The sequence below is a fragment of the Helicobacter sp. MIT 05-5293 genome (genome assembly GCF_000765665.2).
GTDB lineage: Bacteria > Campylobacterota > Campylobacteria > Campylobacterales > Helicobacteraceae > Helicobacter_C.
The window spans coordinates 57,672-114,676 of the sequence record NZ_JROZ02000004.1 but is presented as its reverse complement, the minus strand read 5'-3'; the positions used below and the strand labels follow the sequence as shown (position 1 = coordinate 114,676).

At 37.6% G+C, this 57,005-nt stretch carries 66 protein-coding genes and 2 tRNA genes (2 of these 68 cut by a window edge); 38 read left to right on the top strand and 30 right to left on the bottom strand.

Annotation, left to right across the window (positions count from 1 at the left end; genetic code table 11):
- The 8 genes in view from LS68_RS08115 to LS68_RS08080 are tightly spaced (at most 49 nt apart) and all read right to left on the bottom strand, a layout consistent with a single transcriptional unit that may run on beyond the window.
- Positions 1-306, bottom strand: the 5' end (the start) of a protein-coding gene (locus tag LS68_RS08115) for a baseplate J/gp47 family protein (protein ID WP_034371660.1). The gene continues 726 nt to the left of window position 1, outside the view; only the first 306 of its 1,032 coding nucleotides appear in the window; its start codon is at positions 304-306; the stop codon falls past the left edge of the window.
- Positions 307-316: 10 nt separating this feature from the next.
- Positions 317-592, bottom strand: coding sequence for a GPW/gp25 family protein (locus LS68_RS08110; protein WP_052100371.1), 276 nt, complete (start codon positions 590-592; stop codon positions 317-319).
- A gap of 4 nt (positions 593-596) precedes the next feature.
- Complete coding sequence (locus LS68_RS08105; protein WP_034371657.1) at positions 597-983, bottom strand: hypothetical protein; 387 nt, start codon at positions 981-983, stop codon at positions 597-599.
- Positions 967-1,278, bottom strand: coding sequence for a hypothetical protein (locus LS68_RS08100; RefSeq protein ID WP_034371654.1), 312 nt, complete (start codon positions 1,276-1,278; stop codon positions 967-969). The genes LS68_RS08105 and LS68_RS08100 overlap by 17 nt, the downstream gene beginning before the upstream one ends.
- Before the next feature lie 3 nt (positions 1,279-1,281).
- Positions 1,282-1,584, bottom strand: a complete 303-nt coding sequence (locus LS68_RS08095) for a hypothetical protein (RefSeq protein ID WP_034371651.1) — start codon at positions 1,582-1,584, stop codon at positions 1,282-1,284.
- Positions 1,585-1,596: 12 nt separating this feature from the next.
- Positions 1,597-3,345, bottom strand: coding sequence for a phage major capsid protein (locus tag LS68_RS08090; protein WP_034371648.1), 1,749 nt, complete (start codon positions 3,343-3,345; stop codon positions 1,597-1,599).
- Between the two features lie 49 nt (positions 3,346-3,394).
- On the bottom strand, positions 3,395-4,750 hold the full coding sequence (locus LS68_RS08085; protein ID WP_034371645.1) for a phage portal protein: 1,356 nt from the start codon (positions 4,748-4,750) through the stop codon (positions 3,395-3,397).
- 1 nt (position 4,751) lies between these two features.
- Positions 4,752-4,967, bottom strand: a complete 216-nt coding sequence (locus tag LS68_RS08080) for a hypothetical protein (protein WP_034371643.1) — start codon at positions 4,965-4,967, stop codon at positions 4,752-4,754.
- 64 nt (positions 4,968-5,031) lie between these two features.
- On the opposite strand from LS68_RS08080, the gene LS68_RS08075 reads away from it, so the two are divergent.
- A complete protein-coding gene (locus LS68_RS08075) occupies positions 5,032-5,721 on the top strand; it encodes a hypothetical protein (protein ID WP_138091376.1) in 690 nt (229 codons plus the stop codon).
- A gap of 38 nt (positions 5,722-5,759) precedes the next feature.
- Here LS68_RS08075 and LS68_RS08070 read toward each other — a convergent pair whose 3' ends face one another.
- Genes LS68_RS08070 through LS68_RS08055 form a run of 4 tightly spaced genes read right to left on the bottom strand, consistent with a single transcriptional unit; the run spans position 5,760 to position 8,673 of the window.
- On the bottom strand, positions 5,760-7,475 hold the full coding sequence (locus LS68_RS08070; protein WP_052100367.1) for a terminase gpA endonuclease subunit: 1,716 nt from the start codon (positions 7,473-7,475) through the stop codon (positions 5,760-5,762).
- Positions 7,472-7,981, bottom strand: a complete 510-nt coding sequence (locus LS68_RS08065; RefSeq protein WP_052100365.1) for a DUF1441 family protein — start codon at positions 7,979-7,981, stop codon at positions 7,472-7,474. The genes LS68_RS08070 and LS68_RS08065 overlap by 4 nt, the downstream gene beginning before the upstream one ends.
- Positions 7,978-8,454, bottom strand: a complete 477-nt coding sequence (locus tag LS68_RS08060) for a hypothetical protein (protein ID WP_034371640.1) — start codon at positions 8,452-8,454, stop codon at positions 7,978-7,980. The genes LS68_RS08065 and LS68_RS08060 overlap by 4 nt, the downstream gene beginning before the upstream one ends.
- Positions 8,455-8,487: 33 nt before the next feature.
- Entirely contained in the window at positions 8,488-8,673 is a 186-nt protein-coding gene (locus LS68_RS08055) for a hypothetical protein (RefSeq protein WP_034371637.1), read from the bottom strand.
- A 670-nt stretch (positions 8,674-9,343) separates the two neighbouring features.
- Between LS68_RS08055 and LS68_RS09605 the strand changes: the two genes are divergently transcribed.
- The 4 genes from LS68_RS09605 to LS68_RS08040 all read left to right on the top strand — a co-directional run bounded on the left by LS68_RS09605 (position 9,344) and on the right by LS68_RS08040 (position 11,353).
- Positions 9,344-9,520: a hypothetical protein gene (locus tag LS68_RS09605; RefSeq protein WP_158621835.1), complete on the top strand. Its 177-nt coding sequence runs from the start codon at positions 9,344-9,346 to the stop codon at positions 9,518-9,520.
- Between the two features lie 258 nt (positions 9,521-9,778).
- A complete protein-coding gene (locus LS68_RS08050; RefSeq protein ID WP_138091374.1) occupies positions 9,779-10,609 on the top strand; it encodes a hypothetical protein in 831 nt (276 codons plus the stop codon).
- Complete coding sequence (locus LS68_RS08045) at positions 10,606-10,929, top strand: DUF4325 domain-containing protein (protein ID WP_034371631.1); 324 nt, start codon at positions 10,606-10,608, stop codon at positions 10,927-10,929. The genes LS68_RS08050 and LS68_RS08045 overlap by 4 nt, the downstream gene beginning before the upstream one ends.
- A gap of 19 nt (positions 10,930-10,948) precedes the next feature.
- Positions 10,949-11,353, top strand: coding sequence for a hypothetical protein (locus LS68_RS08040; protein WP_034371629.1), 405 nt, complete (start codon positions 10,949-10,951; stop codon positions 11,351-11,353).
- On the opposite strand, the gene LS68_RS08035 is transcribed toward LS68_RS08040, so the two are convergent.
- Together LS68_RS08035 and LS68_RS08030 are read right to left on the bottom strand one after the other, a co-directional pair.
- Positions 11,354-11,956: a hypothetical protein gene (locus LS68_RS08035; RefSeq protein ID WP_052100360.1), complete on the bottom strand. Its 603-nt coding sequence runs from the start codon at positions 11,954-11,956 to the stop codon at positions 11,354-11,356.
- 14 nt (positions 11,957-11,970) lie between these two features.
- Positions 11,971-12,588, bottom strand: a complete 618-nt coding sequence (locus tag LS68_RS08030) for a S24 family peptidase (RefSeq protein ID WP_034371625.1) — start codon at positions 12,586-12,588, stop codon at positions 11,971-11,973.
- Positions 12,589-12,762: 174 nt separating this feature from the next.
- Between LS68_RS08030 and LS68_RS08025 the strand changes: the two genes are divergently transcribed.
- The 15 genes from LS68_RS08025 to LS68_RS07960 all read left to right on the top strand — a co-directional run bounded on the left by LS68_RS08025 (position 12,763) and on the right by LS68_RS07960 (position 22,014).
- A complete protein-coding gene (locus LS68_RS08025; RefSeq protein ID WP_034371622.1) occupies positions 12,763-13,026 on the top strand; it encodes a hypothetical protein in 264 nt (87 codons plus the stop codon).
- Positions 13,023-13,223 carry a hypothetical protein gene (locus LS68_RS08020; protein WP_034371619.1) on the top strand — a complete coding sequence of 67 codons (201 nt, stop codon included), beginning with the start codon at positions 13,023-13,025 and terminating at the stop codon, positions 13,221-13,223. The genes LS68_RS08025 and LS68_RS08020 overlap by 4 nt, the downstream gene beginning before the upstream one ends.
- Positions 13,223-13,468, top strand: a complete 246-nt coding sequence (locus tag LS68_RS08015) for a hypothetical protein (RefSeq protein ID WP_034371615.1) — start codon at positions 13,223-13,225, stop codon at positions 13,466-13,468. Before LS68_RS08020 ends, LS68_RS08015 begins: the two co-directional genes overlap by 1 nt.
- A 3-nt stretch (positions 13,469-13,471) precedes the next feature.
- Complete coding sequence (locus LS68_RS08010) at positions 13,472-14,353, top strand: antA/AntB antirepressor family protein (RefSeq protein ID WP_034371610.1); 882 nt, start codon at positions 13,472-13,474, stop codon at positions 14,351-14,353.
- Positions 14,354-14,364: 11 nt separating this feature from the next.
- The gene (locus tag LS68_RS08005) at positions 14,365-14,730 is read left to right on the top strand and encodes a hypothetical protein (protein ID WP_034371609.1); all 366 of its coding nucleotides are present in this window, start codon (positions 14,365-14,367) and stop codon (positions 14,728-14,730) included.
- The gene (locus tag LS68_RS08000) at positions 14,720-14,962 is read left to right on the top strand and encodes a hypothetical protein (RefSeq protein WP_034371607.1); all 243 of its coding nucleotides are present in this window, start codon (positions 14,720-14,722) and stop codon (positions 14,960-14,962) included. The genes LS68_RS08005 and LS68_RS08000 overlap by 11 nt, the downstream gene beginning before the upstream one ends.
- A 10-nt stretch (positions 14,963-14,972) precedes the next feature.
- Positions 14,973-16,667 (top strand): helicase-related protein, encoded by a 1,695-nt coding sequence (locus tag LS68_RS07995; protein ID WP_138091372.1) that lies wholly within the window; start codon positions 14,973-14,975, stop codon positions 16,665-16,667.
- Complete coding sequence (locus LS68_RS09600; protein ID WP_158621834.1) at positions 16,654-16,803, top strand: hypothetical protein; 150 nt, start codon at positions 16,654-16,656, stop codon at positions 16,801-16,803. The genes LS68_RS07995 and LS68_RS09600 overlap by 14 nt, the downstream gene beginning before the upstream one ends.
- Before the next feature lie 12 nt (positions 16,804-16,815).
- On the top strand, positions 16,816-17,787 hold the full coding sequence (locus LS68_RS07990; RefSeq protein WP_138091370.1) for a DNA methyltransferase: 972 nt from the start codon (positions 16,816-16,818) through the stop codon (positions 17,785-17,787).
- A 65-nt stretch (positions 17,788-17,852) separates the two neighbouring features.
- Positions 17,853-18,740, top strand: a complete 888-nt coding sequence (locus LS68_RS07985; RefSeq protein ID WP_138091368.1) for a hypothetical protein — start codon at positions 17,853-17,855, stop codon at positions 18,738-18,740.
- Between the two features lie 17 nt (positions 18,741-18,757).
- Positions 18,758-19,201: a YopX family protein gene (locus tag LS68_RS07980; protein WP_052100449.1), complete on the top strand. Its 444-nt coding sequence runs from the start codon at positions 18,758-18,760 to the stop codon at positions 19,199-19,201.
- Complete coding sequence (locus tag LS68_RS07975) at positions 19,202-19,546, top strand: hypothetical protein (protein WP_052100447.1); 345 nt, start codon at positions 19,202-19,204, stop codon at positions 19,544-19,546.
- Between the two features lie 131 nt (positions 19,547-19,677).
- On the top strand, positions 19,678-20,541 hold the full coding sequence (locus LS68_RS07970; protein WP_052100445.1) for a DNA adenine methylase: 864 nt from the start codon (positions 19,678-19,680) through the stop codon (positions 20,539-20,541).
- A gap of 61 nt (positions 20,542-20,602) precedes the next feature.
- Positions 20,603-21,085: a hypothetical protein gene (locus tag LS68_RS07965; RefSeq protein ID WP_034372086.1), complete on the top strand. Its 483-nt coding sequence runs from the start codon at positions 20,603-20,605 to the stop codon at positions 21,083-21,085.
- A 281-nt stretch (positions 21,086-21,366) separates the two neighbouring features.
- On the top strand, positions 21,367-22,014 hold the full coding sequence (locus LS68_RS07960; RefSeq protein ID WP_052100443.1) for a S24 family peptidase: 648 nt from the start codon (positions 21,367-21,369) through the stop codon (positions 22,012-22,014).
- Here the strand turns inward: LS68_RS07960 and LS68_RS07955 are convergent, their stop codons facing one another.
- From LS68_RS07955 to tatB, 9 genes are all read right to left on the bottom strand, one after another.
- The gene (locus LS68_RS07955; RefSeq protein ID WP_034372083.1) at positions 22,015-22,269 is read right to left on the bottom strand and encodes an ankyrin repeat domain-containing protein; all 255 of its coding nucleotides are present in this window, start codon (positions 22,267-22,269) and stop codon (positions 22,015-22,017) included.
- A gap of 92 nt (positions 22,270-22,361) precedes the next feature.
- Positions 22,362-23,441: a site-specific integrase gene (locus LS68_RS07950; protein WP_158621833.1), complete on the bottom strand. Its 1,080-nt coding sequence runs from the start codon at positions 23,439-23,441 to the stop codon at positions 22,362-22,364.
- A 223-nt stretch (positions 23,442-23,664) separates the two neighbouring features.
- Positions 23,665-23,752, bottom strand: a tRNA-Ser gene (locus tag LS68_RS07945).
- 22 nt (positions 23,753-23,774) lie between these two features.
- Positions 23,775-24,185 carry a hypothetical protein gene (locus LS68_RS07940; protein ID WP_034372077.1) on the bottom strand — a complete coding sequence of 137 codons (411 nt, stop codon included), beginning with the start codon at positions 24,183-24,185 and terminating at the stop codon, positions 23,775-23,777.
- Positions 24,185-24,412, bottom strand: a complete 228-nt coding sequence (locus tag LS68_RS07935) for a PP0621 family protein (protein WP_034372074.1) — start codon at positions 24,410-24,412, stop codon at positions 24,185-24,187. The genes LS68_RS07940 and LS68_RS07935 overlap by 1 nt, the downstream gene beginning before the upstream one ends.
- 16 nt (positions 24,413-24,428) lie before the next feature.
- Positions 24,429-25,025, bottom strand: a complete 597-nt coding sequence (gene rsmG / locus LS68_RS07930) for a 16S rRNA (guanine(527)-N(7))-methyltransferase RsmG (protein ID WP_052100441.1) — start codon at positions 25,023-25,025, stop codon at positions 24,429-24,431.
- On the bottom strand, positions 25,022-26,116 hold the full coding sequence (gene queA, locus LS68_RS07925; protein WP_034372072.1) for a tRNA preQ1(34) S-adenosylmethionine ribosyltransferase-isomerase QueA: 1,095 nt from the start codon (positions 26,114-26,116) through the stop codon (positions 25,022-25,024). Before queA ends, rsmG begins: the two co-directional genes overlap by 4 nt.
- 11 nt (positions 26,117-26,127) lie before the next feature.
- Positions 26,128-26,904 carry a twin-arginine translocase subunit TatC gene (gene tatC, locus LS68_RS07920; RefSeq protein WP_034372069.1) on the bottom strand — a complete coding sequence of 259 codons (777 nt, stop codon included), beginning with the start codon at positions 26,902-26,904 and terminating at the stop codon, positions 26,128-26,130.
- 5 nt (positions 26,905-26,909) lie between these two features.
- The gene (gene tatB / locus LS68_RS07915) at positions 26,910-27,374 is read right to left on the bottom strand and encodes a Sec-independent protein translocase protein TatB (RefSeq protein ID WP_052100439.1); all 465 of its coding nucleotides are present in this window, start codon (positions 27,372-27,374) and stop codon (positions 26,910-26,912) included.
- Between the two features lie 151 nt (positions 27,375-27,525).
- On the opposite strand from tatB, the gene serS reads away from it, so the two are divergent.
- Both serS and LS68_RS07905 read left to right on the top strand, forming a co-directional pair.
- Positions 27,526-28,797, top strand: a complete 1,272-nt coding sequence (serS, locus tag LS68_RS07910) for a serine--tRNA ligase (protein WP_034372066.1) — start codon at positions 27,526-27,528, stop codon at positions 28,795-28,797.
- Between the two features lie 10 nt (positions 28,798-28,807).
- Entirely contained in the window at positions 28,808-31,294 is a 2,487-nt protein-coding gene (locus tag LS68_RS07905; RefSeq protein ID WP_034372063.1) for a hypothetical protein, read from the top strand.
- A gap of 12 nt (positions 31,295-31,306) precedes the next feature.
- Here the strand turns inward: LS68_RS07905 and LS68_RS07900 are convergent, their stop codons facing one another.
- The 4 genes from LS68_RS07900 to LS68_RS07885 all read right to left on the bottom strand — a co-directional run bounded on the left by LS68_RS07900 (position 31,307) and on the right by LS68_RS07885 (position 37,148).
- Positions 31,307-31,666, bottom strand: coding sequence for a hypothetical protein (locus LS68_RS07900; RefSeq protein WP_034372061.1), 360 nt, complete (start codon positions 31,664-31,666; stop codon positions 31,307-31,309).
- A gap of 282 nt (positions 31,667-31,948) precedes the next feature.
- Positions 31,949-34,267, bottom strand: coding sequence for a TonB-dependent receptor (locus LS68_RS07895; RefSeq protein ID WP_138091364.1), 2,319 nt, complete (start codon positions 34,265-34,267; stop codon positions 31,949-31,951).
- A 447-nt stretch (positions 34,268-34,714) separates the two neighbouring features.
- Positions 34,715-35,731 (bottom strand): dihydroorotase, encoded by a 1,017-nt coding sequence (gene pyrC / locus LS68_RS07890; RefSeq protein ID WP_034369614.1) that lies wholly within the window; start codon positions 35,729-35,731, stop codon positions 34,715-34,717.
- A 1-nt stretch (position 35,732) separates the two neighbouring features.
- On the bottom strand, positions 35,733-37,148 hold the full coding sequence (locus tag LS68_RS07885; RefSeq protein ID WP_034370918.1) for a phosphomannomutase/phosphoglucomutase: 1,416 nt from the start codon (positions 37,146-37,148) through the stop codon (positions 35,733-35,735).
- Between the two features lie 226 nt (positions 37,149-37,374).
- Here LS68_RS07885 and hisC point away from each other — a divergent pair, with 226 nt between their 5' ends.
- The 5 genes from hisC to dxs are packed head-to-tail and all read left to right on the top strand — an operon-like array spanning position 37,375 to position 43,988.
- A complete protein-coding gene (gene hisC / locus LS68_RS07880) occupies positions 37,375-38,487 on the top strand; it encodes a histidinol-phosphate transaminase (protein WP_034369612.1) in 1,113 nt (370 codons plus the stop codon).
- An 8-nt stretch (positions 38,488-38,495) separates the two neighbouring features.
- Positions 38,496-40,208, top strand: a complete 1,713-nt coding sequence (gene fliF, locus LS68_RS07875; RefSeq protein WP_034369610.1) for a flagellar basal-body MS-ring/collar protein FliF — start codon at positions 38,496-38,498, stop codon at positions 40,206-40,208.
- Between the two features lie 15 nt (positions 40,209-40,223).
- Positions 40,224-41,255, top strand: coding sequence for a flagellar motor switch protein FliG (gene fliG / locus LS68_RS07870; protein ID WP_034369608.1), 1,032 nt, complete (start codon positions 40,224-40,226; stop codon positions 41,253-41,255).
- Positions 41,242-42,075, top strand: coding sequence for a flagellar assembly protein FliH (gene fliH, locus LS68_RS07865; protein ID WP_034369607.1), 834 nt, complete (start codon positions 41,242-41,244; stop codon positions 42,073-42,075). Before fliG ends, fliH begins: the two co-directional genes overlap by 14 nt.
- A gap of 44 nt (positions 42,076-42,119) precedes the next feature.
- Positions 42,120-43,988: a 1-deoxy-D-xylulose-5-phosphate synthase gene (gene dxs / locus LS68_RS07860; RefSeq protein WP_052100148.1), complete on the top strand. Its 1,869-nt coding sequence runs from the start codon at positions 42,120-42,122 to the stop codon at positions 43,986-43,988.
- 56 nt (positions 43,989-44,044) lie between these two features.
- Here the strand turns inward: dxs and LS68_RS07855 are convergent.
- Positions 44,045-44,128, bottom strand: a tRNA-Leu gene (locus LS68_RS07855).
- A 234-nt stretch (positions 44,129-44,362) separates the two neighbouring features.
- Between LS68_RS07855 and LS68_RS07850 the strand changes: the two genes are divergently transcribed.
- Genes LS68_RS07850 through truA form a run of 6 tightly spaced genes read left to right on the top strand, consistent with a single transcriptional unit; the run spans position 44,363 to position 49,214 of the window.
- Positions 44,363-45,394, top strand: coding sequence for a ribonucleotide-diphosphate reductase subunit beta (locus LS68_RS07850; RefSeq protein WP_034369605.1), 1,032 nt, complete (start codon positions 44,363-44,365; stop codon positions 45,392-45,394).
- Positions 45,384-46,121: a carbon-nitrogen hydrolase family protein gene (locus LS68_RS07845; RefSeq protein ID WP_034369603.1), complete on the top strand. Its 738-nt coding sequence runs from the start codon at positions 45,384-45,386 to the stop codon at positions 46,119-46,121. Before LS68_RS07850 ends, LS68_RS07845 begins: the two co-directional genes overlap by 11 nt.
- On the top strand, positions 46,121-46,753 hold the full coding sequence (locus LS68_RS07840) for a protein-L-isoaspartate(D-aspartate) O-methyltransferase (protein ID WP_034369602.1): 633 nt from the start codon (positions 46,121-46,123) through the stop codon (positions 46,751-46,753). The genes LS68_RS07845 and LS68_RS07840 overlap by 1 nt, the downstream gene beginning before the upstream one ends.
- A gap of 15 nt (positions 46,754-46,768) precedes the next feature.
- Complete coding sequence (locus LS68_RS07835; RefSeq protein WP_052100146.1) at positions 46,769-47,422, top strand: prepilin peptidase; 654 nt, start codon at positions 46,769-46,771, stop codon at positions 47,420-47,422.
- Positions 47,422-48,441: an LptF/LptG family permease gene (locus LS68_RS07830; protein ID WP_034369599.1), complete on the top strand. Its 1,020-nt coding sequence runs from the start codon at positions 47,422-47,424 to the stop codon at positions 48,439-48,441. Before LS68_RS07835 ends, LS68_RS07830 begins: the two co-directional genes overlap by 1 nt.
- Positions 48,441-49,214, top strand: coding sequence for a tRNA pseudouridine(38-40) synthase TruA (truA, locus tag LS68_RS07825; RefSeq protein ID WP_034369597.1), 774 nt, complete (start codon positions 48,441-48,443; stop codon positions 49,212-49,214). The genes LS68_RS07830 and truA overlap by 1 nt, the downstream gene beginning before the upstream one ends.
- Here the strand turns inward: truA and LS68_RS07820 are convergent.
- A complete protein-coding gene (locus tag LS68_RS07820) occupies positions 49,185-51,353 on the bottom strand; it encodes a phosphoethanolamine transferase (RefSeq protein WP_241993717.1) in 2,169 nt (722 codons plus the stop codon). The genes truA and LS68_RS07820 overlap by 30 nt on opposite strands.
- A gap of 122 nt (positions 51,354-51,475) precedes the next feature.
- A complete protein-coding gene (locus LS68_RS09950) occupies positions 51,476-51,604 on the bottom strand; it encodes a hypothetical protein (RefSeq protein WP_277872318.1) in 129 nt (42 codons plus the stop codon).
- 338 nt (positions 51,605-51,942) lie between these two features.
- On the opposite strand from LS68_RS09950, the gene purD reads away from it, so the two are divergent.
- The 5 genes in view from purD to LS68_RS07795 are tightly spaced (at most 15 nt apart) and all read left to right on the top strand, a layout consistent with a single transcriptional unit that may run on beyond the window.
- The gene (gene purD, locus LS68_RS07815) at positions 51,943-53,217 is read left to right on the top strand and encodes a phosphoribosylamine--glycine ligase (RefSeq protein WP_034370466.1); all 1,275 of its coding nucleotides are present in this window, start codon (positions 51,943-51,945) and stop codon (positions 53,215-53,217) included.
- Between the two features lie 3 nt (positions 53,218-53,220).
- Positions 53,221-53,691 carry an RDD family protein gene (locus LS68_RS07810; protein WP_034370463.1) on the top strand — a complete coding sequence of 157 codons (471 nt, stop codon included), beginning with the start codon at positions 53,221-53,223 and terminating at the stop codon, positions 53,689-53,691.
- Positions 53,691-55,901 carry an LPS assembly protein LptD gene (gene lptD, locus LS68_RS07805; protein ID WP_138091360.1) on the top strand — a complete coding sequence of 737 codons (2,211 nt, stop codon included), beginning with the start codon at positions 53,691-53,693 and terminating at the stop codon, positions 55,899-55,901. Before LS68_RS07810 ends, lptD begins: the two co-directional genes overlap by 1 nt.
- A 15-nt stretch (positions 55,902-55,916) precedes the next feature.
- Positions 55,917-56,597: a phosphoribosyltransferase family protein gene (locus tag LS68_RS07800; protein WP_034371778.1), complete on the top strand. Its 681-nt coding sequence runs from the start codon at positions 55,917-55,919 to the stop codon at positions 56,595-56,597.
- Positions 56,584-57,005, top strand: the beginning of a protein-coding gene (locus LS68_RS07795; RefSeq protein WP_034371775.1) for a polyribonucleotide nucleotidyltransferase. Its footprint extends 1,714 nt past the window's final position; the window shows 422 of its 2,136 coding nt (coding positions 1-422); its start codon is at positions 56,584-56,586; the stop codon falls past the right edge of the window. The genes LS68_RS07800 and LS68_RS07795 overlap by 14 nt, the downstream gene beginning before the upstream one ends.

Below are 57,005 nucleotides of genomic sequence, written 5' to 3'. Positions count from 1 at the left end.
AGTAATCTTTGCCTTTGCTATGGGCGCACTGCCCTTAAATCGTTCTAATCCTAAGAGTTTGACAAGCTCATCTAAAAACTCACCGCTGGCATATTCAAGGTAATTATTAGCAATAATAAAGTTTAGCTCATCAATCTTAAGTCCCAAACGATAGAGAATACACGAAATAAGGATATTGTAATCATCTGCTATTAAAGGCTCATAATCAATGTTTTTTGCCTCTTTGAGTTTAGCGGTGAAGTCTTGCAGTATCGCTTCTCTCTCTTTTTCAAAATCTAGGGGTTGGAGAAATGCGGGCATTTTCATTATAAAACCTTTAGCTTAACTCAATGGTGAGATTTTCTTCTTGTGTGCGGATATGAAGTGTGAGGACAGAATCCTTAAAAGCTAGAGTGATGTCGCTTACCTTTATTCTTGGCTCATAGAGTGCGATTTGCTCTAATATTTCATCTTTAAGCTCTAGCATTAAATCTTGTGTGAGGGGTTTATCAATATAGCTATCACTCAAGCCAAAATTAGGGCAAAGCGGGAGTGTAAATTTGTGGGTGGTTAAGATTCTTTGGAGATTTTGTTCAACACTGATTTGATACATTGCTTTAGGCTCTATAACTTGGCGTAAAATAGATTATCTCAAGCTCTATGCTCACACTGAAAGCTTCACTTGTGGCAATCTCTATTTTTTCTACATTAATAGCAGTGATATTCTTAATCCCGCTAAAAGTTTGCAAAGTTTGCAAAGTAGATTCTAAAAGCGCATCACTTTGTGCCTTGCTTTGGGTAATAATTGCAATCTCTAAGCCTAGAATATGCTTCCAATTTTCACTGCTTGGGCTCGAAATCTCTGTATTTTGCTGCTTAATCACAATAAAAGGCGCATTATTTATATCATAAATGGCAATGTCATCAAGGAGGATTCGCGCCTCTTGTATGTCCTTTTCTAAGCACATTTTGAGATTCTCACAAATCTCATTTCTGATAAGCATAGACATTCTCCTCTTTTAAGAATAATCGTTTCATCACACGAGATTCTATGTCGATTTGATAGATTTTGTAGGTTTTATTTTGATACTCTATGATAGTGCCTACTTGCAAGTCTGTGTTCTCGCTACTAAGAGTAAGCAGTGTTAGCTCTGTGGAAGAGGCAATATCATAGACTATCTTTGTGCTTGCATTGCTTAAAGTCTTTCTCTTTCTGCCCAAAGCATAAAACTCTTCAGGCAAGATGTGGGCTATATCTTTGGCAAACTTTTCAAATGCACTATCTTTAGCTAGATTCAAAGTTTATTCCTTTGTATCTTTTGATTCTAAAGATTGCTCTGCTTTGGCAATTTTTGCTATTAATGCCTCATTTTTGATATTGTTCTTAAATGATATGCCTAGCTCACTCGCTCTTTGCTCTAGCTCTAGTCTCTCTTGTGATTTTACATCTTGTGGCTCTTGCTCTTCTTGCAGGGGCGTGATGACTTTATTGACTACTAAGCGTTTGATATAACCTTCATCTGTGCCTTGCTCAAACTCTATACAAGAACCTTTAGTGTGGTGTGTTTTATTAATCAATGTATCATACAAGACTTTATATTTCATAGCCTCTCCTTTTTAAGATTTTGCTATCACAAAGGCATTTGCTCTTTTGAGCTCCATTCCCACATCATAAAATCCTGTGAAAATTAAATCCCCCTCATCATCTTTTAACGCTTGCACTTGCAAACCACCCCAAGTGCCGATAAGCACATTGCTATAATCCCCAAAGATAGCGTGATTATCTTTGATGAGATTATTCATAAAGTAGCGATACCCTGCTAGATAAGTCGCTCTTTCATTGAGGAGATATTTTTCACTATCCTCATCATAGTGTGTGCTTTGAAGGTGAATCATTCCCTTAGAATTAGTCGCAAAGTGCGTGTTGGCAATGGATAGATTAATGTCTGTGAGTTTGCCGCCAAATTCGAGGGTTTTTTTGTAGTTAGTGTTTGTAAAATAATTTGCTATGCTTTGCACGCCTGTGGTGTTAAGAATCCCATTAATTGGGCAATCATCATTCTTTTCTCCATAAAGTAAATCTTCTTCTAAGCGCAAACGAATGGCTCTTTTGATTTCTTTGATGATATAAGATTCTAAAGCAAAAGGCGTCATTCCTAACATTTGCCTTGTGATAAGCACTTTTGCCTTAAGGGTGTTAGGGGAGAGCGTGATAAAATCAGCTCCGAGCTTTGAAGTGGTCGTTTTCTCCCCCTCCTTTACCCAATAGGCTTTAATGTTGCTATTATCTCGTGGGATTCTTTGTGTGCCAACTAATCCTGTGAGCTTATCGCAAAGGCTAAGGATATGAGATTCCGCAAAGACTTGTTCGATAAACTTATCACTTCTGTAATACTCTGGGATAAATCCCGCTGAAGTGCTATCAATGCTTTTGGTTTGTTCATCACTAAAGCGTGAATAGTAATCATTGGGAATCTCTAGTCCATTTGCCCCTTGCTTAAACTCAATCTCTCCCACACGCTCACCTTTTGCCACGCTTAAAGCGTAATTTGCCAAAGAGAAGCACACACTATCTTTGGGAGCTTTTGAGATTCTGTTTTGTGTGATTGTATTATCTGTAATAAGGCTTTGGCTAAATTCCTTATAGCTCATTTGGCTTTCAATAGCTTTGAGTGCCGCCTCACTTGCATTTGCGATTTTGCCAAGCTCGATGATTTGATTCACTTCTTCATTACGAGCGTTGAGCTGTTGCACTTTTTCCTGATATGTTTTGAGGGATTCTTGATTCATCATTTCTCCTTGTGTTTGATTTGCTTCAAAAGTTGTATTTGCACTTGCTTGTGGCATACTCGCCTCCTTTGTTTGATGTTGTAATGTTTGGCAAAATGCAGAAATAACCGCATTAGGGTCAGCTCCTTGCCATACTGCACTAAGCTCTACTATCTCTCCGCTTTTGATATGATAATGCGGAAGATTATCTATCTTTTCTCTTTCTTCTATTTCACATTCTCCAAAGCCCACACTTACGCTTTGGCTTAAGCCTTTTTGATACTTTAAAAATGCGTTATGAGATTCTTCTATATCTGCATAAAATTGCACTTTGACTTTGAGGTTACCGCTCTCATCTCTTTTAAACTCTTTAATGCTCCCTATGGCATTTTTGAAGCTTACATTATGGTCAAGATAGAATGTCTTAGCATTAAAATCTATGTTATCAGTATCAATGCTGATATAAAAATCACCAAAGAATCCACTGCGTTTAATGCGTGCATTATGGCTTAAAGCGGTGAAGCTAATCGTGTAATCACTCTCTTTAATGCTACAATCTTGAAATTGTAAGCTTAAAGCTTTTGTGTCTTTAAACATTGCCTTCCTTTTTGTTTTTTAGCATTGTAGATTTTTTAAGACGCAAAGGCTATTTGCCTTTTTTGCGTTTGGATAAGATGTCATAGACTTCATTTTCTTTGATGAGTTCTTGGATATGAGAATCTAACTCTTTGCCCTTTTCTCTTAGAATCTCACTTAAGGTTTTTTGCCCACTCTCTAGGGCTATTTTATTTGCATTAGTTTCCTTATAGGGGTCGATATATTCCCAACCTTGAGGCTTAAAGGTATAGCCCTCTAATATGGTGTGATAGTCTTTGATGGCGATATTGCCTCTTTTGATTTCATTTTTCACCCACGCTTCAAAGACTTTATTATGGAGATTGCGAATGATGAAGTTTTGCAATCCTCTAAATTGCCTCCTTTGCTCACTGCTTCCATGCCTGATAGAGCTATAATTGACTTCATTTAAGTCTCCTGTGAGTGTAGAGTAGCTAATCCCTAAAGCCTTAGCAATTTCTTTATCAGTTTGTTTGATGAAAAATTCTATATTAGTCGCATTATGTGATTCTGTAAAATAGGGCTTTATATCATCATTAATATAAGTCATTTTGCCTACTTCTGCTACTGACATAATTTCTTTTTGTGCTTCTCCCTGTTCCTCGCCATTATCAAAGCTTGGAATCACCTCTCTTTCATTAGGGATAAAAAACCCTGTGATTTCACTTTGTAATCTCGCCCTTTTAAGTTCTGCACTCTTAAATTTATCCTTTTGGAAGTTTGGATAAATCACTGAAGATAGTGAGCTTAAGCCTCTAGCTTGAGAGATAGAAACGCGCTTAAAAAAATGCAAGATATGAGAGCTTGGGATTTTTTGACTTTGCCCATTACTATCAGTGATAAAATATGCTATGGGCATATCTTGCTCATCAAAAGCAATGCCTTTGTGGATATTTTGCGCAGGATTATCAATACTTTCATCGACATTATCGGGGTCTATGACTTTAAGGCTTAAGCCCTCTTTTGTTTCATTGATATAGATAAAGCACTCTCCATCTCTTTTGAGATAGAGTAAGCTTAAAGATTCTATATCCCAAAAATCAAGTGCGCAATAGGGGATATGCTCCCTCCACGCCCACCATTTATTTTCTATGTCGGTATTGAGTTTAGAATCTTGTGTGTGCAAATCTAAAATAATGCCATTATCCCCAAAAATCTCTTTGTCTAAGGTGTCAAAATATCCATTTATGAGCGCAGAGCTTGTAGCGATATTACGCGCTTGGTAACGAATAGCTCTAATGTGAGAATCTATGGGGGCGTTATGAATGAGTGAGAGAATCTCATTTTTTTCTAGCTCACTGGGATAAAGGCTCGGAGTGGCATAAAATCTCTTTTTGCTCTCGTTTTTAACCTTTTTGTTTTTTGTAAAAAAATCAAATATGCCCATTTTATCCCCTAAAAACATATTGGACGCTACTTGGTGTAGATTTTTTCAGTAGAGCTGACTTGATTTTACTTAGTTCATTAATAAGCTCTAAGGGGGATTTCTTTTTGATTTTGATGCCATCTATCTCGTATTCACTGATTTCAAAGCCATTTTTGAGATTGCTTAGAATCTCATTGATTGCTTCATCAATGATGTGCGTCTTCTCTTCTTTGGTCATTTTAATCCCTTTTAGAATGATTAAAAGCGATTATAGGTTTTTTAAGACGCAAGCAAAGGAGGGTTTGTTACAATACCTTATGGAAAAGGCAAAGCTAGAATTATTATTTTCACCTATTAGATTAAAGAGTTATCAAAGTTTGCAAGAGCATTTTGCTAATTTAAGGCTTATTGGCAATATTGCTCCTAAGCTTTGTGTGCTAGAGATTTGTATTCGTAATATTGTTAATGATATTTTAATAGAAAAGTTAGGGGTTGATTGGTGTGAGAGTGAAAATGAAGCGGAATATAGAGGCAAAAATCTTTGCAATCATCAATTAGTTTCACGACAAAATCTTGGATTTTGGTGTAAGATGATTAACAAGCACAAGCTGCATAATCATATTTTTGTTTTTGATAAGGGCTTTGACTTGAAAAAATATGATTCTCACAATACAAATAAGTTTTATTATAATGGCAAAAAGCGATTATTGCGAGAGAGCCATAAGTCAGAGATTATTCTTAATTGGTTTCACACCATTAGAAATCGTGCTTTTCACGCTGAAAATCTCTTAAAAACTAAAGTCATTATGCGTGATGACAAAGCGAGTTTTGCCCCTCGTATCACTACTTTTATTAGCATTGATGACAAGTATAAACTCTATTTTGGTGTAATGCCTGATAAAATAGAAATATTCTTAGAGGATTGTTTGGATTTGATAGATAGGGATTTAAAAAGTTTTATTGAAAGTGTGGCACAAGGAGCCACTGACTAATGAGCCAAAATTGTAATGTTTTTTCACTTAAATTTTTATTAATTATTCCTCACAAAATCCAAGCTATCAAGCTTCATTATTTTCGCTCCTGCAAGGCATAGCACAAATAAATCTAACCCCTCATTTCGCTCTCTTATCTTTTCCCAACGATATGTGCTATACCCACTGGGCGTTTTGGTTTTGATAAGCTTTTCAGCGGTGAGCTGCTCGAAATATTGCAAAGAGTAGCTTTGGGCAAAATGGCAATATCCTGCTCCCACCTCATCAACCCTTAAAAGTTTAAAGACTTCTGATTTGCCCACATAAGTGCCGATGCTAAAAAGCCTAACCCCACTTGCTACCTTCTTGCTCGGCGTGATAAAGTCTTTTTTGCGCTCACTCTCACTCGCCCCCTTAGAGGCAAAAAATCGTGCATCAAGTTTTACAAAGCTATACACTCTCTCTTTATTAAATCCACTATCAATCAAACTAATAGAGCTGCGTAATTTCCTGCCACTTTTGGTGTAAAACACTTCTTTTAATTCCTTATACAGCCTCCCCCAAACTTCGCTTTGTTTGGTATCTCCATAAAGAATGCTATGCTTTATCCCCCAATTTTCATAGCCTAACCCAAAGCCTTTAAACTCAATCTCTATTCTATCGCCTTGTATATCCACACCACTGGTTATAAAGATAATATCATCACTTAGCGTAGTAGGCGTGTAATCCTCTCTTCTGTTATACAGCTCATTTTCTTGAAATTTCACACTTGGAGGCTCAAAGGACTCTGCTTTTATCGTATTGACAAAGACTTGAAACTTCGCAATATTATCTTTAGAATCTAAAAAATCTTTGACTATGTCTTTGAGTGTAAAGAAGGGAGAATACAGCGCATTAAGATAGAATCCTACTTTGAGATTCTCTCCTTTTATCTTTTTGGTAGCCCTCCATTCTCCTAAGCTTACCGCTTTATTTTTCTCTACCTCACTCCATAAACTCCCGCATTCTATGCAAGAGTAAGCTACAGATTCTAAGTTATGCTCCCCTTTGTCATTTTGCTCCCATTTAATTCTTTCAAAGCTTAGTGTTTGAAAATATCCACACTTTGGGCAAGGCACGAAGTATTTACGCTTATCGCTTAGCTCATATTCGGATTCTATCACGCTATGCCCTTTAATGGTCGGTGTAGAGACTTTAATAATCTTTCTATCATAATAAGTATTTGTGCGTTTTTGCGCTAAGTCAATGCTATGCCCCTCTTTGGTATTTTCACATCTATCCACCTCATCAACAATCAGCACTTTAATAGGCTTACTTGAAAGCTTAGAGGGAGAGTTACTCCCCACGAGTGCGAGATTCCCACCTTTGAAATTTTTAATCAAAATCGTATTATTTGCCTCTCTATCAAAAATAAGCTCGGCTAATTCTTTTGTATCCCTAAACATAGGAGCTAAACGCCTCTTGCTGTAATCTTCTGCCATATCTTCTGTGGGGAGTAAGAATAATATCGTGCTAGGGTCTTGATGGATATAATACCCTATGGTGTTATTGAGAATCTCGCTCTTTCCCAGCTGCGCTCCCCACATTAAAACCACCTCTCTTATATTGGGATTACTGATGCAGCGCATCGGCTCGATTTGATAGCTTAGGGCATTAAATTTACCAAAGAGTGCGCTAGATTCTTGGCTTAATACCCTGTATTTCTCACTCCATTCATAGAGGTTGAGTTTGGGCTTTAAAAAGATTGATTGTGCAAAGATTTCTTTTAATGTCATTTGTTTAACTCTTGCAAGTTTTGTAGCTCCTTATCCTGCGCTATTTGAGATTCTACTTCAAGGGCTTTTTGTGTGTAGATTTCAGGGTCTTTGAGTTCTAAGAGTATCAGCTGTATTTGAGATTGCAGCTCATCAATGACTTTTTGGCTAAGCTTGTGTTTGCGCTTGAGGATATGAGGCAGGGCATAGAGTTTATTACTTACCACAATGGCAATGTCTTCTAGCTCTTTTGCGATGGTTGCTAAAGGGATAAGCTGTCCCATTTTTTCTTTATAGTTTAGCTCTTTAAGCTTTGCCTCTGCTAATTCCCTTCTTATTCTCACCTTGCCTATATCGCTATTTTGTGCCTCTAGGTCAATCTTATAAATCGTATAGCTTTGGATATTTTTACTCGCGTCCCATTGATTTTTATCCTCTTTGCTCAAAATCCCAGCTTTTTCAAGATTATAAATATGTCTCTCGCTTAAGCCTAAAAGCTCTCCTAACTGCAAAGTTGATACAATCATTTAGCCACTTTTACCTTTTGGCTAAAGTCTGCGTGAGGAGAGCCTGTAAAGGGGCATACACATTCCCCTGTAACCACCCCACTTAATGCACTCACATTTTCCCCAAGAGTGATAGAATCAGCCTCTATTTTAGCATTTTTACATTTTATGATAAGCTCTTTGAGGCTATCTATTTCTAAAATGCCATCTTTGTAAGTGATGATTGTGCCATCTGCATAGGTAATGCTTTCTTGATTTTCTTGTGTATGTGTGATGTGTGGGGGCAATATTGAGCCTATCACAAACCCACTGCGTTCAAACTTAAAAAATATCACCACTTCATTAATTTGTGGAGGCGTAAAATGTGTTTTAAAGGTATTGCTTGTTTGCAAATAAGGCACAAAATCACTCTTTGTATGTGTATATTCCACTTTGACTTTGCTTCCTTGCACTTCAATCACTTTAGCAAGGTAGATTTTTGCTTCTCCATACATTTATCAGTCCTTTTTATGCTTTAAGCTTTAGATTCATTTGATACTTCCTATTTGAGCTGCTGCATTGCCCTTAGTTTCTACCACTGCATTTTGTCTCAAATGCTCTATGAAAGCCTCACTCAAGCTAATGATAAAATCTTCATTCTCTTTACTTTTTTTGAAACCTTTTTGCTGCATTTTACTCATCACTTCATTTGCTAATTTTGCAGAATCTAACATCATAAATCCTTTAGGCACAATAGCGGATTATTCTTTTTCCTTGCTATTTTTAGAGAATCTAACATACCAAAACCCCTTATATGAAATGTTTTAGGCTTCGAGTTCATATAGAATCTTAGCTTTTTTAAGCTTTGAATGTTTTTTTGGTATTTTGCATACTTCTTTGACTTAAAAACCCTTGTAAAATACCTATATGCAGTTTTTGAAAACTATCATTTGAGATTAAAATTATAGATTCTATATGAATATGAAATCGCTATTTTTTCCTCAAAAATCCCCAAATCCCGCGCTTGGCAACCGCAGGGGAGGGTTTGCTAAGTAAGGACCCACTTAAATAAAAAGACAATATTAGAATCTTTAAAAAGTTTTCCAAGATGGAGTAGAGATGAAGGGTTAAAATCTTTTAAAGGTTTGAAAATGATGTATGCTTTGGGAGATTTTATAAAATGAGTGAGATGCAATGAGATGAGAGTTGATATATGCTTAGAGGATTTGTGATGAGATTCTGTAAAATAAGTAAATTGTAACGAATTTGTCAAACTAAATATTGCCTTAAGTCTTATGAGATTCTATAAGGAGAGTGAGGGGATAGAATCTGCAATTAAGAGAGGGGGAGTGCAAAACCTTACATCTTAAGATGTCCTTTTGATTTTGGGTAAGTGTATGGTGAGTGAAGCCCTTGTTTGCGTTTGTGTGGCTTTTGGCATTAGGGCTGATTTGTCGGAAAGAGAGGCAAATACAAAGGGGCATTTTTGTCGGAAAAGTGGATTTTGTATCGTTGTGTTTAATCGGAAATTTATGTGTGGATTTGGGTGTGAAAATAGGGGGAGGGTATCGTGCGTTTTAATCGGAAATTAAGAGTATTTGTAGATAATTAATCATATGAGAGTAAGAGTTAAAAAATCATCTTGGACTTCAAAAGCTTATAATATTAGGCAACGAGATAGAGTAAGAAATAATTTCAAAAGAAAACATAAAAAGCCTAATAAAAAAGATACACAAAATTAATGAGTCAGGAAATCCTTATGCCAAAAAACAACCTTATAAGATAAAACTTCCAAATACCATAATCTTCCCTGATGATATAAAAGATTGTGATAAGTTTATGACAGAATGCCAGAGTTGTTTGGAACAGGGAAACAAAATATCAATAGATTTAAGAGAATTAGAAAGGATAGATAATACTAGCATTTTATTATTGACTGCCAATATTAATAATATATTTAATTCTAATAAATTATACAGAAATAAGAAACTAGCACCTTTTAAGGATATTGACGAACGACTTGCTGTCATTGGATTTTGGGACGCACTATGTGTTAATCCTCCACGATATGAAAAAGATATTGACTTTCTTAGAATCAAGGCATTAAGTGGTGCTCAAATACCAGATAATGGATTTCACCAAGAAATAATAAATTTTTTTACGCAAGCGCATGGCATTGATTCTCAACATAAAGATAGATTGTTTGATGCTGTTTTTGAGGCATGTGCAAATTCTTTTGAACATGCTTATAGCGAAGATAATACAAATAAACAAATATGGTTTTTAGGCTCATACGATAAGCAAAAAGATGAGCTAGAATTTATATTTTATGATATTGGTATGGGGATTTTTAAATCATTAGAAAGTAAAAACACCCATCTTGGCAAACTTATTAGACGATATATCATCAAATTTGGAAAGGATAGGACACTTGAAAAACTATGCACAACAGATTTGTCAAAATATAAGAGAGATAAAAGCAAAATCAAGAGAGGGAGTGGGATGATCTCTTTTAAACAATTTATTAAGGAAATATCAACTACAAGAAAAGCAAATTTGCAAGTTATTACGGAAAATTTATTTTATTCTAGCTATAATGGCAAAACTGCTCGAATTTCTAAGCCTATTAAAGGAACTTTGATAAGATGGACTATTGGAGGTAATAAATGAAACAAGAAAAAGAGCCACTAGTATATGATTTTGCTAAAGAATTTAGTGAGACACCGGGTCCTAGATACAAAAGTTTAGGCAAGTTTTCGGGTGAGGCTTTTAGAGAAGATGTCTTGCGAGGTTTATTAGAAAAATACGATTTTATAGAGATTGATGGAAGCAATATAAAAACTTCATTTACGCCATCTTTTTTATCCGAAGCGTTTGCTCCATTGAGCAAGGAAATGGGAGGGTTTGAAAACTTAAGCAAAAGAGTAAGACTCTTTAGCAAAACAAATCCAAACTTAGAGCGGAAGTTTAAAGATTTTGCAAGTTTGTAATGAAATGTCAGAGTCTACAATGACTTTTATTATTTCATTGATAGCACTCATTCTAGGTATTGTAAATTTATGCTATCTTATATTTAAAGACAAAAGAGCAATGGTTGATGCTGATAAAAAAGAATGTATAAAAGTCTTGAAATATGTTTTTAAAAAGAGTGTGAAAAATAGACAAGATAAAACTTCCAATATGATTATTCCTGATGCTTATGTTAATGCCTTAAAGCATTTGAGACTTATAAAGATAAAAAAGAAAGAGGAGGTTTTGTCAAATTTTGCACTTAAAGTTAATCATTATAATGAGGGTAGTTTAAATGATGAAGATTTGATAGGCTCTTTTACAGAGACTATCGATTCTGTATATAACTTAGAGCTTAGTCTGAAAGAATATTTTAGCAACCTCATTACTATTCTCACATCTTGATTAATATCCCTCTGCTTCTAAAATCTCACCTTTACTGCCGAGTTTAAGATGAGCGGTTTGTTTGACAACACCACCAAAAGCATTTTTTCCACTGAAATTGGTGATAATTGATATATTTTGCGGATTCTCGATTCCACGAATAGCATAGGTTGTTTTGATGTGCTTATAACTTTGCTCGTCATTCATATTACTTTTGATAAATCTTTCGACAATAGCATTGCTTCCGTCCCAGCTACTAAAATTGCCCATTACAAAGCTTGGATTAAAATAAGTAGTGTTTTGCAAAATATTATTGTTATAATCACCGACGCAAGATTTAATCGGAATATCAAGTGTAACTTCATCTGATTTATTCCAAAGTGTGTAATGAATGCAGTTTGTGAAATTTTGCTTTAAATCTTGGGGTATGTTATGTTCTTTCATTATGACTTCTACAATTTCATTAATTTTTTTATCAAAATCATTGTTTGAATCATATCTTGGCATTCCATAAAATGCCTGAAATGCGTGAGATTTTAAAGTCTTTAATGTTGTTTCTTGGGTGTATTGACTATCACAACCCCAAAATAACAATCCTATCAGCAACAATGTAACTTTTTTCATAATCACCCTCCCTATTAATACGCTCTAATTGCACCTTTAAGAATCCCTACTATCATAAGGGATTCTAAATCTTCCTCTTTGACTTCAAAGCTTGGGTAGTCTTTGTTTGATGAGATAAGTGATATACTCTTATTTTGCGGGTTTTTTTGAATCTGTTTGACATAGAGGTCGCCTTGATAGTTGGCGATGACTATATCACCATTTTTTGCCTCTTTGTTTCGTTCTATGAGTGCAAAATCGCCATTATGAAGGTAGGGGTGCATAGAATCTCCTTGAATCTGTATCATATCAAGCTTTTTAGGGAGATTGATAACATCTAGGATATTGCTATCAATCTCTATGTATTCCTCGTTTTCATTCATCGCTCCATACCCTGCGGAGGCTTTGATATTTGGATAATAAGTGATAGCTGGATTTTTAGCTTTTGATTTTTGAAAGCTTGGCTCTTCTCCTGCTTGGGCTTTAAGGAGGTTGTATTGCAATAAAACATCACTAGGTATCATTTTTCTACCTCTCCAGGTTGTGCCTGTTGCTCTTGATTTGCCTAGCTTTTCTGCTACCTTTTCAATACTGCTCACATCAAAAAACGCCTTCATCTCTTCAGTGAGTGCCTTAAAGTCTTTTGTCTCCATATGCTTATACCTTCTTTTTGTGATTATACCATAATAAAAGCATAGTTTATACATAACATATTCTAAATATACCTCATTACATAGTAACACTTTTGTAATTTATATAATTTCATATTGACAATATTTCAATTTAACTATATAATGTTTGTAATAAATTTATATAAGGAGTAGGAAATGAAACACAATAAGCAATATCAAAGATACTACAAAGAGCGTGAAATGGAGTATCGAGCAATACTGCCAAAGTTGTTTTCACAAAGACATCAAGTCGCAAAAAGGGATAAAGAGGGTCATTTAGACTATTGCTTTGCTGTCGTGGCAAATATCAGGGCTTATGGAGCGATTGCACGCGAGGTGATGAGCTATGCGGAAGCGTTTGAAACCTATCGTGTGGATAAACGCCAAAGGCTTTTAGCAAAATGGAGAGGTGAGCAATGAGTGCTAAATATCCTCATATTAAAGTTAGATTAGTTGGCGAGGACGGCAATGCCTTTGCCATTATGGGCAGAGTGGTTCATGCAATGAAAAAGGCAAAGGTAGAGGCAAAAGAGATAGAGCAGTTTAAGAGTGAAGCAATGAGTGGTGATTATGACCATCTCTTGCAGGTTGTAATGTGTTATGTGGAGGTAGAGTAATGAAAGGCTTAGTATTTAGGGCAAATATGAAAAAAATCTCTCAAGATTTTGGGAATGTGAGCGCAATGGCAAAGGCTTTTAATATCAAACACCCGACATTAGAGCATATCATTTATAAAAAGACGACCTTTGGTTTTCGCTCTGATTCTGTAAGGGAGGCAGTTAATAGGCTTATTGCTGGAGGGTATTTGACCTACACAGATGAGGTGCAAAGTCAATCATCTCATAATGAAGTAAAGGAGTGAGAAATGAATGAGCTTTTTCATATTGAGGCTGTAAGGCTTAAAGGGGTGCAAGTCAATGCAGTGAGTGCAAGGGAGCTACACGATAAGCTATGCTCAAAGCAGGACTTTAGCACTTGGATAAAGAAGCGTTTAGAGGTGTGCGGGGCAAAAGAGGGGGTGGATTATCTCCTGCTGCCTACATTTATCGCACATAATGTCGTGAAGGCAGTGCATCAGGAAAAGGGCGTAAGTGTGCAAAGAATCGCTCCACAAAAAAATGGAGCGCGGCGTAAAACACAAAGCACACAAAGCCATTCAAGTGGAGAACTAAGGCTTTTTGAGAGTTTGGCGCATCTCTATGAGTTTAAGCAAGAGGGACAGAGTGAGGCGCATAAAGTCTATGAGGAGGGGCAAAATCCCCCACATAATAAAAAAGAATACATCATCAGCCTAGAGATAGCCAAACACATTGCGATGCTAGAGAAAAACGACATCGGGCGGAGGGTCAGGCAGTATTTCATCGACTATGAGCAAAGAGCTCAAGCAATGCTCCCCAATAATGATATGCGCTCACTGCTTGAGATAGCCAAAGGGCAGATTGAAGCCTTAGAGGCGACACAAAGGAATGTTGAAGTTATCGCAAAGAAGGTGCAAGTCTTAGAATCTACCAAGCGACTGGAGGCGTGGCAAGAGCGTGCAATAAGTGATGAGGTAAAGCTCAAGGTCAAAGAGCTCACAGCTGGGCGAAATATTACCCAAAGGGTCATCTCTGCGTATTATCGGGCAATTTATAAGAGGCTTAAAAGCAAGTTTTATGTCCCTCGATACAGCGAGATACCTAGCCTCAAGTTTGAGGAAGCTTTAGGTTTTGTGCGGGATTTGAGTAATGATGATTTGATTAACTAAGGAGGCATGGAATGACTTATAAAAACTTAGTAGGCTTGTATAGCTTGGATAAGAAGATTTGTCAGATGATTTGCAGCATTGAGGGCATATCTAAGAATTTTAGCGATGAGTGGCGATTCCTTGATACCTTAGAACTCTATGCTAAAAATGAAGAGGAAGTGTTAAGTGCAAAAGAGGATATGCAGCGATTTAATGAGCTTATGGATAGTGGGCGGAGGCTTGTGAATGAACTGCTGATTTTTAAAAGGGCTTTGAATGACTATCAGTGCTATAAAAACCACACTAGCGCAATGCAAGATTTCTTTGGGGTGAAAGATAAGGACATTGATAAGGAATTAGAGGCACAAAAGAGCGGGGAGGGGCAAAATGAGTCTTAACTTTCATCAAAGCCTTGTGATAGCCCTCACGCAAAGTATTGTTACACGCTATGGAGCGGTGCTTAGTGAAAAGGACATCGGTGAGATATTTGGGCTAAGTGAAACCACGATACGCAATAAATTCACTCAAGGGGCAAAAGATTTGCCAAGCTACACACAACTAAAGGGTAAAAGAGTGGTGATGGCGCAGGATTTGGCGGACTTTATGGTGCATAATCAACTCAAGTTTTAAAGGTGAGCCAATGAAAGAGGCAAAGAAAATACTCGCTGCACTTAAAAAGCATTATCCGCAAGAAATCGTCTTTTTTGAGGATATGAATCCGCGAGATAGGAAAGGGTATGCGGGGTATGTGCTACGCAAGGGAGAGGGGTTTTTATCGCCTAGCGATTGGTTAGAGAGAAAAGATAGCGTGGGCTTGAGTTTTAATGAAATCGCCCTAAGGCTTGGAATCTCGCGTCCTGAAGTGATGAGTATTTATAAAAGTGCAATGGTAAAGATAAAGGAGATTATGATGAATGAAGATTATTTTGATTTTGTCAAAAATAAAAGGCAATTAAGCTTGAGAGTGGGATTTGAGGCTAAGGAAGAGTGGCTAAATAGGCATCTTTTTGACTATCAAAGAGAGATTGTCAAAAGGGCGTGTGAAAAAGGGCGATACGCACTTTTTATGGATACGGGGCTAGGTAAGAGCATCACGCAAATGAATTTTGCGCATTGTGTGCATTTGCACACAAATAAGCCCGTGCTACTCCTTGCACCTTTGGCAGTGGTGTTTCAAATGCTTAAAGAAGCGGAGAGATTTGGCTTTAAACTCCATAGGGTAGAGGATGACAAGATTATCAATGGGCTTAATATCACCAACTATGAGCAGTTAGAGAATCTGCAAGGTTGCGAGGATATAGGCGGCATTGTGCTTGATGAGAGCAGTATTTTAAAAAGCTTTACGGGGGCTACAAAGAGAGCTTTGTGTGAGAAGTTTAAAAATACCCCTTATAAACTTGCTTGTTCGGCTACGCCTAGTCCAAATGATTACTTAGAGCTTGGTAATCATAGTGAGTTTTTAGGGGTGATGCCAAGCTTTGAGATGATAATGCGATTTTTCATTAATGATAGCATGAATGCGGGAGGCTATCGACTCAAAAAACACGCAGAGGAGAGCTTTTGGCAGTGGGTGGCAAGCTGGGCGGAGTGTATATCCTCCCCTTCAGATTTAGGCTATGACGCAAGTGCGTTTGTGCTACCGCCTTTGAGAGAAATAATCCATCATGTGGATTTTGATAATGCCTTATATAATGTAGAGGGGGCATTATTTGCCTTGCCTAGTTCAAATGCCACGACTTTGGCTAAAAACAAAAAAGCCTCTTTGGCTGCTAGGATAGAAAAACTTAACGAGATTTTAAGGCAGGAGGGTAGCACACCTCATCTTATATGGGTGGATACCAACCTTGAGGCTGATATGCTCAAAAAGGCGTTAAGTGGTGAGTTTAATGGTATCGTAGAGATAAGGGGGAGTGATAGTGCAGAATATAAGGCAAAAAACCTTATCGCTTTTAGCAATGGTGAGATTCCTATTCTTATCACAAAAGCAAGTATAGCAGGGTTTGGACTGAATTTTCAAAATGCGCATCATATGACATTTTTGGGATTAAACTACTCCTATGAGAGCTACTATCAAGCCATAAGGCGTATGTATCGTTTTGGGCAAAAGAGCGAAGTGATAGTTAATGTGATTTTATCGACAAGCGAAGTGGAGATACTCCATAACTTGCAAAATAAAAAGCACCAACACGATGTAATGAAGCAAAAAATGACGCAAAGCATTTGCCAAAGTAGAAGCGTGAGTGAGCTAAAACACAGCTGGAATAAGGGCTTTACCCTGCCATTCTTTTTACAAGCTAGTGAGAGGGCAAAAGGGGCTAAAAATGAGGCGTTATAGAATGGTGCAAGGGCGTAATGCAAGGTATAGCTTAAAGTATTACTTTGTGTGGGAGGGGCTTATCTATCTCCGATACAAAGATATAGGAGACGCTTTTAGGCTTAAATGTGTCGATAGCGTTGCTTGTGAATTTTAAAAAGGAGTAAAAATGGAATACATCAATGAAAAAGAGCGCATTGCAATCTATCATACAGACTGCGTGGAGTTAGCAAAGTCTTTGCCTGATGAAGCAATAGATTTTAGTGTGTATTCTCCCCCTTTTGCTAATCTTTACACTTATAGTGATAATTTAGCGGATATGGGGAATTGCGCAAATGATGAGGAGTTTTTTAATCAATACAAATACCTCATCAAAGAGAAGTTTAGAATCACCCGTAATGGTAGGCTTACTGCTATTCATTGCAAGGACTTGCCTAAGTATAAAAACCGCAATGGAGCTTCTGGGTTGGTAGATTTTGCGGGGGCGATTATCAAAGCGCATGAAGAGTGTGGCTGGACCTATCACTCACGCATCACCATTTGGAAAGACCCTGTGATAGAAATGCAGCGCACAAAGAATCAAGGGCTTTTGTATAAGCAGGTTTGTAAGGATTCTGCATATTCTAGGCAGGGAATGGCAGACTATATTATCGTAATGCGCAAATGCGTGTATGAGGATAATGTGCCTGTGTGCAATGAAAATGGAGCGGAGAGATTTTATGACTATATCGGTAGCTCATATCTTGCACCAAAGATTGATAAAAGTGCGCTTATGCGGAGTGTGAATGAAGCACAAAGGCTCTATAGCATTGAAGTGTGGCAGAGATATGCTTCTCCTGTGTGGTTTGACATCGCTCAAACGAATGTGTTAAACACCGCTCTTGCTAAAGATGGTAAAGATGAAAAGCATATTTGCCCTTTGCAGCTTGATGTGATAGAGCGGTGCATCGAGCTATGGAGTAATAAGAGTGAGATAGTCTTTTCTCCCTTTATGGGTATAGGGAGTGAGGGCTATCAAGCGGTTTTACAAAATCGCGGGTTTGTGGGAAGTGAGCTTAAAGAGAGCTACTTTGCCATTGCAGAGGCAAATATCAAAAAAGCAATCAGTGAAAAGCAAAGCTTGTTTGATATGCCTTTTTAGAGTGGCGGGCTAAGGCTTTAATGAAAAGTAGTGAGTGAGTAAAGAAAGCACAAAAAGAGTAAGAAGTGGGCAAAAAAGAGCAAAAATACAGCGCGGGGATAGATTCTTATCGCTTTGTAATCCCAAAGGCTATGGCTTTGAAGTTTCTCAAAAAGCTAGAGTTGTATGCAAAACTAAGGGCTACCACGCGCAATCAACAAGTGCAAACCTACTGCAAGGATAAGTTTAAGAGCCTTAAAAGTGAGAGTGAGAAATACCCTTTTAAGGTGCGCTATATCAGCCTTAAAAGAGGTGTAAAAAGCCTAAGCAATACGATTTTATTCCTCGAAAATACCAAAGAGCTTCACTCCATAGCGCGTAAAAACAAAAAGAAGCTTGATTTTTACGTGATGATAGTCTTTGCGGGACTGCATCAGCCCAGTAAAGACATACAAAGTGAAGTTTTTAAGATACTCAAAGCTTTTGTGAGGCGGTTTAAGACTTATAGCTTTGACTTGGCGTATGATTTTGATGAGCCTAAAAGTGTGGATTATAAACTCAAAGATTGGTTTGGTATTCAAAGTCATAAGTGGAGTGGTGGGAATATCATAAGCGTGGGTAAAAGCCTCTATGGTAATCATATCATTGAGCGTTCAAGGTATTTTAATCTAAGTAGAATCTTACTCTATGATAAGTATCACAAGCAAAAGCATTACCACAAAGAGAGAATCCCCGATAGATTTGCACAATGGAAGCGATTGGAGCTGACCTTTGAGCTAAAGGGGAAGTTTCTCCAAAGCATCGAAAATGAGAGTATCAATGAGGCTATATCTGTGCTTGATGATATGGCTAAGAGTATCGGAGCAGTAGGGCTAATCGGGATAAATATAGAATTGCTTGCCAAACAATGCCAAATGCTAATGGACCTAAGGCATAGATATACCTTTGAAGCGTGGATTAAAGAGGCGAGTTGAAATAAAAGGAGACAATAATGAAACTAAGTAATTTTGATTTTCGGGTTTGGGATTATGACAATAAAGAGTATATGGAGTGCGTAGGTTTTGCTCGTTTCTCTGAATGGTTAAAAGATGATAAAGACGCACACTTTATTGAATTTGGAGATGCTTTCTTTGATGAGCAAAGGTATGTAGGAATCAATCAATATCCATTATTAGAAGATTCTAAAAACGATTACGAAATTGAGCTTTACACAGGGCTAAAAGATTCTAAGGGCAAGAAAATCTATGAGGGAGATATTATAGAGCTTACTCATTCTGTTTTATTACCAAAAAAAGGATATGTCAAATTCTATAAAGGCTCATTCTTTTTTGTTGAAAACGATGATGGTATTGATTTATTAATGAATTTTGAAGTAATGCGAATTAAAGAATATAGCATTGAAGTGATTGGAAATATCCACAATAAAAGGGTGTAAATGGCGTTTATTCAAAAAAAGCTTACTATGGCACTTAAAAAGCAATGGTTTGAGGCGGTTAAAAATGGCTCTAAGAAATATGAAATAAGACCTTGCACTCCCTATTGGGAAAAGAGGTTAAGCAAAAGTTATGATGTCATCGTATTTACTTTGGGGTATCCTAAGAGAAATGACCTTAAAAGAATGGTTAGCAAAGAGTTTGTGGGTATTAAAAATGTATCCAAACAAGAGCTTTTTGAGTTGGTATCAGTCGAAGAAACAGCGTTTATTCAAAAAACATTCCCTCATATACATCATTTCTTTTTGATAGTTTTTGATGAGTGGGATAAAGATTTTATTTTGTAATTTTTACTCCTATCGTTTGAAATTGTCCCTACAATCCCCTTTAAGATTTTAGCCATTCTCTTAAAAGGTTTGAAATATTACCAAAGTGCTTTGCAAAGGTAAAAAATATTACAAACTCTAAAGGAGAAACGATGATTCAACCTATTGACAAATGTTACAAATTCCTTACACCCACAAAACTAAAAGCCCCTTTTGGTTGGGTAGGTGGCAAATCAAAACTCGCTCAAAATATAGTAGAGCTTATGCCACCACATAAACGCTATGTTGAGGTGTTTGGAGGAGGCTTATCTGTGCTGTATGCTAAGCCTAGCAGAAAAGATATTATGAGCAAAGATTATAATCTAGGAGATTTTATTGACTTTAAAGGGCGTAAAGACAAATATGTAGAGGTGATTAATGATACTAACAATGATTTAATTAATCTTCACACAATCATCAAGACAAGCCCTCAAACCTTTTCTCTTTACCTCAACAATATGCTTTGTAGCAGAGAGATTTTTGAGAGGATTAAAAGAGGCAGATTTAAACCTAAAAATAAGATAGAAAAAGCAGTGTTGTATTATTGCCTGCTAACTTTTAGCTTTGCCTCAAAAGGTGATAATTTTGCAATGTGTAAAGCTCGTTCTCCAAAGAATATCTATAAAGATTATTCTATTTGGAGTGAAAGATTAAAAGGCGTTTGTATAGAGAATATGGATTTTAGAAAATTGATTAAGGAATACGATAACGAGGATTCTTTATTCTACCTTGACCCGCCTTATGTGGGGACAGAGAATTACTATAAGATGCAAAGAGACTTTGGAATACAGGAACATAGAGACCTAGCGGATATTTTGCATCATATCAAAGGTAAGTTTATTCTAAGTTATAATGATTGTAAATTAGTCCGAGAGCAGTATAAGGACTTTAGAATCAATCAGACGAAAGAAGTAAGATATTCTATGAATGTGCAAGTAAGAAAAGTAGCTAAAGAAGTGTTGATTATGAATTATTAGGTAATGGATTTTAAGGATTTGTGTTATAGAATCTTTTTAAGAAAGATTTGAAAGGGTTTCTGTGGATTCCAATGTTTTGATTGCTGGTATTGGTGTTGTAGGGACATTATTTGGAGCTTTTTTGGGTGCTTGGCTTAATCCTAAAATGCAACAATGGCAAGAAAACAGGAAAATTAAAAATTTCTTAGAAAATATAGACATATTGGAGAAGTTTATTATCTATTTTGCGTATAGAACAATCTATATTCCCTTATATAAAATGGGCATCAATGATGAGGGGTTAAAATCTCTCAACGATGGGAGCAAGCGAAAAGAAACCATACAAATAGCAAATACCCTCCATCATAGCATTAATTTACTTGATACAATTATTAGGAGACTGGCACAAGAGCAACAAATCTTTGTGAGAGAAGATTTGTATAGGGGATATTTTGTATCACTAAATACAAACCTTAGAAATTTTATTAGCACAAATCAAAAACTCGAGGAATCTTTAAAAGAATCGACTAAAATGTATATAGCACAAGTAATCTATCCAATGTAAAAGGATAATCAGCTCTAATGAGATTTTTAATGTTATCAATACTAAAGATATGGATTCCACTATCTTTGGAATTTGTCTTTTTATGAATAATATTCAAGTCTTTGAAATTTATAATAGAGATTTGTCTTATCTTAGGTCTGACACACAAGAATCGTTTTTAAATTTTCCAAAAGGAATATTTCACCCTGATTATCATAAATCTTAATACTTATAAAGTATAAGATTTTAATGGTTAATCTCAAGAAATCCTATAATTTCTTATCAAAAATAAGGAATTATCAATGTTCAAAGAAATTACTTGCAGAGAAAGCATTGAGCGTATTAAAGATATACTTGCTACCGACTGCAATAACCTTAAGCCTAAAGATGTTGATGTGGCGAAAGCTTTGAGGATTCACCCCAATAACCTTGCTCAAGCTAAATTTCAAAACAGAATCCCCTACAAAGCTATAATGGATTTTTTACATAGTAAAAATATTTCTATTAACACATTTTTTTATGGAACTGAACCAAAAGAAACTGCCAAATCAAGCGAAAGATATAAAATATTGCGACTTTATATGGCAAATGCCTCTGCTGGAGGAGGTTGTATGAATGATGAAATGTCTTATAGAGAGGTAATGATTGATAAACAAATCCTAGATTTTTTACATATAGAATCGTGCGAAATGATTTTTGTCATTGGAGATAGTATGGAAGAAGCAATTGCAGATAATAGTCTTTGTCTTATATCTCGTCAAGAGAGTGAGATTAAGAATGGTAAAGTTTATGCGGTTAATACTCTTGATGGATTGTTTGTAAAACAATGCTTTGTAAAAGATGAAATGGTAGAGCTAAGAAGTTTTAATCAAAATTACAAACCTATAATCTATCCCTTAAACGAAGTTATTGTATTGGGTAGAATAAAAGGTGCAATTAATAAAATATAGCTATATGACCAATTTTAAAGCCTCACTTATTTCGTTTTGCCCAGTCTTATCAGCAAATATAATGAGTTCTTTGGAATCGTATCTTGCTCCGCATTCTATAAGCAACAATGCGATTCCAAGATTGCCTTTTAAGATAGCATACTGCAAAGGCGTAAAGGTGTGCTCATTGATAATATTCAAATCCTGCCCACTTTTTATAAAATCTATAAGCAATGCCATATTATTCTCTTTGATAGCCTTATAAATATCCCTCATCGGTTATCCTTAATATTAATTTTTAGTATTTTAACTTCTCCTAGCTGTGCTTTGGCTGTGTGCTAGCTGTCTCTTTGTTTAATTGCGCGCATTTAATCCCATAGCCTCTCTACCCATTCACGCCCACTATGAGGGAGGAGATGAGCATACCGCATCGTCATTTTTATATCTCTGTGATTAAGGAGCTTTTGAATGATTTGTATGGGTGTGCCAGCTATGGCAAGGTGTGAGGCAAAAGTATGACGCGTGGTATGAATGACCACCCTGTGCTTTCTATCATTAGATTCTAAATGCGCGTTAAAGAGAGTGTTTAGTATATTTTGCATCGCTCGGACAATCGTGCGCTCGGGAGTTTTGAATATGATATTTTCTTTGTAGTCTTGCAGGGTTTGTTTTGCTAGAGGGGTGAGGAAAGCGGTGTATTTGGAATTATTTTTAAAATCTTGGATTTTTATCGTGCCTTGTGTAAAGTCAATGTCTTCTAGCTTGATATTTCGCACACTATTGAGCCTTGCTCCCGTGCTAAAAGCAAGGACAAAGAAATAATACACTTCAGCATTAGGGTGCGCTTTGGTTACCTTTAAAAGCTCCTCCACCTCATCTTTAGTAAGAAACCGCTCTCTTGCGTTATCGATTTTTAATTTCTTTATAGCTTTAGCGGGATTGCGTAAGGATAAGTTGTATTCTTTAATGCACCACTCTATAATGTGGCTAAGCCTATCTATGAGCTTATTGATTGTTTTATTGCTTTTATCATTAAGAGAGAGCATAAAATCAGTGATGAGAGGGGGCGTGATAGATTCTAGTGGGTAGCTGCCAAAGAAAGGATTGATATGCACCAAACATTCACCTTTGCAATTTTTATACGAACTTGCACCTAAATGCAGTTTTTGAATCTCAAGATAACGCTCCATGATGCTAGATATAGTGATTTGCTGATTTTTAGTTTGATTTTCTAAAGAAGCCTTGCTTTGTAACTCAATTCTTTTGAGCGAGGCTTTTTTCTCATTCCAACCTCCATTTTTCGTGCCGACTTTGCGCTCAAGTCTTACGCCATTTTTATCACTCCAGCGGACATAGTAAGCAATATCGCCATTATTAAGCTCTTTGCTTCTCACACCCTCGTATTTTTGACTTGTTTTGTTGGAGTGTTTTGTGCTATATGCTTTCATTTTACCTCTTTTTTGATTTCTGATTTGTGTGGCATATCTTGTCCCCAATCTGTCCCCACTGAAAAAATATTTCATCATATTTTGTAGTATTTTTAAATGATTATGAGTGAATATTTTTCATTTTCTATAAATGCGAATAATACCATAAAATAGAGGATTTGGAGGCTATAAGGTAGGCTAAAATATAATGAGTGATGATTTAAGTTTGATGCTTTAGAATCTATGGCAGAGAGGAAGGGATTCGAACCCTCGAAAGCTTGCACTTTACACGCGTTCCAGGCGTGCTCCTTCAACCACTCGGACACCTCTCTAAATGTCTCAAAATTTTAGAATCTAAATATTACCTAAAACTTGCTTAAAAATTACGCCATCAATGCCACATTTTGCTACTTTTTGAATCTGTGCGTCATTTTTAATCGGATACAATAGTTTGCAGTCCAAAAGATAATGTTCAATGATTTTTTGGTATTGCATTGCATCTTGTAAAGAATCTTCAAAATGAACGATGAGGTATTTAGCCTGCAAATTGGCATAAATGAGTAAATCAGTAATATTATTGACCCTCACTGCATAAGGCACTTGATACTTGCAACAATGATTAGCGAGTGTGTAGCCTGTATCCTTGTCGCATTGCATGGGGTCAAACCACAGAATCTGCGCTGCTTGTGTATGGGCAATCTCTTGGAGTGATGATACTTTGATAAAGGGAGGATATGCAATCGCAGGGTGTCCGATGATAGTCATTATTTCCTCTTTTTGAGACATTCTTGCGAACAAAAGTAATATCCATCGCTCATTAGTGCTTCTTTTTGTGAGATATACACGCCACAACAAGCACATTCGCACATTTCTTCAATCTCATCTTGGTGTTTTTTATTGTTTTTGGTTTTGGGATAGGGTTTAAAAGAAGAGCGCAAGAGTAACCACGCTAACATTCCTATAGCAAGCAGAATCACAAGTAGTTTAATCATCATATCTCCTTAATCGTTAAATATCTTTACCTTTTTTGTAATAGTAGATTCTCCTGTCGCGTTCAAAACATTCTTCCACACTCATATGAGGCATTTCCTTGCGAAAATTTAAGCCCTTATAAAGTAAAAAATATCCTTCATTTTTAAGGAATTTGCGTGTGAGATAGATTAGTTCTTTAGCGTCCATTACAGCTCTTGAAGTGATTAAGTCCAAATTATTAACCTCCGTGATAGGCACTTCTTGAATACGATGTGTCAAAACAGAGACATTATTAAGTCCAAGCTCAAGAGTGATGTTTTTCAAAAATGATGAGCGTTTAATACGCGGCTCTATGAGGAAAAATCGTGCTGTGGGCTTGGCAATCGCTAAAGCCATCGCGGGGAATCCACCTCCTGACCCTACATCCATACAATTTTGAAAATCATCGATAAATTTAAGCGGATAAAGTGAATCTAAAATATTATCTTCCACAGATTCTATACTGCTTACCCCGCTTAGATTATGGATTTTATTCCATTTGAGCAGCTCTTCCCCAAAGATTCTGTATTTTTGATAACACTCGCTGGGCAGGGAGATTTTGTGTTGTTGGAGTTGTTGTTCTAAATGTGTCATAGTATAAGCATTCCATCGCCGTAAGAATAGAATCGATAGCCGTTTTCAAGGGCTTGATGATAAATTTCGAGGCATTTTTTTCTCCCAATCATTGCGCTAATAAGCATTATTAAGGTGCTTTTTGGGAGATGAAAGTTGCTCAAAAGATAATCCACCCGCAAAAATGGCTCTCCGGGATATAAAAACAAGTCGCACTCGCCTTGCAAAAGATGATGTCGTGCGTAATATTCTACACTCCGTGCGCAAGTCGTGCCGATACATAGGACTTTTGAAGCTTTATCAAGCTGATGCGCCACTTGTGGTGAAATATCAAAAAATTCGCTGTGTATTTGGTGCTGTCGAATATCTGGGGTTTGCACACTTACAAATGTCCCCGCACCGACATGGAGCGTAATAAAACAAGTTTGAAAACGCTCTTGAATCTTTGCAAGATGCTGTGTGCTAAAATGTAAAGAGGCTGTTGGGGAAGCGACTGCACCGAGATTCTTTGCAAATACACTTTGATAGTCGCATTCATCTTGTGCAGTGTCTTGACGCTTGATATAAGGTGGCAAAGGGATATGTCCTTTATTTTCGAGAATCTTAAGCACTTTGGATTGATTGAGAATCTCTTCACCGCGTATAAATCGGGCGATTCTGAAACCATTATCGAGACTATCGAGAATCTGCACATAAGTTTCATCTGAATCGCCCTTTTGTGTGGATTCTGATAAGTTAGATTCTAATATGATACGATCCCCTTTTTTGATACGCCCTTTGGTTTGAATCAAAAACTCTGTAAGGGCGTGGTTATAAGGCTTGTGGTAGAAAATTTCTATGATTTTTTTGTGTCCTTGCGCATTGATTTTATAGCCATAAAGTCGAGCCTTGATGACTTTGGTATCATTAAAGACAAGCAATGTGTCATCTGGCACAAAGTCGCTAAAATGGGCAAAATCACTATGTATGATACGATCATTGTCTCGTTCATATACGAGCAGTTTGCCATTTTCAGGAGGCTTGGTCGGATAAAGGGCGATTGCTTGTGGGGGCAAATCATAGTCATAGCTTGAAAGCAGAAAATCCTGCGATTGGGCATCAATTTTTGTCATTATTCTGCCCTTTAACTTTGCGGTGTTTGAGATGAAGTTGGATTGTCCTCTTCATCATCGTCTTCATCGGGCGGTGGTGCGGGATTGACAAACTTTAAAATAAGAATAGAGATTCCGTATAATGCACTTAGAGGGATTGCTAAGAGAATCTGTGAAATCACATCTGGCGGAGCGATAATGGCTGCAACGATGAAAATAATTACAATAGCATATTTGAAAAAACCTTTAAGGCTTGCATCAGTAATCAGACCAATTTTTCCAAGAAAAAAGCACAATACGGGCAATTCAAAGGCGATTCCAAAACCTAAAATCAAACGAATAAAAAATGTGAAATAATTTTCAGCTGTGATATAGGCTTCAAAATGCTCATTGCCAAAAAGTAAGACATTTTTAACGATAAAGGGTAATACCCCATAATACGAAAAAACAACACCAATTGCAAACATAATCGTGCCAAAAAATACAAAAGGCAAGACAATCTTTTTTTCGTGTTTGTATAAGCCCGGAGCGACAAAAATCCATATTTGCCAAAAGATAACAGGTGTCGAGATAACAGATGCAGCAAAAAATGCGGATTTCATCGCGACAAACACACCTTCGACCATACCCGAGATGACGAATTTACCCGCGACTTCGTGTTCAAGCACATCACTTAGAGGTTTTTTGATAATGTCAAAAATCCCTTGCCAAAATAAAAGACAAATCATAAAGGTTACAAGTAAAACGCTAATAATCACGATTAATCGTGTGCGTAAGTCTTGGATATGAGGTTTTAAATCTTCAAGCATGGGATTTAAGAATCCTTATGTGTCTTGTGTGTGGGAGATTCTATAGGAGTATTTGTATCAGCGGCTATGTGATTCTCCTTTTGATTCTCTTTTTCACTTTGAGCGGGTAATTCATCTTGTTTGGGTAAAGATGGGCTATCGTAAGTAATTTCATTATTGAGACCTTCAAGCGTTGTGTTAAGAGACTTCACTGCATCTGCGCTGATTTCTCTAAGCTCGTCAAGTTTCATATCCTGTGTGATTTGTTTCATACCATCTTCAATGGTGTTTTTGTATTTGAGGGCTTCTTGTTTGAGTTCGGCAAGCTGAATCTCTTTGTCAAAAGTTTCTTTGGCTTCGTGGATTGTTTTTTTAAACGCGCGGAAAAATTTTACTACATCGACAATGGTTTGAGGGAGTTTATTGGGACCTAGAGCGATAACAGCGACAATTAATATAATGAGAATCTCAAATATACCCGCTCCAAACATTGCTTTGCCTTTATGAATTAATATTAAAATAGCATTTTATATTAAAAATGTTTAAAAATTGCAAATCTTGAAGGAATAAAAAATGCTTTTTTGATGAAATATCAGCTAAAATTTTATGGATTATTGATAAAGAGATTTCAAGGGAGTGAAGATGATTGATATTAAGGCTTTGGTGAATGATTTTGATACGATGAGCGATAAACTGCGTATTAAAAAAGTCGATGTAGCGACTTTAGAGCAACTCAAACAAATGGCTATCGCATACAAAACGCATAAGCAAGAGCTTGAAAACCTCCAAGCTTATCAGAATAAAACCTCCAAGCTTTTTGGGCAGTATATGCGCGAAAAAAAAGATGTGAGTGAGCTTAAAAATACCCTTGAATCTAATAAACAACAAATGAGTGTTGCAGAATCTCGTGTCAGAGAGATTGAGGCAAAACTTGATGATTTTGCATTACGCATACCTAATATTCCTGATGAATCCACGCCAGAGGGAGAGGACGAAAATGATAATGTCGAGATAAAAAAAGTCCTTAGCATTCCTCATTTTGATTTTACGCCTAAAGAACATTGGGAGCTTGCCTCTCAAAATGGTTGGATTGATTTTGAAGCAGGTGTCAAGCTCGCCAAAAGCCGTTTTTCAGTTTTGCGTGGAATGGGGGCGAAAATCAATCGGGCATTAATCAATTTTATGCTTGATTTCAATCAGAATGCAGGATTTGAAGCAGTAGTAACCCCAGTGATTGTTAATAGCAGAGCACTTTTAGGGACAGGGCAATTGCCAAAATTTGAAGAGGATATGTTTAAGATAGATTCTCGTCTTGATGACAGCAGTGAGAGCGAAAATGATTTGTATTTGATTTCAACTTCAGAGATTACTCTCACAAATCTTTATCAAGATACGATTATTCCCAAAGAAGATTTGCCGATTTTACTCACCGCGCAAACGCCTTGTTTCCGCAAAGAAGCTGGAAGTGCTGGGCGAGATACGCGGGGTATGATTCGCCAACATCAGTTTGATAAAGTCGAGCTTGTGGCGATCACTCACCCAAGCCAAAGTGAGGACATACAGCAAAAGATGATTGATACAGCAAGTGGAATCTTAGAAGCCCTCAAACTCCCGCATCGTTTGGTGCAATTATGCGGAGGGGATTTGGGTTTTAGTGCGAGTAATACCGTGGATATTGAGGTATGGCTGCCCGGACAAAATTGTTATCGAGAGATTAGCTCTGTGTCCAACACACGCGATTTTCAAGCACGAAGAGCAAAGATTCGGTATAAAGATGATAAGAAAAATTATCTTGTCCATACGCTCAATGGTTCATCACTTGCTGTGGGGCGCACATTGATTGCAATTATGGAAAATTATCAGCAAGCCGATGGAAGCATACTTATTCCAGAAGTGTTGCAAAAATATCTCTAAGGGTATCTAAATGGCAGAAGAAAATGTAATTCAGCTTGATGATGGGCTTGAGCCAACCCCTGCAGATTCTCAACAAGAAGAAACATCAGAGAATCCAGAGCAAGCTCAAGCACAAGAAGATGCTACAAAGTCTAACAAAATCAAAGAGTTATTAGGCAAATTTTTACCTTTTTTGCAGCCGCATATTGACACATTAAAAGACAACAAACCCTTGATGATTGGCATTATTGCTATCGCAGTGCTTATTTTTGTGTTTATCATTGTATTGTTTATCGTGCTTTTGCGAGATGATGAGCCTGAAGTGAAGACAAGTCCATCGCCCTTATCGCGTAAAATCATTGAACCTGCTCCAATTCTTGGTGCGACTAAACGCCCAGAAGTCGATAATACAGAATTTGGCAAGATGATACGAAAGGCAAATTTGCTTTATTTAAAAGGCGATAAGATGGAGGCTTTGGATTTGTTTCAAAATATCGCCGCATATTCAGAATCTATCGCAGAATATAATCTAGGCGTGATAAAATTACGAGAAAACGACTATAAGGGCGCAATACATTCATTTGAGAATGCTATTAATACAGGTAAAGATATTAGTGTGAGTGCGTTTGATGCTGCTTATAGTGCGTATATGCTTAATGATATGAATCTTTACGAATATTATTTAGGTATTGCTTCAAGTTATCTTTTTCATACGACAAATCAGCCTTTGTATTCTTATCTTTACGGACTTTTACAATATTATAAGGGATATTACTTTGAATCCCTTTCGCCCTTTTTGAATCCTAGCTCTTCAAGCTATGAGAGAGAGAGTAAAAAATTAGCTTCTGAAATGTTTTTGGTCTTTGGTGATGAGTATAATGCTTTAGCCCAACTCAAACAAGTGGCTGATAAAGAAGATAATTTTGCCATTGCTCTTTTGCACGCAAGGCTTGGCGAATATAATCAAGCACGGCAATATCTTTATGAATATTTAGGGCATTATCAAGGGAATCTTGATGCGCTAATGGCATTGCAACTTATTGAGCTAAAAAGAGGGAATTTTAAAGAAAGTGCCTTGCTTTTGGAGAGACTGAATGCTAAAGAAGAAGACGCAAAGATTTTTGCGCAGTATCCGATTAAAGTCAAGCTCAAAGATGATTTGTTTGATATTAATCTTGCGCAAGAAGCATTTTGGGATCGTCAATTTGAACACAATAAAATGCTTGGCTATAAGATTCTGTTTTATTATGCGCCTTTTAGGGTTTTTAACGCCAAAGATGCCCTTGAAATTATACAAAGTGGGAATCTCAATGCGCTCTCTAGCAACCTTGAGAGTGCGAAGACTATTTTACAAGATGGGCAAACGGTCTCGCATATCAATCAAGCAATTGCACAAGATTTGCGTGTGCTTACACTTCATCAAGATTTGAGAGAGATTATCAAATCAATGGAAAAATCAATCAAAAATTATCCCAATCATTCGATTTTGCACTACAATCTCGGATTGCTTTATGCCCAAATGAATGATTTTGATAGTGCGTATGCGCATTTTATTCGTGCTTATCACTTAAATGGTAACGATGTAATGGCGGGTATTTTTGCCTTGATATGTGCCGAGCTTACCTATCGTGATACAAGGCGGTTAAATCATAATATTTCTAATGATTTTGCCGAAATTCACTTTGATTCACCGCTTGAACGCGAATTTTTACTTTCACTTTTCCGTTACACTGGAGAATCTCCAGCAGACCCGCTTTTGTGGCTTAAAGACACGCAGGCTTATAAGCTTCAGGATCGAAAGCCTATTCATTATGCTTTAAATGCAGTGTATGGGATTTATAATGCCGATGCGACACGCATTACAGAATCTTTTAATGAGATTAAAAATATTTATCCTAGAGATGTCGTGGCAAATACAATGTATGAGCTTGGCAAACGTTTCAGAATGAATCTCAAAGATTTTTCTTTACAAATGAATGTGATTTATAAAGAAAAGAATCTTGACTTGCGTCCTATTTATTATGGTCCTTCTTTGGCTCGGGAATTGTATGTTTATGTCGGGTTTGTAACAGGATCGTTGCGCTCGATTCAAGAAGAGCTTGAGTCAAAGCTGATTGTCGAGACACGCTCGCCCAATGGTATTTTGCAGGCTTTGGGGTTATCAAATATTTATAGTAATGATTTTGAAAAGGCTTTCGCAATTTACAATTCCTTGATTGATGATTTGAAAGAAGACGATTCACAGACACGATTTTTTGCAGCGATTTCCGCAATGGGTGCAAATCGTCATGAGAATGCTGTGGCTCTTTTGCAATTAGCCAAAATGGAATCCGCGATTAATTTCGAAGCACGTTATGTGTTGGGATTGCTTTATCAAGAGAGCAAAAATATCAAGGCAGCGATTCAGCATTATGATAGAATCTCAAATACGCATTTTGTCTCTGAATTTTTTGATTTTGAGATTGATACGACTGATTTGCTTGATGCTCACCAGAATAGTGAGTTCAAGACTTTTTAGAGTGAGACTATTTTAGTTTTTTTGTTTGAGTTGTTTTGCGCGCCGTCTTGCTCTTTGCACTCTGCGATGAGCAAGGAAGATTTTATAATTGATGCTCCACCATACAAAATCTTTGATTTTTTCGCGTTGATTGGTTTGTCGGAGATATTCAAGATCTTCATTGAGCTCAAGAGTTTGCACGATATTTAAAGATTCTTCAATAATCTCTTCAAGTTGTTGAAACTCACTTGTCCCATCTTGCTCACGCGCAAGCACTTCAAGCTTTTGGAGAACTTCTTGTGGCATAAGCTTACGCTCGGCTTTTGTGAGATGAAGCAAAGGAGTAAGTTCTTTGCGATCTTGTGCAGTTAAAACAATTTTATTTTTTGACACCTTAGACTCCTTAAATATCAAATGATTAAATTTTGTAGAAATTATACCTAGAATTGTAAATATTTCAATAATTTTATATGAATTAAAATTATTTTAAGTTGGTTTATAACTACTTAAAGAATTAGAGAATCTAGGATAAAAATAGAAACGCGTTTTTGGATTTTAAAGTATGGTTGTGCAGAGTAATTGCCACAGGCTCGTTACCTCTGTGGCAAAGTCTATACCCCAAAAGGAGCTAAGATAAGTTTAATCTATGGTGCTTTCTTGAAATACTTTACATCACTAAAAGCTGTATCGCACTTCAGCAAAGGCAGTGCGCCCTTGTCCGATAAGGAATCCATACCCGGCAATAGGGTCGCTTACATCGCCATTATAGTAGCTGTAATAAAATGTATCAAAGAGATTGCGCACACCTGCACTTATGTTCCAATCTCCCGCACGATAATTCACTCCTAAGTCTGTGAGAATATATCCCGGAATCGTATCTTGCCCATTGCTTGTTGTAGTAGTGCCTTGCGCATTACGAGTAGTTGTAAATGTCTCAATGTCTTTTTGCTTCCCAATAAAGCTATTTTGTAGCCAGATACCAAACTTTCTCATAGGCTGATAGTGGATACTCAAAGTCGCTTTATAGTTGCTCACATAGGGGATTTTAGCGTTTGAGCTTTTGCCATTATTTTTCAGCACACGCGCATCGATATAGGTAAAGCTCTCACTCAAGCGCAACATATCGCCAAAGAGGTATTGTTCGGAGAAGAGTTCAATCCCTGTGCGTTGCGTCTGGTCATAGTTCCCATAGGTTACGCCTGATACGGAGTGCGCGTTCCCAATCGTGTAAAATTCATTATGTGTGAGTGTGTAGAAGAGTGCGGCAGAAAACATCACAGAATCTCCCCAAAAGTCTTTTAACCCGATTTCAAAAGTATCGTAAGTTTCTTTTTTTAAATCTGTAGGGAGATAAGTCCGACTTTGTCTCTGCAAGAGATTATTCGGAGAGGGGGAGAAATATCCCCGCTCATATTTGGCATAGATATTGCCATAGTCAGAATAGCGGTAATTAGGCGTGAGCTCTAGGGCGATGTTGTGCTGGGTTTGATTAAGTGTGCCATTTGCGCCATTGCTTGCGCTGATAGTATTTTCCATACTAACGCATCTTGTGCTTCCTGATATTGTATAGCAGCTATACAACACATTGCCATTTGGTTGATATAATCCACCTTTTGTATTGTATAGTGCGTCTGCCCAATAGGTTGCAGCTTCATAGCGCACTCCACCCGTGAGGGAGAATCTCGGTGTGAAATCGTATTTTTCAATCGCAAAGAGTGAATTACTCCATTTTTCACCTATAAATGGGATATTAATATAATGACTATATATGGTAGTTCCATTATAGTTATTAGAATTTCCGCTACTACTACTACTGAACATACTATTAGTGTTAGTTGTCCCATTAATATCTTGATTCATCACGCGTTTGCCTCTGTTGTAGATAGATTCTAATCCCAAGATAAGGCGTCCGTTGTGATGCTTTAAATCGTATTTGGCTAAAAGCCCGATTTTTTGGTCATCAAAAAGTGAGCCGCTTTGATCGGCAGCAGTTCCACTCCAATTTAAATTTGAATAGTTATAATTGCTTAGTCGCGTTACAGAATCCACATAATCAATATGATTGAGATGATAGAAGGCTTTGAGGTCAAGTTTAGCATTTTCGCTTAATCTCCCCTCATATCCGAGACTGACATCGAGTCGCTGCTGGGTGTTGTGCAAGTCGCCATTACCTGCGGTTTTTCTGTCGCTTTTGGCGGGGTTGGGAATGTCCATAAAGGAGTTGTTAGGAGAAGTCTTAATATCGCCATAAAAATAATCAATGTCAAAATTTATGCTATGCCCCCCCCCCGCTACAATATCATAAATCAACCCAAAATTCGCCTCTCCGCCATTGGTTACATCACCCTCTCTTGGTCCGCCACGCAAGATATATGCCGCACCGAGCGAAAGGTGTGTCCTATCGCCGACTTTCGCGCCAAATTTCGCATCAGCATTGACATTATGTCCGGTCGAAGCAATGATATTTGCATAGCTTAGCCCTGCGCTAAAAAATGGCTGCTCGTATCGTTTTTGTGTCGTGATATTGACTACTCCTCCGCGTGTGCCATTCCCATACATTACTGCACCTCCACCGGGCAGAATCTCAACAGATTCTATGGTATTAGGAGAGAGTGTGTTCATCGGTGTAACGCCATGACTAGAATCTAGCATATTCGCATACACGCCATTAATCAGCACTTGCACAGAAGTATTGGCGCGATTGCCTTGCCCCCTTAAATCAAGGTTGCTACCTAAACCAACATTGGAAAGCCCGACAAAAGGCATATAGCGGAAAATGTCCTCTGTGGAGCGATAACCTTTGTCTTGAATGGATTCTTTATCGATTTCATAGACATTGCGATTAAGCTCATCAAGCGTGGCTTTCATAGTCGCAGTAACGACAGATTTGTTGAGCTTGACGCTTTGTTGAGTTTTTTCGTCTAAAGCCTCATCAGCAAAAGCAGATATTGACAAACTCGATAATGCAGTAAAGAATAAAATATATTTTTTCATTGTTTAAGATTCTCCTTTTGAAATTTAAAACGCAAGGATTTTAAACAGAGTTTCTTTAAAGATAAATTAAATTATAAGAATAATTTTTAATATAAATATAGTTATGTGTAAATATTCATACAATAAAGGATTAGTTATTATAATTTTAAAACTATAAGAATGATTATTTTTTTGTTGATTCGGCTTTATGCAGAGAAACAGATGAGGAGGAAGAATAAAAGGATTTTAAGCTACAGGTTAAACTCATCTTGGACCCAGCTAAAAGCCGGGTTCAAGCTTACACTAAACTACATAAAACCCTAAAAATTTATTTCCAGAATCCCATTTAACGAGAGTTTTATTGTTTGGCTCAAGATGACAGATGTAGAATCGAGTAGTCAAAGCATAGCTTTCACTGCTAGGATTGTGGATTCTAGAATCTGCAAATGAAAAATAAGGCTTTATGATTTAAAGACTCCAATTGAGCGTTTTTCCTGCCCATAAAGGGATCACAGCACCTAAGGGAGTCATAATACGCTCGGGAATGACAAAGGGCTTTCGCGAAAGGGTGATTGATTTTTGTGGAAAGTCTGTGAGGTGATAATTTTCTATTGCTCGTTGGCTGATAAATGTTTGGAGATTCTCTAATGCGTTGTGTTCTTCAAAAAGCGTGGCTAGGGCAGGGAGTAGAATCGGAGCAGCAAAAATCCCTGCTGCTCCATTTGCGGTGAGTTTGGCAGATTCTAAATGTGGAGCAGAATCTGAACCAAAGCTCACTTTAGGGTGGGCGTTGAGTGCAGCTTGTAATAAGGCTTGCTGATCTTTTTTGGTCTTGAGTATAGGTTTGCAAAAATGATGCGGATTAAGCCCTTTGCCTAGCACATCATCAAGGCTCATACTGATATGATGTAGTGTCAATGTGGCATAGAGATTGGGGTATTTTTCAACCATATCAAGACTACGCGCATCGCTCAAGTGTTCGATAATTGTTTGGAGTTTGGGAAAATTTTGGGCGATGTGCTCAAAAATAGGTAAAAATTCGTATTCTCGCTCTAAAGAAAAGCCATTACTTTCCCCATGAATAGAGAGAATAAAGCCTAAATCTTGTGCATATTGGAAGACTTGGAGTGTGTTATCACTCAAAATTTCTTTGACACCCCCTTCACTACCTGTGGTCGCTCCTTTGGGATAAAGCTTTAGAATCTTAATCCCCGCTTTTTTGGCTTCTTGGAGTTCTTGGAGATTAAGAGATTCTGTGATAAAGAGTGTCATAAGGGGTTTAAAAGACGAAGGAGCGCAAAGAGAGAGAATCTGTTTTTGATAATCTTTAGCAAGAGCGGTATTTGTAATCGGAGTCGTGAGATTTGGCATCACAACCGCTGCGCTAAAGATTTGCGCTGTATAAGGCAAGACACCTTCAAGCATCGCACCTTCGCGCAAATGCAAGTGCATATCCATAGGGTTTAAGAGAGTGAGTGTTTGCATTTTAAGCCTTTGGTGTGGGATTTGTTCGGCATTCTTCAAGGAGAGCAAGCAGTTTTTGCTGATAAAGCACAGAATCTTCTTGTGTTTTAGCTTCGAATCGACTGACAAGCACAGGCGTGGTGTTGCTCGCTCTTAATAGCCCCCAACCATTTTCAAATACGACACGCAAACCATCGATTCTGATAATATCTATGATTTTGGGAAAATCTTTAGGTGGATTGTCGAGTTTTTGTGCTAACGCATCAATAAGGGCAAATTTTTGCTCATCGGTGGTAGGGATTTTCTCTTCGGATGTGGAATAAAAGCGAGGCAGCGCAAGAATCTCTTTTTCAAGCTCTTCTGGCGTGAATGACAAAAATAACTCTAAAGCTCTTAAAGCAGAGTAAATCGCATCATCATAGCCAAAATAACGATCATTAAAAAAGATATGCCCACTCATTTCTGCAGCTAGGTGGGCATTTTCTTCTTTGAGCTTGACCTTGAGATTGCTATGTCCCGTTTTATACATTAACGCTTTGCCGATTTTATTAATCTCATCATACATTACCTGCGAACACTTCACTTCGCCAATCACGATAGGGTTTAAATAGTGTTTCTTCATCTCTCGCGCAAAGAGGATTGCAAGCTCATCGCCTTTATAATGATAATCTTTCGTGAGTAATGCTAAGCGGTCTGCATCACCATCAAATGCAATACCAATCGGGATAGAATCGGATTTCATTAAGTCTTGTAAATCTCTAAGATTCTCTTCTTCGCTCGGGTCGGGGTGATGATTGGGAAAAGTGCCATCGGGCTTGAAATATAACGGCGTATAAGTGATATTTAGCTTTTTAAGCACAGATTCTATGCCTAAGCTTCCCACGCCATTACCGCAATCAATTGCGACAGGATAAGGAAAGTCTTTGAGTGATTGGAAAGCGTTTGAAAGATATTGTGTGTAAGATTCTAAGGCATTAAGTGTAAGGTGTGGTGCGTTTAAATCTTTGGGATAGGGGTTTTGAGAAAGCGTGCTTAGGAGCTTTTGCCCGAGCTTTTGAATGGATTGCCCATAGAAAGGCATTTGGTTGATAGTGATTTTGAATCCATTGTATTGGGGTGGATTATGCGAACCTGTAATCATCACAGAGTGTGGGCAAGTGATACCATCAATGGTATTAAAAGTCGCAAAATATGCTACCGGTGTGGGAATCATTCCCAAATGATAGACTTGCACATTTTTTGAGACAAAGCCGGCTTTGAGCCATTCAAAAAGCGTAGGGGAATGCACCCTTGCATCGTATCCGATATGCACCATTGGCGGGAGATTTGTATGCAGAATCTCTTCAGCAAGCAAACGACCGATATTAAACACCACATCGGCTTTAAGCTCTTTGTCAAAAATACCGCGAATATCGTATTCGCGAAAGATTGTCGCAATGTTTGAATGGGAATCTTGTGGAATATGTGTATGAGAATGAGGCACGATAAATCCTTCATTTTGGCTTTAAAGATTTGTATTTTGACATATTTTCGGTAAAATTTTGCCTTTTCATTAATAAAATGTTTAATTGCGTGTGAAATCTTGCAAGTTTTAAGGTAAAATATCGGAAATTATCCTTATTATATGAATTTTAAAGAGACTTTATAAACTGAAGGTAGATTAAGTGTTTAGGGTAGCATTGGAAAATATCGCAACTTATGAGGCTGGAAAGCCTATTGAGCTTGTCATACGAGAATTTGGCATACCTGCAGATTCTGTGATTAAGCTTGCAAGTAATGAAAATCCTTATGGGACTTCGCCGCGAGTTTTAGAATCAATCCGTGAAAATATCCATAAGGCGCATTTGTATCCTGATGATTCTATGTATGAGCTAAAAGAGGCTCTTTCCCATCATTATGGTGTGCAAGCTGATGAGATTATTATCGGTGCGGGCAGTGATCAAGTGATTGAATTTTGTCTGCAAGCAGTGGATCATCATAACGCATGTGTGTTAATGGCAAAGACGACTTTTGCGATGTATGAAGTGTATGCAAAGCTTGCAGGTGTAGAGATTCTCAAAACCCCTAGTGATATACATCGTCTTGATGAGTTTGTGCGCATTTATCAAGAGGTGAGTAGTAAAAAGCGCGTGAGTATTGTCTTTTTGTGTGTGCCTAATAACCCGATGGGAGAGTGTTTGTCCGCAAAAGAAGTCGAGGCATTTATAGAAAAAGTGGATAAACAAACTTTAGTCGTCCTTGATGGGGCGTATCAAGAGTTTGCTAAAGCCAAAGATTCTGATAAAGGGCTTGATCCTGCGTATTTGATTAAAAAATACAGCAATGTCATTTATCTTGGGACATTTTCAAAGGCGTATGGTTTGGGCGGAATGCGTGTGGGTTATGGGATTGGTTCAAAGCATTTGATTGCAATGCTTCACAAAGTCCGACCACCTTTTAATATCACGACTTTAAGCCTTCAAGCAGCAATTATCGCACTTTCCGATCAGGATTTTGTGGCGCAATGCGTCAAACAGAATTTTGAACAAATGCGGTATTATGAGGAATTTGCAAAGGACAATCATTTAAGTTTTATCCCTTCTTATACGAACTTTATCACATTAACGAATCTGTCATTTGAAAGCACACATTTGTGTGATTGGTTGCTTACGCAAGGTGTGATTCTGCGCAATTTGAAATCCTATGGGTTAAATGCTTTTCGTATTACTATTGGTATGAGTTCTCAAAATGAGCGAGTTTTAGAGCTCTTGAAACAATATATTCAAAAGAATAAATAGGGGCAATCGTGGATTTAAGATTGATTATTGAACAAATCAGTAGAGTTTTAAATAAAATCAATAAAAAACAACGAATAATTATTCTTGCTACAATGATTATTCTTGTGGCGTTTTTAACCTATCTTATTCTTTTTAAGGTTACGACAAAAAACGAATATGAAAACTATGAAGTATTATTTAGTAATTTAAGTCCAGAGGACAGCGCGGCTATTTTGCAGAAGCTGCAACAAACAAAAGTTTCTTATAAGATTCCTAAAGATAATATCATTATGATTCCCAAGGATCAAGTTTATGAGCAACGCATTGTGATGGGTTCTTTGGGATTACCAAAGACAAGCAAGAATGTTGGTTTTGATATATTGCTTGATTCACCCGTAGGTGAGACACCTTTTACACAAGATATGAAATTTTTGATTGCAAAGCAAAATGAACTTGCGCGCACGATCGAGAGTCTAAGACCGATTGAAAAAGCTATCGTTAATATCTCAATGCCTAAAGAATCACTTTTTGTCGAAGGCGGACACCCACCTTCTGCATCTGTAAAAATCACGATTAGAGACAATATGTTTCTCTCTACCGAGCAGGTGATAGGGATTAAACATTTAGTTGCGGCTGCTGTGGAGCGATTGACGCCTGAAAATGTAAAAATTGTTAATCAAGAGGGCGAGCTTTTGGGCGAAGAAGATGAAGCTGCATTGCAAGGAGCTTTAGCCAAAAAAGCAGCCTTTCAAAGGCGATTCCAACAAGCAGAAGAGCGCGCAAAAGAAGAGAAAATCATCAAGTTTTTGCAGCCGAGCGTAGGTGATGGTGTGCAAGCTCAAGTTACAATGGAATATGACTTTAGTGTGCGTAACAGCACACAAGAGGAGTTTGATCAGAATCCTGTAATCCGCTCCATTCGTGAATACGAAAAAGAACGCAAAGGCTTTAGACCTCCGCAAATCGGTGGTGTGCCTGGTGTGGTAAGTAATATCGGACCAGTGCAAGGGCTCAAAGATGATGAGATGATGGAGTGGGAAAAAGAGAGCGAAGTAACACAAAATAATGAAATTGGTAAAAAAGTCAGTTCGATTCAAGAACATTATGGTGTTTTGAAGCGAATGACAGCTTCGGTAATGGTAGATGGTGTGTATAACGAAGTCGTAGGCGAAGATGGAATCTCGCGTCTTGAATACAGCCCGCGTAGCGAAGAGGATATGAATAAATTTCTCGAGGGAGTGAAAAAGACTATCGGCTATAATGAGGCAAGGGGTGATCAAGTCGAAGTGATCAATATGCAGTTTAGAAGCACCCAGCTTAATTATAAACCTAAAGATTCTTGGGAGCTTTTCTCTGATAAAGTCGAACGTTATCTAGGACCTTTTATGCCACTACTTAAATATGTCATTGTGGCAGTGATTATTTTCATTTTCTACAAGAAGATTGTCGCACCATTTGCAGAGCGTATGCTTGAAGTGCAAGAGGAAGAAGATGACGATATTGAATCATTAATGCAAATTGATGACGGGGAAGATGATGTGAATAAGTTTAGCGAGCTTAGAAAACGTGTGGAAGACCAGCTTGGTATGGGTTCAGATTTTGATGAAGATAGCATCAAGTATGAAGTATTGCTTGAAAAAATACGCAATGTTATCACTGAACGTCCGCAAGAAATTGGCTCACTTTTCCAAACATTAATCAAAGATGAGTTAGATCTTAGTGATGGTGTTGGGCATAAATAATTTTAAGGAGGCATTATGGCAATAACACTAAGCCCTCGACAAAGAGCGCAATATGATGAACTTTCAATGTCCGAAAAGATAGCAATTTTATTAGTTCAGCTCGGTGATGAGATTACTTCCGAAATTTTCCACCATCTTGATATTGATGCGATTACAGAAGTCAGTAAGCAAATCGCTCAAATGGGAGGAACTGATAAGACGATAGGAGCTGCAGTTTTAGAAGAATTTTATGTTATTTTTCAATCGAATCAATACATCAACACAGGCGGTATGGATTATGCGAGGGATTTGCTTGTCAAGGCTCTTGGACCAGAGGCTGCGAAAGCGATTTTGGATAAACTTGCTAAAACAATGCAATCTCAAAAGAATTTTGCTTATCTTTCAAAAATCCGTCCCCAACAGCTTGCAGACTTTATTATTAATGAACACCCTCAAACGATTGCTCTTATTCTTGCTCATATGGATGCTAGCGGGGCAGCGGAAACATTAGGATATTTTTCTGATGATTTACGCGCAGAAGTGGCGATTCGTATGGCAAATCTTGGGGATATTTCGCCCAATGTCGTTAAACGCGTCAGTGCAGTATTAGAAAACAAACTTGAATCGCTTACTAGCTACAAAGTCGAAGTGGGTGGCACACGTTCTGTGGCAGAAATCTTTAACCGCTTAGGACAAAAAGCTGCGAAGGCTACTATTGCGCATATTGAACAAATTGATGAGCAGTTGGCTATCGAAATCAAAGAGATGATGTTTACCTTTGAAGATATTTCTAAACTCGATAACAATGCGATTAGAGAGATTCTCAAAATTGCTGATAAGAAGGATTTGACACTTGCACTCAAATCTGCTCCTGATGACTTGAAACAAAAGTTTATGGGCAATATGTCGCAAAGAGCAAGTGAGCAATTTATGGAAGAAATGCAATTCTTGGGTGCTGTAAAAGTGCGTGATGTGGAAAATGCCCAAAGAAAGATTGTTGAAGTCGTTCAAACACTTTCAGAACAAGGTTTAGTCCAATTAGGAGAGCAAGACGATGTCATTGCTTAATCAAGAAAATATCATTGCTCAAGAGCATCTCAAAGATCATAATATTAAAAAATATGAGTTTAAGAGCATTACAAGTGAGATGGTTGAAACGGGCAAAGAATCTTCTGCTTCCCCCGCACCTGTGTTTGTTGATCCTAGAGAATCTGCTCCATCAGTGCGTGAGGAGATTCAAGAATCATTAGAGCAAAATGCAGGTAAAATCGCTACTTTGGAGCAAGAGCTTGTCGAGCGACTTTTGCAAAAGACTGATGAATTATCTGGTTCTTTGGCGAAGTTGCAGATTCAATTTGAAAAACTGCAATTAGAGAGCGAACAAAGAGTTGTGAGTGCGCGTGAAGAAGGCTATAAAGACGGCTTTCGTGAAGCTGAAGAAAAAGCAAAAGAGGAGCTTTTTAGTGATGTGAATGCGCAAAAAAAATCATTGGTTGATTCTATTATTACTCTCGAAGAAGCATTGAAAAAAAGTCAAGCGCATTTGGAAGATTTGGAAAAGGAGCTAAGTGCGATTGCTGTGGATATTGCTAAAGAAGTGATATTGAGTGAAGTGGGTGAAAATTCACAAAAGATTGCTTTGGGATTAACAAAAGAGCTGCTTAATTCTATTATGGACGCTACGAATATTAAAATCAAGGTCAATCCTAGTGATTATTTGTTTCTCAAAGAACAACTTAAAGATAATATTAAAGTCGAGTTACTTTCAGACAGCGCAGTTTCACTTGGGGGTGTAGTGATTATTAGCGATAGTGGGAATATTGATGGAACAATAATGTCGCGTTACAAGAATCTTAAACAATCTGTTTTAGAACAAATGCGCGATTAATAATTAGACAGATTCTAAAATGTGGTCAGGGGCAAGGATAGGATATGGAAGAGGTTAATGTCGCTTATCAGGAGAATATCGCTGATTTAAAATCAATGAATATTGCAGAGCTTGAAATGGTAGCTTCGCGTATCAGAGAGAGAATTGTTAAAGTTGTCAGCCAAAATGGTGGGCATCTTAGCTCCACATTGGGGGCGGTTGATCTTATTGTAGCAATGCACTATGTTTTTGATACAAAGACATATCCTTTTATCTTTGATGTTTCTCATCAAGCTTATGCGCACAAGCTTTTGAGTGGGCGTTGGAATGAATTTGAGACTTTAAGGAGCTTTGGGGGTATTAGTGGATTCTGTAATCCTAAAGAATCTGCGAGTGATTATTTTATTGCGGGACATAGCTCTACTTCGATTTCTTTGGGGGTAGGTGTGGCAAAAGCTTTTGCTCTTCAAAAGCGTGATGCTATGCCGATAGTGCTTATCGGTGATGGCTCAATGAGCGCAGGGCTTGTGTATGAAGCACTTAATGAATTGGGTGATAAAAAGTATCCTATGATTATTATCCTTAACGATAATGAAATGAGTATTTCTTCACCGATTGGAGCTATCAGTAATTATCTTTCACAAGCCCTCTCAACACCAATGTATCAAAAAACACGCGACAAGATTAAGAAGATTCTGCAAAAGATGCCCGATTCTGCTAATTATTTGGCAAGGAAATTCGAAGAATCTATCAAGCTTATTGCCCCGGGGCTTTTGTTTGAAGAGTTAGGTTTAGATTATATTGGTCCCATTGATGGGCATCATTTAGAGCTTATTATTATGACATTACAAAAAGCTAAAGAGATGAAAAAACCTATCATTATCCATGCTCAAACGACAAAAGGCAAAGGTTATGAGATTGCCGAAGGACGTTTTGAAAAATGGCATGGAGTGGGTCCATTTGATATTGATACGGGTATGCCTTTAAAGAAAAGCATTTCTCGTAGTCCTACATCAGTCTTTTCTGATGCACTTAAGACTTGTGCATTAAAAGATGAAAAGATTGTAGGAGTAACAGCAGCGATGCCTAGCGGAACGGGTTTGGATAAATTGATTCAATCTTATCCAAATCGATTTTGGGACGTGGCAATTTGCGAGGCTCATGCGGTAACATCAATGGCAGCAATGGCAAAAGAAGGATTCAAGCCTTTTGTGGCGATTTACTCGACTTTTTTGCAACGGGCTTATGATCAGATTGTCCATGATGTCGGGATTCTAGGTGTTCCTGTGCGATTTGCGATTGATCGAGCAGGGATTGTGGGTGAAGATGGAGAGACGCATCAAGGTTTGCTCGATATTGCTTATTTGCGACCTATTCCTAATATGGTGCTTTTTGCTCCGCGTGATAATGAGAATCTCATTAAGGCAGTGGAATTTGCAAGTCGCTATGATCTTTCTCCTTGTGCGTTTCGTTATCCTAGAAATCAATTTATCTTGTCGGATAATATTTTTCAAGCAGAAGATTTTGTGTTAGGTAAAGCCGAGATTCTCGCCAAAGGTGAGAATCTGCTATTGATTGGCTATGGTAATGGTGTAGGCAGGGCTTATCAAACTTTCCTTGCATTGCAAGAAAAAGGATATTCCCCAACTTTGCTTGATTTGCGTTTTCTTAAACCTCTTGATGAACAGCTTTTGTGCGACCTTTTTTTGACACATCGTTTTGCTTTTGTGTTTAGTGATAGTTATTGTATGGGTGGTGTAGGGAGTGCGCTCTTAGAGTTTCTTTCACTCAAGCAAATCAGCTCGTGCCAATTGCATAGTTTTGAGATACCTGATCAATATATTACACATGGCAACACAGCCATAGTCGAGCAATCATTAGGTTTGCAGACGACAAATTTTGTCCAAGAGATTCTTAAAAGAATATCACTATAGAATCTGCAATTTTTGGACTTTTGGTTAATAAAATCAAGTAAGGAAATTGTAAGTAATGGTGCGGGAGAGAGGACTTGAACCTCCACACCTTGCGGCGCCAGATCCTAAGTCTGGTGCGTCTGCCATTTCGCCACTCCCGCGTGTGTCTGTTGTGAAGATTAAAAGGTGAGATTCTACTTTGTTAATGTTTAAAAGATTCTGAAACTTTTATCTGAAATAGATTTTTTGTTTGAAAAGCCTTCAAATAGAGGAAAATAAGGCAAAGAAAAAGAAAACAAGACAAACTAGATTTGTAAAGCATCTTAAAGTTTAATTGAGTTACAATTCTATTCTTCAATAGAATAATTAAAATGTTTTTCAAAGGGTTATTATCAATGAACACTATCCATCGCAAACAAATTTATAATCCCGAATCTCAAGAGAGTGTTTCAGATAGAAAAATTTTTGGTGGCAATCCCACAAGTATTTTTGATCTTAATAGAATAAAGTATCAATGGGCGTATAATTTATGGAAAGTAATGTTGGCAAATACTTGGTTTCCCGAAGAAGTCAATATGAATGCGGATAAACGTGATTATAATGGCGGACTCACTGCACAAGAAAAATTAGGCTATGATCGTGCCCTTGCTCAACTTATTTTTATGGATTCTTTACAGACAAATAATTTGATTGATAATGTCAATCCTTATATCACAAGCCCTGAAATTAACCTTATCCTTGTGCGGCAGGCTTTTGAGGAGGCATTGCATTCTCAAAGCTATGCAGTGATGGTAGAATCTATCTCGGTGAATACTGATGAAATTTATGATATGTGGCGTGTAGATATGCAACTAAGAAGTAAAAATGACCATATTGCCAATGTATATATCGAACTCGCACAGCAACCAAGTGAGCGTAATTTGCTCAAAGCAATGTTTGCTAATCAAATTTTAGAGGGTATTTATTTTTATAGTGGATTCTCATTTTTTTATACATTAGCTCGAAGTGGGAAGATGTTGGGTTCTGCACAAATGATTCGCTTTATTCAACGCGATGAGGTTACGCATCTGCTTTTGTTTCAGAATATGATCAATTCTTTGCGTAAAGAACGCAGTGAGCTTTTCACACCTTCGCTTGAAGAGGAGGTGATTGAAATGTTTAGAAGGGCTGTAGATGTTGAATCTAAATGGGGAGAATACATCACGCAAGGGCAGATTCTCGGGCTTACCACAGAGATTATCCGTGAGTATATTCAGCATCTTGCCGATGATCGCTTGAAAGCGGTAGGGTTACCACAACTTTATGGCTCAAAAAATCCTATTAGATGGGTGGATCAATTTGCAAGTTTTAATGAGCAAAAAACGAATTTTTTTGAGGCAAAGGTTACTAATTACGCAAAAGGGAGTATTAATTTCGATGATTTCTAGAAAATTATACAGCATGCAGATGAAAACAGGACAAGATTTTGAAGAGAATCTTAGAATCATTGAGGATTTTATCGCTCATTGTGGTAAAAATGCCATTATTTGCACGCCAGAAGTAGCACTTAGCGGGTTTGTTTATCAAAAGATCAATGAGGCAGGTGAGTTTTCAAAGGTTGCCACAGAGCGGCTTTTGGAATGTAGTGCAAAATACAAAAACACGCTTATCACGACAATGATTGAGCAAAAAAATAAAAAGTTTTTTAACAATCTTAAAGTGTTTCATAAGGGTGAGATTATCCATAAACAAAGCAAAAATAAGCTTTTTACTTTAGGTGATGAGCAGCTACATTTTAAGGCAGGAGAGAAGGGTGAAATCAGTATCTTTGATATTGATGGCGTGAAATGCGCAGCGTTGGTTTGCTTTGAGCTTCGTTTTGTGGAGCTTTGGGAGCAGATTAGAGGCGCGGATATTATTTTTATCCCTGCGCAATGGGCAAAAGCTCGTAAAAACCATTTTGAGATTCTCTCACAAGCTCTTGCTATTGCCAATCAAGCTTTTGTGGTCTCAAGTAATAGTGCTAACGATACGATGGCAAAAGGAAGCTCAATCATCACGCCTTACGGGATTGTGTATAAAAATGATAAAAAATCATTTGTGGCGTGTGAAGTGGATATTAGTGAAACTTCAAGAATGCGCAAATATGTCAATACGGGGATTCGGATTAACTAATGCAAACACGAATGGCTCAACAAATGTGCGAAGAGATACAGAGGATTTTCCCGCTGTCTCCTAAGGTGCGAGAAGCACTTATTGCTGTGGATAGAGAAATATTTGTGCCTTCTGCATTGAAACATTTAGCCTATAGTCTTGATGCTTTGCCTATGGTTGATTCTCAATGGATTAGCTCTCCTTTGACAGTGGCAAAAATGAGTGAATACCTTGCTCCCAATGGAGGAGATTCTGTGTTAGAAGTTGGCTGTGGGAGTGGATATCAGGCAATGATATTTTCTAAAATGTTTAGACGCGTCTTTAGTATTGAACGCATTGGCAAGCTATTGAATGAGGCAAAAGAACGTTTTAGACTTTTACAAGCGCACAATATCTTTACAAAGCTTGCTGATGGACAAAAGGGGTGGGAGGAATACGCGCCTTTTGATGCGATTTTGTTTTCTGCATGCGCAAAGAGTATCCCACATACTCTTGTGGAGCAGCTTAGTGAAGGTGGCGTGATAGTCGTTCCTCTATTGGAAGGAAATAAGCAAGTTATTAAACGTTTTGTTAAGTCTAGGGGGCAGCTTGATAGGGGTGAGAATCTAAGTGAATGTTTGTTTGTGGATATTCAAGATGGGATTTTACAATAAATTGGAGTGAGTGCTATGACTATTTTTGCTATTATTTCTTTAATAGTAGGATATACAGGAGCGTTCTTGGTGCATTTTTACACAAGCCAAGAAGACTTTGAACTCAAAAAATACCCTAATTTTGTTTATTTCCTTTTTCTCCTCTGTGTTTCTGTGATTATTTATTTCTCAACGATTTTTCTTGGATTACCTTATCAGATTTTTTTCCTCTCATATAGTATTTTAATGCTTTTATGTGTGTTGGGATTGATTGATATCAAATGTCTTGCTATCCCCGATGCACTTAATTTCTTATTTTTGATGATGTGTGTCGCGTATGCGTTTTTGTATCTGCATAGAGATTTGAGTGAATTGTTTAGTCGTATTTTTATCGGATTTGGATTAGGGGGTATTTTCTTTGCACTAAAGATTTTTTATCAAAGTCTTACGCGTAAAGATATTATAGGCGAGGCAGATATTATTGTTTTAAGTGGCTTAGGGGTCGCGTTTGATATCTTTTTTGCTCTTTTAAGTGTATTTGCGGGAAGTTTTATTGCACTTTTGTATGCTATTTTTTTGGGAATCTTTCAAAAAACTCAAATCAGGGATATTAAACTTCCTTTTGTATTTTTTATGTTTATAGGCGTGCTTTTAGTCTATATCACATCGCCCTTTTGGAAGTTTGTGTGATGCTGAAACGTTATTTATTTACTTCGTTTTCTCAAGTCTTTTTTCCCTTTTTTTTCGTTTTGCTTTTTATCGCATCTGTGGTGCTTTTGATTGATATTGCAGGGCGCACTTATGTAGTAAAGATGAGTTTTATAGATTTAGGGACACTTTTTGTCTATCTTATACCCGGAAATCTCTTTTTTATCGTGCCTATTACCTTTTTTGCCGCATTGGTATTATCAATTTCGCGTTTGGCGTATGATTATGAGCTCATGGTGTGTTTTTCTTTAGGGGTAAAACCTTTAGCGATTGTGAAATATTTTTTCCCCATTACATTGATCGTTACATCTGTTTTGCTCATTTTTTCATTAGTAATGCTTCCTTTGACGCATAGTGCTTCAAAGAATTTTATCGCTCAAAAAAGAGCAGATATTGATGTGAATATCAAACCCGGCGAGTTTGGGCAAAAGCTTGGCGATTGGCTTGTGTATGTTGATAGTGTCAAAAATCGTGTGTATAAGAATCTGATTCTATTCTCTGAAAATGGCTTTGAGGGCGATACTTTTATTGTCGCGCAATCAGGTAAGACAAACAATAATCAAGGCTTGTTTGAGCTTGACTTACAAGAAGGCAGTGCGTATTTTGCCTCGCAAAAAGAGATTAAAAGAGTGGATTATCATCAAATGAGTGTGCGACAAAATGTCAGCGAACCACAATTAAAGAGTTATGATTTATTAGAGTATTGGGGAGAAGTCCTTACTCCCCATAGTGCTAGTAAGGCTCGCAAACTTGCACAAGCCATTATGGTGTCATTATTCCCTTTAGTGTCGCTTTTTTTAGTGCCGTTGTTTGGGATTGCCAATCCGCGCTTTAAGTCGAATATGTCTTATTTTTATGTGATTACTTCAGTGGCTTTGTATTTTATCGCTATGCACATTGTTTCAGAGCATTTTCCGCTCACAGGTATGCTGACTATCCCTCTTTTGTGGTTTGTGGCTTCTTTTGTTTTATACCGAAAATTTATTGCAAGGTTTTATTAATGGGTTTTTATGCTGCCATTATCGCTTATGATGGTAGCGCGTTTAGCGGCTTTGCAAAGCAAAAAGAAACTCACATTAAAAGCGTTTTAGGTGCATTACAAGAATCTTTTGCAAGAGTGGGGATTTTCTCTCCTATCATCGGCGCAGGACGGACAGATAAAGGTGTGCATGCTACAAGACAGGTTATACGATTTACATGCGATCATTTGCAAAATACTTCAGAATCTCTTCAAGCCTTTGCCAAACTCTTAAACACAAAACTTTATCCGCATATTTGTATCCGCACCTTATATCCTGTGGATAAGGATTTTCACCCTCGATTTGATGCTAAGGCAAGGGCTTATCGCTATTTGATTAGCCCGACTTTGCCCTCACCCTTTGAATCTGCCTATCTTTCTTATGAAAGAATCGGTGATGAACAATTATTTCAAGCAATGCTTCATCTTTTTGTCGGCACGCATAATTTTACGATGTTCAAGAAAAATGGCTCATTTACCAAAGACGATGTGCGGAGCATTTATAAGGTGAGATTCTATCATTATCAGAATCTTAGGGTTGTGTATATTGAAGGGAGCGGATTCTTAAGGGCGCAAGTGCGATTGATGATAGGTGCAGCCCTTGCAGTGAGCCGCGGCGAGCTTTCTCGTGAGGATTTTATCGCCCAGCTTCAAGCACACAAACAAAGCTATACTTATCCTATTAGCCCCTATGGCTTGTATTTGTGCAAGGTTGTTTATCAGAATCTACCGATAATCTCCCCTTTCACCCACTAGAATGACTTTCATTTGGGGGTCATAAAAAGCTTTTGTTTGTGCGTTCTTTTGCCAATTATCCCCTTGATTCCAAGTTAATAATGGCATATCTTCTCCTTGAATATTTTGCAGGTTTGCAGTTTTGATAAAATCATGCAAGTAATACGCAAAGCTCACTGCATCGACACAGCCACTTTGTGCAATCATTTGGAGATTCTCAATAATTTCCTCGCTTTTTGTTTTCAAATCTTCTTTAGCATAATAAGGCACATAATAAGAGGTGAAAAATCCTGATTGTTTAAAGGATTCTAAGAGTCGGTATTGTGAGCTTTCTACGATAATTTGACGTGGTGAAAAATAGTGTTTTTCAGTGAGGTCTTTGAGGATTTGTAAAGAAGATTGTGCGTTTGATTCATTTAGATTCTTAAAATCAATCCAAAGTCCTACCTTATCCCCCCCCCCCGTTGTATTTTCAAGCTGTAGTGTCTCACTGATTATTTTAAACATCTCATCTAAATCCAAACCAATGCTGTCTTCTAATCCGTCATGTCCTACATCAAAATACGGCTCGGGTGTGTCTAAAAAATGCACATCGATTTCAAAGCCATAATATTTATCGCAAAAATCGTTAAATTTTGCTATTTCATCAACTCGGTGTAGCCATAGCTTGGAGGGGACAATGAAGCTAAGGTCATCATCTTTTAGTTCCTTATCATAATCCTTGCCTCCAAAGATTCTAGCACGATTTTTGTGATAAGTCGCGCTAAAAGGGCTTGCATTACTAAGGGTATCTTGCGTTTTGATACCGAGCAAATCAAGGAAAGCATGGATAAAATCATCACTCATAAAGGGGAGATTCTGTGAATCTTGCACTTTTTGCACGATGTCGGGGTGTTTTTGCTTGAAAATATCACTCATATAAATCATAAAAGGGATTTCTATCATAAATCTTGAAGACATTGATTCTGCGTGTCCTGAAAAATCCCTAAAATTATAGACTTCATCGCCATGATCACTCAAGAAAAAGATGATAGATTCTTCATCGGCAAATCGTTGCATAATCTCACCCACGACAAAATCATTATAGAGTATTGCATTGGCGTATTCTGCTTGTGTTTGCGCTTGTTTTTTATTGAGGTGAAACAGCGATTGTGCAGAATCTACAGCTTGTGTGTTGAGATGAAGCATATCATCAGCACTGAATTTATTAAAGTCTTTGGGGTAACGTTCGCGATAGGTTAAATGCGTCCCCATTAAATGAAAGACATAAAAGAGTTTAGAATCTTGAGGGATTGAGTGTTTATCAAGCATCGAAAGAAGTATTCCATCATAAGTTTTGCCCACATTATGGCTATTGCTATAAGTGCTAAAGAGCGTTTGCTTTGCCCTTTGTGCGATTACTTCAGGAGCATTGCCCCAAATGGAAATCGCTTCTTGATTGCTTAGCCAAATGCTATGATAACCGCTAAGATTCATTACATCAATGAGATTTTGCTGTTTAAACCACGGCGTAGAGGCATTTTCATAGCGACTAAAGGTAAGTATCTTGCTTAAGGCAGTATTTGTATGAGCGTGTGGCGCAATCACATCATTAAACACAAAGAGATTCCCTTTTGACTTAAGCTCATCTAAAATCGGTGTAGTAGGCAAGTCATAGCCATAGAGGCTCATAAAGTTGCGTTGCGTGGATTCTCCAATGATAAGAATCACACGCGGAAGCTGCAAATTATTTTCAAGAATCGGGTAGGGTTTGGAAAGCTTTTCGTTCATTTCTTTATTAAGTTCGCGATATTGCGCTATGTAAGCATTTTGCGATATGATGCCTTGCGTGATTGTTTCTACCCATCGCATGAGATTGACTTTTTCTGCGTAGTAGCTTATGGGGTCATCTACACGCAATGCTTTAGTTCCTACACTTACGACAATAATAGCAAAAAGTGCAAAAGCAATTTTGGGGTGCGGCTTAAGCGTGGGAGTCTTGATTGGCAGCAAGAAAAAAGCAAGGTTAAAAAGAATCAAAATTCCTATAAGGATTAATATTTTTACATTCAAATAAGTAGAGAGAAATTCTTGTGCTTCTTGTGGATTAGTGCTTAGGAATATTTCAAAGAAAACGACATTGAGTGATGTCTGAAAGGTAAGGATAAGAAAACAATCCACCAAAGCAATCAAAGAGACAAGAAGGACGAGAAAGATTTGAAAGATATGAGTAAAAGTCTTGGGGAGAAAGGAGCTAAGATAAAAGAGGCAGTAAAAAAGTAAAAAATCATTGAGAAGAGGCGTTAAGATAAACTTTCGAATCTCTCTTGCCCCCCCCCCGCTACATCTAGGAAGCTATAAATAAACACATTGACAATGCAATCTATAGCTAGACAATAAAAAAGTCGGCGATTAAAAATAGATGAAAACATATCCCACTCCCTGTTTTGATAAGATTTGAAGCAGTGATGATTTTAGGGATTATTTAATAAAAAACTCTTTAAAAGTCTATAATTTTTTTTTAATCCTTCTTAGCCTATAATTGCGCTAACCTAGATGATGCGTGTTTCTTTCACAACGCTAGTCTGTTACTAAAAGATTTTTTGAGCTAATCGTAGTGATTTCTGTGTGTTCGGTGTTTCTGCTTGAGCTATCAAAGATAGTGAGGATTTGTCGCCTAAAGAGATTCTCTTGGCTCTGTTTGTGGCTTTTTTAGGCTACGCAATTGGGGTAACGCTCATTTGGGGGTTTATTAAAGGAATAAATAAAAGTGCAAGAACATATATTAATCATCGGTAATGGTGGTCGAGAATACGCAATGGGGTTAGCCCTAAGTCAAGACAAAAGAGTGCAGAAACTTTATTTTGCGCCGGGTAATGGTGCGACTACAAGACTAGGGGTCAATCTCCTTGCAAAAACACCTCAAGAGATTGTAGATTCTATTCAAAAGCTTGGTATTACATTGGTGATTATTGGTCCTGAAGCTCCGCTAAGTGAGGGATTGAGTGATTTTTTACGCGCCCATCATATTCGTGTGTTTGGTCCGAGCAAGCAAGCTGCACAATTAGAATCAAGCAAAGCATTTATGAAAGATTTTGTCGCAAAGATTCAAGTCCCTACCGCAAGATATATTCAGTCAGATGATAGGCATCTTATAGAATCTTTTATTGATACACTCACACCGCCTATTGTTGTGAAAGCTGATGGCTTATGCGCGGGCAAAGGGGTGATTATCGCGCAGAGTCATCAAGAAGCAAAAGAGACAGCCTACAAAATGCTTGAGGGAGAGAGTTTTGGAGATGCGGGAAAACGTGTCGTGATTGAGGAGTTTTTGGAGGGTTATGAATTATCCGTTTTTGCTGTTTGCGATGGAGAAGATTTTGTGATGTTAAGTGCATGTCAAGATCATAAACGCTTACTTTCGGGTGATAAAGGTCCAAATACAGGGGGTATGGGCGCATACACACCGACACCCTTGTGTGATGAGAATCTGATGCAAAAGATTAAAACGCGTATCATTTCCCCCACGCTTAAAGCACTTAAAGAGCAAGGTATGCCTTTTGAGGGGGTGCTTTTTGGAGGCATTATGGTGGTAGAGAAAAATGGCGAAAAAGAGCCTTATTTGCTTGAATACAATGTGCGCTTTGGTGATCCCGAGTGTGAGGTTTTGATGCCTTTGTTGCAAACACCTTTACTTGATGTAGTTACTGCCACACTTGATAGGACGATTAAGAATCTTACTTTAAAAATGAGTGAAAATTATGCTGTTGCCGTAGTGGTTGCCTCCAAAGATTATCCTTATCGCTCTAGCGCACCGGCATTGATTCGTATTGATGATTTTGATACGACATTGGGGCATTTAGTGTTTGCAGGTGTGGGGAATGATGAAAAAGGGAATCTCCTTGCAAATGGTGGGAGAGTGCTTTTGGCTGTCGGGATTGCATCAAGCATCAAACAAGCTCGGGATAATGCTTATAAGATTCTGCAAAATGTGGAGTTTGAGGGAATGCAATTCCGCGATGATATTGCTTTTAGAGCTCTTTAAACAATGAAACTTGATGAAAAGATACAAGATCTGATTGACAGAGAGAATCTCAAGATTGCTGATTTAAATGTGCGTGCGTTAGCGTGGTTTGTCGATATTTTTTTGCTTTCATTGATTTTTGCCTGTATTCATACTTCTGTGGGGAATCTAAGCGATGAGCAAGGCTTGATTGATTATGAAGCATTGCGTGCGTTTGTGGTGAGCTATATATGGCAAATGTGTTGTTTGAAAGTGATTTATGATAGTTTTTTCATCTGGTTTTATGGGGCGAGTTTGGGAAAAATATTTTTCAAGATGCGCGTTGTTAGTGTTGATTTGGTCGATAAACCTTGTTTGAAAGATTGTGTGTTGCGTTCTTTGGGAAAATTGATAGGCGAGGCATTGTTTTTTGTTACTTATATTTTTGCGTTTGGAGATACTTTTAGACGCGCTTTGCACGATCGATTAGCAAAAACTTTGGTGATTGCAAGCTGATGAAAAGTTATCGCCATAAGCTCCTTTGGATTCTGTGTTTGTGCGCATTATCTTGTGAGGTGTGGGCGAAAGAGACACCTGCAGTGTTTGATTTATCTGCCGATGAAGTTAAAACACAAGGTGAGCAAGTCATCGCACAAGGTAATGCTTTTTTGCTTTATGGGGATTCTTATATGGTTGCTGACCGCATTGTTTATGATAAGCAAACACAAAAAGCATATCTTGAAGGCAAGGTAAAGATTTATCAAGGCGACACTTTGTATTTAGATGTGTCTGAAGTTGAGCTTTTTTTACAAGATAAGCAAATTGTGATGCAGAATCTTTATTTGCAAAGTCCAGAGGGGGTTTGGATAGTAGCAAAAGAAGGAAGTGGTGAGGATAAGAAATATCAATTTAAGAGAGGTGTGGTTTCGGGTTGCGATATTGGACACCCTTTGTGGCACTTGAATGTGAGCTCTGGGCAATATAATGCAGATAAATCTCGCGTGAGTATGTGGAATTCGCGTCTTTATCTCGGACCTGTGCCTATTTTGTATATCCCTTATTTTACTGCACCAACGGGCAATGTGAGAAAGACAGGTTTTATTTATCCGCAATTTTCATACAGCAATAAGCAAGGCTTTATGTATCAACAACCTTTTTTCCTCGCACCTTTCAATCGTTGGGATATAACATTTTCTCCTCAATTTCGGACAAATAGAGGCTTTGGCGGTGATTTAGAGTTTCGTTTTGCAGATCATAATAATGCGGTCGCAATTTTACAAATGCGTTATTTTCGCAATTTTGATCAATATGTGATTGATAATAATCTTGCGAATCAAAACATTTATGGTTTTAATTTCCAATACGGGACGAAAAATATTTTTACCAAGCAAGATTCTCAATCAAGTTTGCAAGATGGTTTTTATGCTAATATTAATTATATGAATGATTTGGAATATATGCGTTTAAAGAGTTTGAACGCATCTTTTAATACGCGTTTGTATGATTCGCGTGTGAATTATTTTATCAACTCTCAAAATCATTTCGTAGGCGGTTATTTGAAATATTATCTTGATTTGTCTCAAATCAATAATGATAAAGTTTTTCAAACGCTCCCACAATTACAATATCACCACTATACAGATTCTCTCTTTTTTAAGAATCTCCTTTACACATTTGACTTACAAACAAAAAATGTTACGCGTCCAGAGGGCTATGGGTATATCCAAACTACCGCCTCTTTGCCTATAGGGATTAATTTTTCTGTTTTTAAGGATTATTTGTCCATAGGAGCAAATCTCAAATTATATGGGACATTGACAAACTTGCAAAATGCAACAGATGTGCTTGATGTCGTTACAAATGGCAGTATTGACAAGACGATTAATTATGTTGGGGGCAATTATAGCATTTCGTTTAATTCAGACATCGCACGACCTTACAAACATTTTTTTCATTCTTTGCATTTAGAGGGGATTTTTAGTGGAAAAGCCTATCAATATACTTCTGATACTTTGGCTGATGATCGTTATAAAGCATATGCTGAAAAGCTTTCGGCTTATTTTGGTTCTCCCGAAGCAATAGCAATGTATTGGAATCCTAACGAAATGCTTGATCTTAATGAAAACAAGCACAAGGTGGATTTAAAGCTCTCGCAATATTTTTATGGAAAGAATGGAAAAGAATTATTCTATTGGAGATTGTATCAGAGGATTTTTTTACAAGATCAGATTTTGACTAAAAATCAGCTTTTGCGTAATGAAATAGGTTTTGCACCCTTTTCGGGCTTGAATATGAGTGCTTCGGTTTTTTATTCTTACGCGCTTAAAAATGTTCGAGAAGCCTCACTTAATGCGAGTTTGAATCGTTGGGGTTTGAATGCAGGTATCACTTATTACTTTAGGCTTGATACACTTTATCAAGATTCAGCGACTTATTCTATCAGCAAAACGGGATTCTTAAGGGGCAAGGTAGGGTATGATTTTGGTTATTTTCGATTTGATGCTAATGTGGGTTATGATATGGGTATGGAATATCTAAAGGATTGGTATGTTACAATCTCAAAAGATATTCGTTGTTTTGGTATTGGATTAAAATTCGCTCAAGATGCGCGACCTGTTTTGACGGCTAATGGAGAGATTACGCCGATTAATAACCAATATGTAAAGCTTGAATTCCGATTTGTGCCTTTGACGAATTACGGACTGACTTATCGGTTTAAAGAATAAAATGAAGGATAGCAAGTGAAAGATATTCGTTTTGAAGATATGCAAGAGGCACTTGCGCGTTTATTGGAGGTGATTTCTATTAAGAATCCTCCTTTATCAAATGCTATTTTAGTGGCAGTCAGTATGGAAAGTATCGAAATGGCTCACCAAATGGCGCAGCGTCTTAAGATTCCAATGGATTTTTTATTTACCGAAACGATTACTGCGCCGCTGAATCCTGAATGTGCAATTGCAGTTGTGAGTGAGGATATGGAGATTGTCGCTAATGAATCTCTTATCGCCGCTTTTTGTATTAATCTAGACTATGTGTATGGCGAAGCGCAACGCAAATATGAAGAAGAGATTTCGCAATCTCGCTATAAATTTCGCAAAGGCGAGATGTTTGCCTCTATCAAAGGCAAAGATGTTATTTTAATGGAGTTAGGAATCCAAACAGGACTTCGCGCAAATGTGGCAGTCAAAACTTGTATGAATATGGGGGCAAGGAGTGTGAGCGTGGCATCTCCTGTTATGCCAAAGATGATTTATGATTCACTAAGCGAAATTTGCGATGATGTGTATTGTATTTCTGCGCTAGATTATTATGTCTCCACCGCACATTATTTCCCCCAGCTCCAACCTCTTGAAGATGAGCAAATAGAAGAGATTCTAAATCATTATATCACCCATAAAGGACAAACTCATGCAGCAAATTAATCTTGAATGTGAGAATCTAAAGGAACAATACACCTTAAACTATGTCGCAAAGGCATCAAATGGTGCATTGCTCTATCAAAATGGAGGGAGTGTGCTACTTGCAAGTGTCTGCGCACAAGAGAATCTGAACTATGATGATGATTTTTTGCCTCTTAGCGTGCAATATATAGAAAAGGCTTATGCAGGTGGCAAGTTTCCTTCAGGTTTTATGAAGCGAGAGGGTAAGCCAAGTGAATTTGAGATTCTCACTTCAAGGCTTATTGATCGCACATTGCGACCGCTTTTTCCTAAAGGCTACACACACAATACTTCGATTATTGTTATGGTTTTAAGTTATGATGGACAAAGTGATTTGCAGGTCAATGCGCTTAATGCAGCGGCTAATGCGCTTTTTGTTTCGGATTTGCC

Coding starts and splice junctions, on each gene's coding strand:
- lptD (WP_138091360.1), top strand. CDS start 53,691: ATGAAAAGTTATCGCCATAAGCTCCTTTGGATTCTGTGTTTGTGCGCA.
- LS68_RS08040 (WP_034371629.1), top strand. CDS start 10,949: ATGACTTTTATTATTTCATTGATAGCACTCATTCTAGGTATTGTAAAT.
- LS68_RS07960 (WP_052100443.1), top strand. CDS start 21,367: ATGTTCAAAGAAATTACTTGCAGAGAAAGCATTGAGCGTATTAAAGAT.
- LS68_RS07810 (WP_034370463.1), top strand. CDS start 53,221: ATGAAACTTGATGAAAAGATACAAGATCTGATTGACAGAGAGAATCTC.
- tatC (WP_034372069.1), bottom strand. CDS start 26,904: ATGCTTGAAGATTTAAAACCTCATATCCAAGACTTACGCACACGATTA.
- LS68_RS07830 (WP_034369599.1), top strand. CDS start 47,422: ATGCTGAAACGTTATTTATTTACTTCGTTTTCTCAAGTCTTTTTTCCC.
- LS68_RS08060 (WP_034371640.1), bottom strand. CDS start 8,454: ATGTATGGAGAAGCAAAAATCTACCTTGCTAAAGTGATTGAAGTGCAA.
- truA (WP_034369597.1), top strand. CDS start 48,441: ATGGGTTTTTATGCTGCCATTATCGCTTATGATGGTAGCGCGTTTAGC.
- fliH (WP_034369607.1), top strand. CDS start 41,242: ATGTCATTGCTTAATCAAGAAAATATCATTGCTCAAGAGCATCTCAAA.
- LS68_RS07975 (WP_052100447.1), top strand. CDS start 19,202: ATGGCGTTTATTCAAAAAAAGCTTACTATGGCACTTAAAAAGCAATGG.
- LS68_RS07935 (WP_034372074.1), bottom strand. CDS start 24,412: ATGATTAAACTACTTGTGATTCTGCTTGCTATAGGAATGTTAGCGTGG.
- pyrC (WP_034369614.1), bottom strand. CDS start 35,731: ATGCAAACACTCACTCTCTTAAACCCTATGGATATGCACTTGCATTTG.
- LS68_RS08025 (WP_034371622.1), top strand. CDS start 12,763: ATGAAACACAATAAGCAATATCAAAGATACTACAAAGAGCGTGAAATG.
- LS68_RS07990 (WP_138091370.1), top strand. CDS start 16,816: ATGGAATACATCAATGAAAAAGAGCGCATTGCAATCTATCATACAGAC.
- LS68_RS08065 (WP_052100365.1), bottom strand. CDS start 7,981: ATGATTGTATCAACTTTGCAGTTAGGAGAGCTTTTAGGCTTAAGCGAG.
- LS68_RS07840 (WP_034369602.1), top strand. CDS start 46,121: ATGCAAACACGAATGGCTCAACAAATGTGCGAAGAGATACAGAGGATT.
- LS68_RS08015 (WP_034371615.1), top strand. CDS start 13,223: ATGAAAGGCTTAGTATTTAGGGCAAATATGAAAAAAATCTCTCAAGAT.
- LS68_RS07835 (WP_052100146.1), top strand. CDS start 46,769: ATGACTATTTTTGCTATTATTTCTTTAATAGTAGGATATACAGGAGCG.
- LS68_RS07895 (WP_138091364.1), bottom strand. CDS start 34,267: ATGAAAAAATATATTTTATTCTTTACTGCATTATCGAGTTTGTCAATA.
- LS68_RS07940 (WP_034372077.1), bottom strand. CDS start 24,185: ATGACTATCATCGGACACCCTGCGATTGCATATCCTCCCTTTATCAAA.
- LS68_RS08110 (WP_052100371.1), bottom strand. CDS start 592: ATGTATCAAATCAGTGTTGAACAAAATCTCCAAAGAATCTTAACCACC.
- dxs (WP_052100148.1), top strand. CDS start 42,120: ATGGAAGAGGTTAATGTCGCTTATCAGGAGAATATCGCTGATTTAAAA.
- LS68_RS07950 (WP_158621833.1), bottom strand. CDS start 23,441: ATGAAAGCATATAGCACAAAACACTCCAACAAAACAAGTCAAAAATAC.
- rsmG (WP_052100441.1), bottom strand. CDS start 25,025: ATGACACATTTAGAACAACAACTCCAACAACACAAAATCTCCCTGCCC.
- LS68_RS08085 (WP_034371645.1), bottom strand. CDS start 4,750: ATGGGCATATTTGATTTTTTTACAAAAAACAAAAAGGTTAAAAACGAG.
- LS68_RS08055 (WP_034371637.1), bottom strand. CDS start 8,673: ATGTTAGATTCTGCAAAATTAGCAAATGAAGTGATGAGTAAAATGCAG.
- LS68_RS07970 (WP_052100445.1), top strand. CDS start 19,678: ATGATTCAACCTATTGACAAATGTTACAAATTCCTTACACCCACAAAA.
- LS68_RS07845 (WP_034369603.1), top strand. CDS start 45,384: ATGATTTCTAGAAAATTATACAGCATGCAGATGAAAACAGGACAAGAT.
- LS68_RS08050 (WP_138091374.1), top strand. CDS start 9,779: ATGACAGAATGCCAGAGTTGTTTGGAACAGGGAAACAAAATATCAATA.
- LS68_RS08070 (WP_052100367.1), bottom strand. CDS start 7,475: ATGACATTAAAAGAAATCTTTGCACAATCAATCTTTTTAAAGCCCAAA.
- fliG (WP_034369608.1), top strand. CDS start 40,224: ATGGCAATAACACTAAGCCCTCGACAAAGAGCGCAATATGATGAACTT.
- LS68_RS09600 (WP_158621834.1), top strand. CDS start 16,654: ATGAGGCGTTATAGAATGGTGCAAGGGCGTAATGCAAGGTATAGCTTA.
- LS68_RS08005 (WP_034371609.1), top strand. CDS start 14,365: ATGACTTATAAAAACTTAGTAGGCTTGTATAGCTTGGATAAGAAGATT.
- LS68_RS08105 (WP_034371657.1), bottom strand. CDS start 983: ATGCTTATCAGAAATGAGATTTGTGAGAATCTCAAAATGTGCTTAGAA.
- LS68_RS07955 (WP_034372083.1), bottom strand. CDS start 22,269: ATGAGGGATATTTATAAGGCTATCAAAGAGAATAATATGGCATTGCTT.
- LS68_RS07995 (WP_138091372.1), top strand. CDS start 14,973: ATGAAAGAGGCAAAGAAAATACTCGCTGCACTTAAAAAGCATTATCCG.
- LS68_RS08080 (WP_034371643.1), bottom strand. CDS start 4,967: ATGACCAAAGAAGAGAAGACGCACATCATTGATGAAGCAATCAATGAG.
- serS (WP_034372066.1), top strand. CDS start 27,526: ATGATTGATATTAAGGCTTTGGTGAATGATTTTGATACGATGAGCGAT.
- LS68_RS08000 (WP_034371607.1), top strand. CDS start 14,720: ATGAGTCTTAACTTTCATCAAAGCCTTGTGATAGCCCTCACGCAAAGT.
- LS68_RS09950 (WP_277872318.1), bottom strand. CDS start 51,604: ATGTTTTCATCTATTTTTAATCGCCGACTTTTTTATTGTCTAGCTATA.
- LS68_RS08045 (WP_034371631.1), top strand. CDS start 10,606: ATGAAACAAGAAAAAGAGCCACTAGTATATGATTTTGCTAAAGAATTT.
- queA (WP_034372072.1), bottom strand. CDS start 26,116: ATGACAAAAATTGATGCCCAATCGCAGGATTTTCTGCTTTCAAGCTAT.
- LS68_RS08020 (WP_034371619.1), top strand. CDS start 13,023: ATGAGTGCTAAATATCCTCATATTAAAGTTAGATTAGTTGGCGAGGAC.
- LS68_RS07980 (WP_052100449.1), top strand. CDS start 18,758: ATGAAACTAAGTAATTTTGATTTTCGGGTTTGGGATTATGACAATAAA.
- LS68_RS08090 (WP_034371648.1), bottom strand. CDS start 3,345: ATGTTTAAAGACACAAAAGCTTTAAGCTTACAATTTCAAGATTGTAGC.
- tatB (WP_052100439.1), bottom strand. CDS start 27,374: ATGTTTGGAGCGGGTATATTTGAGATTCTCATTATATTAATTGTCGCT.
- LS68_RS08030 (WP_034371625.1), bottom strand. CDS start 12,588: ATGGAGACAAAAGACTTTAAGGCACTCACTGAAGAGATGAAGGCGTTT.
- LS68_RS08035 (WP_052100360.1), bottom strand. CDS start 11,956: ATGAAAAAAGTTACATTGTTGCTGATAGGATTGTTATTTTGGGGTTGT.
- LS68_RS07905 (WP_034372063.1), top strand. CDS start 28,808: ATGGCAGAAGAAAATGTAATTCAGCTTGATGATGGGCTTGAGCCAACC.
- LS68_RS08095 (WP_034371651.1), bottom strand. CDS start 1,584: ATGAAATATAAAGTCTTGTATGATACATTGATTAATAAAACACACCAC.
- LS68_RS07850 (WP_034369605.1), top strand. CDS start 44,363: ATGAACACTATCCATCGCAAACAAATTTATAATCCCGAATCTCAAGAG.
- LS68_RS08010 (WP_034371610.1), top strand. CDS start 13,472: ATGAATGAGCTTTTTCATATTGAGGCTGTAAGGCTTAAAGGGGTGCAA.